Raw genomic sequence first — 55105 nt, forward strand, 5'->3', positions numbered from 1 at the left:
GGCTCGCACGGTCATAGGGCGAAGCCGGCGTGCCGTGATGCGGGTTGAGGCCGAGCCCGGAGAAGGCGAACTCGCTCATATTGGTACGGCCCATGACGACGAAGCCGGCACGGCGCAGGCGTGCAATCGTCGGGGCGTCGCGCTCGGCCGGCGCTGCGTCGGCGAGCACGACCGAGCCTGCCGGCGTCGGTGCGCCGGCAAGGTCGAACAGGTCCTTCACCGAGATCGGAATGCCGGCAAAGGGCGAGGGGCCGAGCCCTGCGGCCCGCAGTTTGTCCATCGCTTCGGCTGCGGCGCGCGCGGCCTCGCGATGGACCTTGATGAAGGCGAGCCGGCCCTCACCGTCCGGCGCCTCGATCCGGTCGAGCGCTTCGCTGACGAGGGTGAGCGAGCGCGTCCGTCCCGAGGCGAGATCGTCGGCGAGGCTGGCAAGGGTCGGCATCATGACGGGGTCAGACCGGGTCGAAATAATGGATTTCGAGCAGGATGCAGCCCTTCTCGGACTTGAACGGCCCGTGCGGAGCGTGCGGCGGGCGCACCGCATAGGTGTGCGGCGGAAAACTCTCGCCGCCCTCGCCATTGGCATCGTTGCCGACGGTCAGGTCGCCCTCCATCAGATAGACCTCCTCCCAATAGTCATGGGAAAACGGCGCGGTGGTGTAGACGCCCGGCTGGAAGCGCAGCAGGCGGGTGCGGGTGCCGCGATTGTTCACCTCGTCGAGGGCGCCCGACAGGATCTTCTGCTGGATGCCGGCGGGATAGCCAGCCGGCACTTCCCAGCCCTTGGACATGTCGAGGGTGTAGAATTCGTCGTGGCTCTTGTTGACGGGCATGATGCGATCCTTTCGCCGGCTCAGGCGGCTGATTTCGTATTGAGGTCGTAGGAGTCGAGCATCGACTGGACGATGCCGCCGGCCTTGCCCCAGTCGTAGGTGCGGAAGGAGTGGCCCTTCGTCACGAAGGTCGCCCCGGCGTAGAACATCTCGTATTGGTGATGGCGCGAACCGAACTCGGAGCCGACGGCGTCCCAGGCGAGCTTGTAGAACTTGACCCGGTCATGCGAGTTCGCGGCCGGCGACTGCTGGGTTTTCTCGATCATCGCCGCGATCTCGGGATTGGCGAAGTCGGCGATCGAGGAGGGCAGCATGATCATGCCGCCGCCGGCGAGCTCGCGCAGCGAGTTCAGGATCTTCGGATACATCTGCTGGGTCAGCACCTGCGCCGAATAGAGCATGTGCCGGTCGGGCACGAAGTAGGGGCCGGCCTGCGTGCCCTTGGCTTCCATGGCGTTGACGAAGGCGTCGACCATCGCCGCTTCCGCCGCGAGCTGGCCGAGGGTCTCGCGCACCTGCGGGAACTGGGTGATGCCGTTGGTCTGGGTGGTGCGATGGGCGATGCCCATCAGGAACTGCAGCTTCACCTTGAGGCGGATCATCGCCTGGTAGTTCTGGTAGACGTGCGCCGGCGTCGCGTGGAACTGCTTCTGGCACATCTCGACGCTGCCATCGATGAAGACGCGGTCCCACGGAACCTTGACGTCGTCGAAGAACAGCACCGCGTCGTTCTCGTCGTAGCGGCTGGCCAGCGGGTTGTCGAAGATCGAGCCCGCCTGCGCCTCGTAGGATTTGCGCGAGAGCATCTTCAGGCCCTTGGCGTTCATCGGGATGGCGAAGGAGACGGCATAGCGCTCCTCGCCCGGCTGCATCGGCTGGATCGTGGTGACGAAGACTTCGTTTGCGACGACGCCGCCGGTCGCCAGCATCTTGGCGCCGCGGATGGTGATGCCCTGCGCATCGCGATCGACCACGCCGGCGGTCAGGAACGGGTCGGCCTGCTCGGCCGCGTTCTTGGAGCGGTCGGCCTGCGGGTTGATGATGACGTAGGTGAGGTAGAGGTCGTTGTCGCGGGCGTAGCGATAATAGGCTTCGAGCGCCGCGGCGCGGGCGGGATCGTAGCCTTCGAACACCGGCAGACCCATGCGCATGCCGGAGATGCAGGAGGCGACATGGTCGGGGGCACGGCCGAGGAAGCCGCCATGGATCGCGGTCCAGGCTTCCAGCGCCCGGCGACGCTCGACCAGGTCGGCATAGGAGGTCGGCAATTGCCAGATCCGGTTGGCGCGGCCGCCGGTCTCGGTCTCGAAGGTCATGAGATCGCGGCGCGAGGCATCGCCGGCGAAGTCGAACAGGCCGGCGACCGACTGCGCCACGTTGCGGAAGGCGCGGTGGCTGGTGACGTCCTCGACTTTGGCACCGTCGATATAGATCGAGCGGTCGTCGCGCAGGCTGGCCAGATGCTGCTGTCCGGTCTTGGTCATGGGTCTGTCCTCGCTGTTTCGGCTGTCAGTAGTGGATGGGCAGCGGCCAGGACGGCTCGCGCTGGGTCTCGTCGACGAGGTCGCGATAGCGGCCGCGGAAGAAGATCAGGGGCGCCGGAGTGCCGGGGCGCACGGTGTGGCGCAGCACCCGCACCAGGAAGATGACGTGGTCGCCGCCGTCGTGATTGGCGTAGGGCTCGCATTCGAAATGGGCGAGCGATCCGGTGATCAGCGGCGCCTGGGCATGGCCGACGCTGCGCCTGGTCTCCGACCATTTATCGCCAAGCGCGCGGGCGAAACGGTTGGATATGTGCTCCTGTTCGCGCGCCAGCACGTTGACCGCGAAGCCCTTGGCCTCAAGCATGGCCGGCAGGCTGTTCGCCCGCCTGTCGACGCTGAACAGGACGAGCGGCGGATCGATCGAAACGGAGTTGAACGAACTCATGGTCATGCCGATGAGCTCCTCGCCGCTGCCCTGCGCGGTGATCACCGCGACGCCGGTGGCGAACTCGCCCAGGGATTGCCTGAAGGCCTTGGCGTCCATCGCCGCCTCCTCTCCGGTTGCTCTTGCGATGTCTCTTTGCTAGATAGCTTTGTAACAAAGCTATCTAAATCAGTCAACGGCCCTTGAGGACGAGCAAACCATGTCGAGCGAGAACCGGCGCATGACCGTGGCAAAGCCGGATTTGCTGGATGACGGCAGCGATACGCGCTTCCGCGACCTGCTCTACGATTTCTTCGCCTTCGGCGGCCGGCTGGAGGAGGCGAGGGCGCGCTTCGCCGCCTATATCGGGCTGACCCCGCCGCAATACCTGATCATGATCGCGATCAGCCGCGCCGCGGCAGCCGGCGAGGTCGGGGTGGCGCAGGTCGCCGAGCGGCTGCATCTCAGCGGCGCCTTCGTCACCATCGAGGTGAACAAGCTGGTGAAGAGTGGGCTCGTCGCCAAGCAGCCGCATGCCAGCGACAAGCGCCGGGTCAATCTCTCGGTAACGCCGCTCGGTTCAACGATGCTGGAGCGTCTGGCGGCGCTGCAGCGGCCGGTGAACGACGCGCTGTTCGCCTCGCTCGATCGCGCGGATTTCGAGATGCTGAGCGGCATCATGCGGCGGCTCGCCCGCGGGGCGAAGCAAGCCCTCCATCTCGCCGATCACATCGTCGCCGACGAGAAGGCGCAGGCGCGCGACTGAGATCGCGCCCGTCGGCACGCTATCGAGACCGCGAAAGCCGCGCCGGGCGAGCTCAGCCTGATCGCGATCGGCCGGCCGAGCAGCTTGTGGCGCTCCATCTCGGCTGGGGCCATGACGGCGCCGCCCGGTTTGGTCATGCAATGTAGGCGCGAGCCGTACTTAAATCAGCGCGCAATCCGTGCAGTCCGGTCGGGCGCCAGCGCAAAAAGCAGGCAGGGTGCTGAATCTTTTGTGACGCCGGCTGCTGACATCCGCCGCGCTCTGGGTATTCTGACACGACTTTCAACCCTGCCCACCGGCCGCGGGCTGGGCGTTCACGCCCGGCACGCAGCCCAATCAGATCGCTAAGAAGGACCAGGCATGACCTCTCCGATCCTCTCGGTCTCGAATCTGACGACCTCGTTCCGGGTCGAAGGACTCTGGAAGCCGGTCGTGCGCAACATCTCCTTCGACATCAAGCCGCAGGAAACGCTGGCGGTCGTCGGCGAATCCGGCTCGGGCAAGAGCGTCACGGCGCTCTCGATCATGCGGCTGACGCCGCCGAGCTCCAGCAAGATCGAGGGCTCGATCAAGCTCAACGGCAAGGAGCTGCTGACCCTGCCGGATGCGCAGATGCGTCAGATCCGCGGCAACGAGATCGCGATGATCTTCCAGGAGCCGATGACGTCGCTGAACCCGGTGCTGACCATCGGCTTCCAGATCGCCGAGGCGCTGATCCTGCATCGCAACATGTCGCGCTCCGAGGCCGAGGCCGAGACCATCCGCCTCTTGGAGAAGGTGAAGATCCCCTCGGCGAAGTCGCGCTTCCACGAATATCCGCACCGCTTCTCCGGCGGCATGCGCCAGCGCGTGATGATCGCGATGGCGCTGGCCTGCAAGCCCAAGCTCCTGATCGCCGACGAGCCGACCACGGCGCTCGACGTGACCATCCAGGCGCAGATCCTCGAGCTGATCAAGACGCTGCAGGAGGAGGAGGGCATGTCGGTCCTCTTCATTACGCACGACATGGGCGTCGTCGCCGAGATCGCCGACCGCACCGTCGTCATGTACAATGGCGACGAGATCGAGACCGGCGCGACCGAGGACATCTTCGCCAATCCGCAGAAGCCCTACACCAAGTCGCTGCTCTCGGCCGTGCCGCGGCTGGGCTCGATGATCGGCCGCGGGCGTCCGATGCGCTTCCCGGTCGTCGACCGCGCGACCGGCGAATCCGATGTCCCGACCGAAACTCCCGATACGGTCCAGGCAGCCGAGCGCCCGGTGCTGGAAGTCTCGGGGCTGACGACACGCTTCGAGATCCGCTCGGGCCTGCTCTCCTCGGTCAAGGGCCGGGTGCATGCGGTCGAGAACGTCTCCTTCAGCCTGAAGGCCGGCGAAACGCTGGCGCTCGTCGGCGAATCCGGCTGCGGCAAGTCGACGACGGGCCGCTCGGTGCTGCGTCTGGTCGAGCCGCTCTCGGGCTCGGTGCTGCTCGATGGCGTCGACGTGCTCAAGCTCGGCCAGACCGAGCTGCGCGAGCAGCGCAAGCGCATGCAGATGATCTTCCAGGATCCGTTCGCTTCGCTCAACCCGCGCATGAATGTCGGCGCCGCGATCGCCGAGCCGCTGCTGATCAACAACCTCGCCAGCCGCTCGGAGGCACGCGACAAGGTCGCCGACCTGCTGAAGCGGGTCGGCCTGCTGCCCGACATGGCAAGCCGCTTCCCGCACGAATTCTCGGGCGGCCAGCGCCAGCGCATCTGCATCGCCCGCGCGCTGGCGGTCGAGCCGCGCCTGATCGTGGCGGACGAGGCCGTTTCGGCGCTCGACGTCTCGGTGAAGGCGCAGGTGGTCAACCTGATGCTCGACTTGCAGGCGCGGATGGGGCTGGGCTATCTCTTCATCTCGCACGACATGGCGGTGGTCGAGCGCGTCAGCCATCGCGTCGCAGTGATGTATCTCGGCGAGATCGTCGAGATCGGCCCGCGCGAGGCGATCTTCGGCAATCCGCAGCATCCCTACACGAAGCGCCTGCTGGCGGCGGTGCCGATCGCCGATCCGGCCCGGCGCCTGCAGAAGCGCCCGGTCTCGAACGACGAGATCAAGAGCCCGATTCGCCCGGCCGACTACGTTCCGCCGGTGCGCCAGTTCCGCGAGGTCTCGCCCGGCCACGCCGTGATGATCTGGGGCGAGGAATGGGAAAAGAAGGAGCCCGCAGCCGTCGCGGCGTGAGCGGGATTTCCGCGCGATTCGGCTGAGCCGCACGGTCTTTCCGGGGCGGGCTGAAAGCCTGAGCCCGGAACCCGTGTACACGACAGGACGCGATGCAGCGCCAAAGGGTTGGGCACTACCTGCTGAGAAAAGCGCGAGTCGTCCCGGGCGAAGACCCGGGACCCATTCCGGAACCTCTTTCGGATAGGCTCAGGCATGGATCCCGGATCGGCGCCGCTGACACGGCTTGTCCGGGATGACGGCGTGATGGCTGGTGTCGAAGCCTGAGCTTGGTCCGACCCTCAAGCCGCCGCCTTGGCCAAGAACGTCTCGGCGTAGTGGCAGGCGACCTGCCGTCCGTCGATCTCGCGCTTCTGCGGGCGCTCGGTCCGGCAGCGATCGGCGACGAAGGGGCAGCGGGTCGAGAAGACGCAGCCCGTTGGCGGGTTGAGCGGCGAGGGCAGTTCGCCGCGCAGCACGATCTTCTCGCGCTTGTCGCCGCCGACGCGCGGGGTCGAAGCGAGCAGCGCCTGGGTATAGGGGTGCAAGGGGCGGGCGTAGATGCGCTCCTTCGGCCCGTGCTCGATGGCATTGCCGAGATACATCACCATCACGTCGTGGGCGATGTGGCGGACCACGCTGAGATCATGCGAGATGAAGAGATAGGCGAGCTTGAGCTCGTCCTGCAGGTCGGCCAGCAGGTTGAGGACCTGCGCCTGGATCGAGATGTCGAGCGCCGAGACCGGCTCGTCCGCGACCACCACCTTCGGCGAGAGGATCAGCGCACGGGCGATCGCGATGCGCTGGCGCTGCCCCCCTGAGAACATGTGCGGGTAGCGGGCATAGTGCTCCGGCCGCAGACCGACCTTGGCCATCATGGCGCGGGCCTTTTCCGTGCGCTCGGCCTTGGAGAGGTCGGTGTTGATCAGCAGCGGCTCCTCCAGGATCGTGCCGATCTTCTTGCGCGGGTTGAGCGAGCCATAGGGGTTCTGGAAGACGAACTGGACGGTGCGGCGCAGACGGCGCTGCTCGCTCGCCGGCGGCGAGACGGCGTCGACCCCGTCGAGCGTCAGCGACCCGGAGGTCGGCTTCTCGATCAGGGTCGCCATGCGCGCCAGCGTCGACTTTCCGCAGCCGGATTCGCCGACCACGGCCAGAGTGCGCCCGGCCTCGACCGCGAAGGAGACCTTGTTCACCGCCTGCAATTGCGCCGTCGGGCGGAACAGCCCCTGCCTGACCTGATAGGTCTGGACGAGGTCGCGGGCTTCGATGACGGGATTGCTCATCGTGCCGCCTCCGTCGTCGCGCCGGCTTCGTCGCGGGCGCGCTCCGCCTCGCGCTGGAGATCGCCGAGGGGGTAATGGCAGCGCACATGCCCGTCCTGCCAGGACCTGAGCTCGGGCTGGACCGTGCGCGAATGCTCGGTGGCATAGGCGCAGCGCGGGCTGAACAGGCAGCCCTTCGGCCGGTCGTTGAGGCCGGGCACCATGCCGGGGATGGTGGCGAGCCGGTTCGCCCCTTCGCTGCGCTCGGGCAAAGCGGCGAGCAGCGCGGCGGAATAGGGGTGCTGCGGGGCGGAGAACAGCGCATCGACCTTGCGCTCTTCCATGATCTGCCCGGCATACATCACCATGATGCGCTGCGCGGTCTCGGCGACGACGCCCATATTGTGGGTGATCAGCACCAGCGCCATGTTGCGCTCGCGCTGCAGCGTCATCAGCAGGTCGAGGATCTGCGCCTGGATGGTGACGTCGAGCGCCGTGGTCGGCTCGTCGGCGATCAGCAGTCGCGGATTGCAGGCGATCGCCATGGCGATCATCACGCGCTGGTTCATGCCGCCGGAGAGCTGATGCGGATAAGCCTTGAGGCGGCTTTCCGGGGCGGGAATGCCGACCTGCTCGAGCAATTCGATCGCCCGATGCCTGGCTGCCTTGCGGTCCATGCCCTCATGCTTGCGCAGCGTCTCGGCGAGCTGGAAGCCGATGGTGAAGCAGGGGTTCAGGCTGGTGCTCGGCTCCTGGAAGATCATCGCCACGTCCTTGCCGGTGAGCTGGCGGCGCTCGCGGGCGGACATGGTCAGGAGGTCGCGGCCGTCGAAGCGCAGCTTGTCGGCGCGGACGCGGCCGGGATAGCCGACGAGGCCCATCAGCGCGAGCATGGTGACCGACTTGCCGGAGCCGGATTCGCCGACGACGCCGAGCACCTCGCCCTCGTCGAGGGTCAAGTCGATGCGGTCGACCGCGCGCAGGGTTCCCTGGGAGGTCGGGAACTCGACGCTGAGGTTTTCGATCTCGAGCAGGGGCATGGGATCAGCGCTTCAATTTGGGATCGAGGGCGTCGCGCAGCCCGTCGCCGAGCAGGTTGAAGGCGAGCACGGTGATCAGGATGGCAAGGCCCGGGAAGGTGACGACCCACCAGGCACGCAGCACGAACTCGCGGGCATCGGCGAGCATGGTGCCCCATTCCGGTGTCGGCGGCTGGGCGCCCAACCCGAGGAAGCCGAGTGCGGCGGCGTCGAGGATCGCGGTGGAGACGCCGAGCGTCGCCTGCACGATCAGCGGCGCGGCGCAGTTCGGCAAGATCTCCGAGAACATCAGCCTTGCCGTCCGCGCGCCGCTGACCTGGGCGGCGACGACATAGTCCTTCGAGGACTCGGCGATGACGGCGGCGCGGGTGATGCGGACATAGTGCGGCAGCACGACGATGGCGACGGCGAGCATCGCGTTCATCAGGCCGGGGCCGAGGATGGCGACGATGACGATGGCGAGCAGCAGGCTCGGCATCGTCATCAGGATGTCCATCAGCCGCATGATCGCGATGTCGGCGATGCCCTTGAAGAAGCCGGCGACCAGGCCGAGCACGATGCCGACGACGATGGCCAGCGCAACGACGGCGATGCCGATCACCAGCGAGAGCCGCGCGCCATAGAGCAGCCGCGAAAGGATGTCGCGGCCGATCGCGTCGGTGCCGAGCGGATAGGAGAGCGAGCCGCCCTCCTGCCAGAATGGCGGCTTCAGGAAGACCGTGTTGTTGGTCAGGTTCGGATCGTGCGGGGCGATCAGCGGTGCGAACAGCGCGCAGAACAGCACGAGGGCAATGACGACGAGCCCGGCGACGGCGCCGCGATTGGCGCTGAAATAGCTCCAGAACTCGCGGGTAGGATGCGGCGGCGCACCGGCGGGTGCGGCGGTAGCTTGCAAGGTCTCGGTGCTCATGGGCGAAGGCTCCGATGGGAGCTGAGGGACTGGAGCCACATCATCGTGCGTGCCTGATGCGCGGGTTGATCACGCCGTAGAGCAGGTCGACCAGGAGGTTGACGCTCATCACCACCATGCCGAGGAGCAGGGTTCCGCCTTGCAGGACCGGGTAGTCGCGCCGGCTGATCGCCTCGATCAGCCATTTGCCGACGCCCGGCCAGGAGAAGATCGTCTCGGTCAGGATCGCGCCGGTGAAGAGCGTGCCGACCTGCAGGCCGATCACCGTGACGACCGGAATCAGCGCATTGCGCAGCGCATGCAGGGCGACGACCCGAAGGGGGGCCATGCCCTTGGCCCGGGCGGTGCGGATATAATCCTCGCCGAGCACCTCCAGCATGGCCGAGCGGGTCATGCGGGCGATGACCGCGAGCGGTACGGTGCCGAGCACGATCGCGGGCAGCACCAGATGCGACAGCGCCGACCAGAAGGCATCGGTGTCGCTGGCGAGGAGGCTGTCGATGGTGAGGAAGCCGGTGACCGGCTCGATGAAGTATTGCACCGCGATGCGGCCGGAGACCGGGGTGATGCCGAGCTGGACCGAGAACAGCAGGATCAGCAGCAGGCCCCACCAGAAGATCGGCATCGAATAGCCGGTGAGCGAGATGCCCATCACGCCATGGTCGAAGATCGAATTGCGTTTCACCGCGGCGATGATGCCGGCCGGCAAGCCGATGAGCAGCGCGAGCAGGATGGCGCAGAGCGCAAGCTCGATGGTGGCAGGGAAAAGCTGGCCGAACTCGGAGAGGACGCTGTCGCGCGTCACGATCGACTTGCCGAGATCGCCCTGCACGACACGCTCGATATAGCGGCCGTACTGGACGAAGAGCGGCTGGTCGAGCCCGTATTCCTTCAGCAATTGCGCATGACGGGCGGGATCGATGCCGCGCTCGCCGGCCATGGTCTCGATCGGATCGCCCGGCACGAGTCGGACCAGGAAGAAGGCCAGCAGCGTGATGCCGATGAAGGTCGGGATGACGAGGCTGACCCTGGTCAGGATGAAGCGAAGCATGGTTGCGCCAGTCTTATTGGCCGGGCGTCTCGTCGCGCGGCGGCCTGTCTTGTGATCTTATTCAAGTTCGAATTCCGGCGCAGCGCAAACACCAGAACGCTGCAAAGATCAAGAACGCGGCCACAAAATCGGTGGATCAACATGATCACGCGTAGCGCGGGAACTGTCTCGTGCGAAACACTCGACAAAATTCAGCGATCGAAATCGCAACAATAGAAACGATGAACGCACCGGCGAAGCAATGAATGCTCCGCCGGCGCCGGGGTTATCTGACGCAGACCGTCACTTGCCGATGTCGACGCCGTAGAAGACGTGGCGGCTGAACGGCGAGAGCTTGAAGTCGATCACTTCCTTGCGGACCGGCTTGAGCTGCACCGCATGGGCGATGGTGAACCAGGGCGCCTGCTCCTTGAAGATCACCTGCGCCTGCCGGTAGAGCTTTTCGCGCTCGGCCTGGTCGGTGATCGTCTTGGCCTTCGTCACCAGCTCGTCGAAGGGCTGGTAGCAGAACTTGGCGACGTTGCCGCCATTGTTCTTGGAGGCGTCGCAGCCGAGCAGGGTGTGCAGGAAGTTGTCCGGATCGCCATTGTCGCCGGTCCAGCCGAACATGCCGGTCTGGTGCTCGCCCGCCTGCAGGCGCTTGCGGTACTCGCCCCATTCGAAGGTCTTGATCTCGGCCTTGATGCCGACCTTGGCGAGGTCGGCCTGCATCAGCTCGGCGATGCGCTTGGCGTTGGGGTTGTAGGGACGCTGCACCGGCATAGCCCAGAGGTCGATCTCCAGGCCGTTTGGATAGCCGGCATCGGCCAGCTCCTTCTTGGCGGCTTCCGGATCGAAGGGATCGTCCTTGATCGTCTCGTTATAGGACCACATGGTCGGCGGGATCGGGTTGGTCGCCGCGACGCCGCTGGTGAGATAGACCGCGTCGATGATCGCCTTCTTGTTGATCGCCTTGTTGACGGCGCGGCGGACCTTGACGTCGTCGAAGGGCTTCTTGGTGGTGTTGTAGGCGAGATAGCCGATGTTCAGGCCCGGCTGCTCAAGGATCCGGACGTTGGCGTCCTTCTTGATGGCGTCGAGATCGGCCGGGTTCGGATAGGGCATGACATGGCATTCGCCCTTCTGCAGCTTGGCCCAGCGCACCGAGGCGTCAGGCGTGATCGCGAAGATCAGGTCGTCGATCTTGGCCTTGCCGGCCCAGTACTCGGGGAAGGCCTTGTAGCGGATGATCGCGTCCTTCTGGTACTGCACCAGATAGAACGCGCCGGTGCCGACCGGCTCCTGGTCGAGCTTCTCGGGCGTGCCGGCCTTGAGCATGGCGTCGGCGTATTCCTTCGACTGCACGCCGGCATATTGCATGGCGAGGTCGGCGAGGAACGGCGCCTCAGGCTGATTCAGCGTGATCTTGACGGTGTAGTCATCGACCTTCTCGACCGACTTCAGGAGCTTGGGCATGCCCATGTCGTTGAAGTAGGAGTGGTTCGAGCTGGTCACCTTGTAATAGGGGTGCGCCTCCTTCCACTGCCGCTCGAACATGAACATGATGTCGTCGGCGTTGAAGTCGCGCGTCGGCTTGAAGTTCTTGTTCGAATGCCACTTCACGTTCTTGCGCAGGTGGAGGGTGTAGGTCAGGCCATCCGGCGAGACGTCCCACTTCTCCGCCAGGGCCGGCTGGACCTTGACCCCGCCGCGCTCGAACTGGACGATGGTGTCGTAGATCTGGGTGTTGGCGTCGAACGAGGTGCCGGTGGTGTTGACGCTCGGCGCGAAATTCTCCGGGCTGCCTTCCGAGCAATAGACGAGCGTCTTGGCGGCCAGCGGCTGCGCCGCCATCAGCGCCGAGGCCGACAGCGTCGCCAGCAACAATTTCTTCATGGGATCTCTCCTTGAGCCACGCTTCGCCTCGCGAGGCGAACGTTTTCCCCTGTTGGACCGGAAGCCTCGCGGTGAAAATTCCGCCGGCCGCCTTGCCAACAGCTTATTGAAAGATGGCGGGCGCGAACAGCCGTCCGGGTTCACCCTGGGCGTGTGTTTTTGCGCCGGAGCAGGCCAACCTCATCCGGAAAACCCAGTACCGGGGGCTGGCCTTCATGACTGTCCAAGCCTATGCCATTGCTGGAGAATCACCGAGCGCCGGACCCGTCATGCGCACCTGGATCAGGAACCCGCTCGCCATCCTCGCCGAGAATGCGGGAGGCGGGATCGTGGTGGAGGACGGGGTGATCGTCGAGCTCGTCGCGAGTGGGGGCTATCCGGCGCTGCCGGTGACCGAGACCTTCGATGCCTCCGGCCATGTCGTGCTGCCGGGGCTGATCAACACCCACCACCATTTCTACCAGACGCTGACCCGCGCCCATCCCGCTGCGATCGACCGCGAGCTCTTCCCCTGGCTGAAGGCGCTCTATCCGCTCTGGGCGCGCCTGCGGCCGGAGGATCTGCGGCTGGCGGTGCGCGCCGCGCTGGTCGAGCTCACGCTGTCGGGCTGCACCACTGTCGCCGACCACCATTATCTCTATCCGGCCGGGCTGGAGAACGCGGTCGACATCGCCGTCGAGGAGGCGCGGGCTCTCGGCATCCGCGTCACCATCTCGCGCGGCTCGATGAACCTGTCGCAGAAGGATGGCGGCCTGCCGCCGGACGAGGTCGTGCAGGACGAGGACACCATTCTCGCCGATTGCGAGCGGGTGCTCGGCCTGTTCCATGACCCCAAGCCCGGCAGCATGGTGCAGATCGCGCTCGCGCCCTGCTCGCCCTTCTCGGTGACGACCTCGCTGATGGCGGCCTCGGCGGAACTCGCAACGCGCTTCGATGCGCCGCTGCATACCCATCTGGCCGAAACAGAGGACGAGGACGCCTACTGCCGGGAAGTCTACGGCAAGCGCCCGCTCGACCTGCTGGATGAGGCCGGCTGGCTGCGGCCGAAGACCTGGCTGGCGCATGGCATCCATTTCTCCTGCGAGGAATGCGAGCGGCTCGGCAAGGCCGGTGTCGGCGTCTGCCATTGCCCGACCTCGAACGGCGTTCTCGCCTCGGGCTTCTGCAAGACGCGCGAGCTGGAGGCGGCCGGTGCGCCGCTCGGCCTCGGCGTCGACGGCTCGGCCAGCAATGACGGCTCGAACCTGATGGAGGAGTTGCGCCACGCCCTGCTGGTCAATCGCCTGCACTACAAGAGTGCCAGCGCGGTGACGGCGCGCGACACGATCCGCTGGGCGACGGAGGGCTCGGCGCGATGCCTGGGGCGTTCCGATATCGGCCGGATCGCCGTCGGCCTGCAGGCCGATCTTGCCTTCTATCGCCTCGACGAACTGCGCTTCTCGGGCGCGCATGACCCGATCGCAGCGCTGGTGCTTTGCGGGGCGAACCGGGCGGACCGCGTCATGATCGGTGGGCGCTGGCGGGTGATCGACGGCGCGATCCCGGGGCTCGATCTCACGAGTCTGCGCCGGGCGCATGGGCTCGCGGCGGAGCGTTACGCCTGAGGCGTTGCGAGCGGGATGGTCTCGCTCGCCCGCATCAGCGGCTTCAGGAAGCCGGTCAGGTCATTCGTGACGAAATGGACGTGGGCGGCCTCGACCACCGCCTGCTCCGCGGCATCGCGGAAGGGATCGGGCGTGCGCGGTACGATCAGGACCGTCTTCATGCCGAGATCGTTCGGCACGATCAGGTTCTTGTCGATGTCCTCGAACATTGCCGCGCGCGCCGGATCGATCGCATGCTTGGCAAGGAAATTCTCGTAGGTCGCGCGCTCGGGCTTGGGCAGGAAGCCGGCCTCGACGATGTCGAAGATGTCCTCGAAGTGATGGAGGATCCCAAGCTTGCCGGCGACGTTCTCAGCATGGCCACGCGAGCCATTGGTCAGGATCAGCTTGCGGCCGGGCAGGGCGGCGATCGCCGCGCCGAGATCAGGATTGGGATCGAGCATCGTCAGGTCGATGTCGTGGGCGAAGGCGAGGAAGTCGTCGGGGTCGACACCATGCTCCGACATCAGCCCGTTCAGGGTCGTGCCGTAGCGCTCGTAGTAATAGCGGCGCAGCTCGTACGAGGAGAGGCCGTCGAGACCGAAGAGCTGGAGCAGATACAGGCTGATCCGCTCATTGACCTGCGGCCAGACCTGCGCCTCGTGCGAATAGAGCGTGTTGTCGAGGTCGAAGATCCAGTGGTCGACATGGCCGAACGCTGCCTGCTCCGGCAGGAGCGGAACGGCGGCGGCGATTGATGCATTCTGGTTCATTGGGCCATGTCATGTGGGACGCGCCATCATGACATGCAAGATGCTTGCAAAACGGTTGCGACGATGAGGTCGTCCGCAGGAGGGAGTTGCGACGGCTTTCCAACGCTCCCGTGCTCAAGGCCGATCGCCTTGGCTCCTCCCTTCCCCCTTGTGGGGAAGGGTAGGGGGATGGGGGTGGCGCCGCTTGGTGATCGCTAGCAGGAAAGCAGGAAAGAGCGCCGGCAGCAGCGATTGCGGTCTCGCGCTCAGCCGATCATTCCAGCTTTGCGACCCCCACCCCTGCCCCTCCCCACAAGGGGGAGGGGTTCCCTGTATACCACTCGCAGACCTTCACTTCCGGATGATCGTGCCGGAACCTGTATCGGTGAAGAGCTCGATCAGCGCCGCATGCGGGACCTTGCCGTCGAGGATGACGACGGCTTCGACGCCCTTTTCCAGCGCGTAGATGCAGGTCTCGATCTTCGGGATCATGCCGCCGGAGATGGTGCCGTCGGCGATCAGGCGCCGGCACTGCTCGATGGTGAGCTCGGGGATCAGCTTCTTGTCCTTATCGAGGACGCCCGGCACATCGGTGAGCAGCAGCAGGCGCTTGGCGTTGAGGGCTCCGGCGATCGCGCCGGCGAAGGTGTCGGCGTTGACATTGTAGGTCTGGCCGTCGGCAGCGGCGCAGACCGGCGCCAGCACCGGGATCAGCTCTTCCTTGAGGATCGCCTTGAGCACGGTGGTGTCGACCGTCTCGGGCTCGCCGACGAAGCCGAGGTCGAGGACCTGCTCGATCTTGGAATCGGGATCGACGATGGTGCGCGTCGCCTTGCGGGCGGTCACCATGTTGCCGTCCTTGCCGCACAGGCCGATCGCCTTGCCGCCCTCGCGCGAGATGTAGCCGACGATCTCCTTGTTGACCGAGCCGGCCAGGACCATCTCGACCACGTCGACGGTGGCGGCGTCGGTGACGCGCAGACCCTGCTTGAACTCGGACTTGATGCCGAGCTTCTCCAGCATGCGGGCGATCTGCGGGCCGCCGCCATGACAGACCACCGGCTTCAGGCCGGATTGCTCGAGCAGCACCACATCCTCGGCGAAATCCTCGGCGGTGGCGGCGTCGCCCATGGCGTTGCCGCCATACTTGATGACGATCACCTCCTGATCGTAGCGCTGCATGTGCGGCAGCGCCTGGACGAGCAGCTCGGCGGCTTGCGAGGGCGTGAGATTGTGAGGGGCGTTCATCGGCAGGCTCCGCGAAGGCGCAGGGAGGCAGCCGCGCCGCGCCGCGTTCTAGCGGAAGACGAAAGGCTGCGAAAGCGCGGCGATGCCGGTCAGGCTCGTTTGGCGAACACCGCCGCGATGACGAGCCCGAGCCAGCCGCCGAGCATCATGAAGCCGCCGGCCGGTGCAGCGCCAAGGAAGAGCCGTTCGCCATGGAAGCCGCGCATCGCGAGGTCGGCCGAAAACAGCGCGACGCCGAGGATCAGCAGCGAGATCGCGAGCCGTGCCGGCCAATCGGCGAGCAATTCGGCGCGGCGCGCGGCGCAGGCAGCAACTACCGCGGGCGCGTGGAAGAGCAGCATCTGCCCGGCGATCTGGACGTTGTCGGACGCGCCGGAATGCGTGCCGGCGGCAAGCAGGGTCACGCCTGACAGCCCCATCAGCATGGCGATGGTAAGGTGGATGCGGGTCGCGGTGATCATGGGCCTATCCGTGCGGCTGGCCGGGCAGGGGCCCTGGCGTGCCGAGGAGGAGATGCCGCGGCCGAGGTGAAGGTCAAGCGGGTGCGGCTGTGGCATCATGCTCCAGCGGAGCTTCAGCGTCCCCCGGGCGTGCTGCGGCTGAGCGGCGTCACCGGGGCCGGGGCGGAGCCATAGCGGGCCTGGTGCTCGAGTTCGGCATTGAGCTCGGCGCCCGAGAGCACGATCGTCGCCGAGAGCCAGAGCCAGGTCATGAACACGACGATGGTAGCGAGCGAGCCATAGGTCGCGGTGTAGCGGCCGAGCGTGCTGACATAGAAGGAGAAGCCGATGGAGGTCGCGACCCAGAGCAGCGCCGCGGCGATGGCGCCGGGCAGCACCCAGGCGAAGCGCGGCGGCTTGCGGCTCGGGCCGATCCAGTAGAGGCAGCCGATCGCGGTGATGCCGACGAGGAAGAAGGCCGGCCAGCGCAGCCAGCGGATCAGCACCTCCAGCTCATGGCCGAAGGGGAAGAGCGCAGTGACCACGGGCAGGCTCGCGATCAGGGCGAGCGCCAGGATGAGCACGAAGAGGGCGCTCAGCGTCGTGCCGAGCGAGACAAGATTCAGGCGGATGAAGCCGCGGCGCTCGCGCACGCCGTAGATGATGTTGAGGGCATCGAAGATGGCCTTCATCGCGGCATTGGCGCTCCAGACAGCGACGAGGAAGCTGATCAGGAAGGTCACGGAGAGATTGGCGGTGTCCTGGCTCGAGAGCCGGATCGCCTGCTCGCGGATCAGTTCGCGCGCCGCCAGCGGGAAGACGATGGTGACGTCGTCGAGCTGGCCGACGATCGTCGCCGGGTCGGTCAGCATGCCGTAGAGCGTCACCAGCAGCGACAGCGCCGGGACCAGCGAGAGCAGGGTGAAGAAGGCGACGGCGCCGGCGAGCGAGAGCACCCGCGCCTCCTGGACGCGGGCGCCGAAGCGCAACAGCACATCCTTCCAGCCGCGCCAGGGCAGGGTGATTGGGCTCCTGGCGCCGCGCCCCTGCCTTGCCTGGCGCAAGGGTTCGCCGACCCGCCGCGAAACCAGCCCGTGGACATAACCTGCGGCCATGGCTGCGAGCCCGGCTGCGCCTGTCAGTCGCTTGAAATAGGCCATGGGCGCTCCGGTCCGAAGGCGGCCGATGTTAAACCGATCCGCCGCGCTGCCAACGCCGCGGCAACAGTTTTCGTTCCGGGCCGGCGCGGGCGAAAAGCGGCTTAGAGGTTCGTTAACCTTAACAATTTCATAATCGGGCTCCCGTTGCCACCGCGGCGCCGGCCGGGTTCTCGCTGGCCGCAGCCGTCGTTCGAGCCGAGATCTTGATGAAGACCCTGCTGAAAGTCGCCGTCGCCGCCATCGCCCTGCTGAGTGCCGGAGCCTCGCTGGCAGCCGATCTGCGCGGCAGGGGCGTCCTGCCGCCGGCGCCGGAACTGCCGACCTTCTACAACTGGAGCGGCGTCTATGTCGGCGGACAGGTCGGCTACTCCTGGGGCTCCGACCGGGCGAGCGAATTCGCGACTGCCGGCCGCGTGCCGCTCGGCCGCTCCTTCGACTACAGCCCGTCCTCATTCATCGGCGGCGCCCGTCTCGGCTTCAACTACCAGCTCGGCGCGATCGTCGTCGGTGTCGAGGGCGACATCGAGGGCATGAATGCCGCCGAAGGGAAGGGCGATCTCGGCGGCACAGTCCGGGTCCGGCAGGACTGGCAGGGCTCGGTGCGCGCCCGCCTCGGCTACAGCCTCGACCGGATCATGATCTATGCCACCGGCGGCGTCGCCTTCACCAAGCTCGAATATGCCTATGTCAGCCCGCTGGCGGGCCTGACCGAGACGATCAATTCCTCCAGGACCGGCTGGACGGTCGGCGGCGGTGTCGACTACGCCGTGACCGACAATCTCATCCTCGGCCTCGACTATCGCTACACCGACTATGGCCGCTTCGACCATGTCGGGGGGAGCGCCTATCTCGGCCGCACGGTCGAGCACGAACCGTCGGCCCATGCGGTGCGCGCCAGCCTCGCCTACAAGTTTTGAGATAGCGCGGCGTCAGCCCGCCCGGCGGAACATGCCGGGCGTGATGCCGTGCACTGCGCGGAAGCTGCGCGAGAGATGGCTCTGGTCGGAAAAGCCGGCGGCGAAGGCGGCGTCCGCCAGACTCGCGCCCTGCTGGATCATCCGGTTGGCGCGGCGCAGCCGGCGGTCGCGGATGAAGGTGGCCGGTGTCGAGCCGGTGAGCTTCTTGAAGTCGCGGATGACCTGGAAGCGGGTGACGCCGGCCGCTGCGGCGAGGGCCTGCAGGTCGAGATCCTCGGCGAGGTTGTCCTCGATCACCTCTTCATAGCGCGAGAAGCGGCGCTGCGCGCCTGAGCGATCGAGCGGCTCGGCCGGCCGGTCGGCATCGCCATGCTGCAGGATCAGGCGGCGCAGCGCGCTCAGCAGCGAGGCTTCGGCGCGGGTCGCATCCGAAGAGGTCGATTCCGCATGGGCTGCGGCGAGCAGCCGGGAGAGCTCGGGATCGTCGAGCAGGGCCCCCGGGAACAGCGGCGCCTGCGCCTGCCCGAGTTCGGTCGCAACCTCCGAAAGCAGCGAGACCGAGGGGTAGAAGGTGCGATAGGCCCAACCCTGCTCGGCGCCGGCCTCGCCATCATGCCATTCCTCGGGATTGACGACGAGCACCGAGCCGGCGGGTGCCAGAACCTCCTTCCTGCCGACGCGCACGCGCTCGCAGCCCTCGGTGATCAATGCGATGACGTAGCCGTCATGGGTGTGGCGATCATAGCGGTGCTCACGGAAACGCGCCGCGAGCAGGCCGAGCTCGCGGAAGGTGGCGTGGCGCCAGAACGCCTGACTCTCCTGCTGCGGCTCGTTCATCGGTCAATCTGGTTCAAGACGCTGCCCGGCTCGCTCTCCTAATCCTGCGCACGGACAGGAGAGAACCATGCTGCACAATGACCCGATCGCCAGGCTGACGCCAGAGGTCGTCGCCTGGCGCCATCACATCCACGCCAATCCCGAGCTCGGCTTCCAGGAAATCGAGACCGCCCGGTTCGTCGCCGACAAGCTGCGCTCCTTCGGCCTGGAGGTGCAGGAAGGCATCGGCGGCACCGGCGTCGTCGGGACTTTGCGCTCGGGCTCGGGCAAGCGCGCCATCGGCCTGCGCGCCGAGCTCGACGCGCTGCCGGTGATCGAGCGCACCGGCCTGCCCTATGCCTCGAAGACCGAGGGCGTGATGCATGCCTGCGGCCATGACGGCCACAGCGCCATGCTGCTCGGGGCGGCGAAGCTCCTCAGCGAGACCCCGGATTTCGACGGCACCGTGCATTTCATCTTCCAGCCGGCGGAGGAGAACGAGGGTGGCAGCATGAAGATGATCGAGGCCGGGCTGTTCGAGCGCTTCCCGGTCGAGGCGGTCTATGCCGTGCACAACTGGCCGGGCGTGCCCTTCGGCACGATCGCGGCCCGCGCGGGGGCGCAGATGGCTGCGGTCGACAATTTCGAATTGCGCTTCTCCGGGCTCGGCGCCCATGTCGCCATGCCGCATCTCGGCGACGACCCGATCCTCGCCGCCGGGGCCTTCATCCAGAGCGTCCAGCGCATCGTCTCGCGCGCCGTCGACCCGCAGACGCCGATCGTCGTCAGCCTGACGCAGGTTCATGGCGGCAATGTCGGCAACATCGTGCCGAAAGAGGTCTGGCTGCAGGGCACCTGCCGTTTCTTCGATCCGGCGCTGTCGGATCTGTGCGAGCGGCTCATCGGCGAGATCGCTGCTGGTGTCGCCGCCTCGCATGGCGTCACTGCGGCGCTCGACTACAAGCGCGGCTATCCGCCGGTGATCAACACTGCCGAGGCGGCGGCATTGGCTGCTCGGGCGGCGGCTGCGGCTGTCGGGCCTGACAACGTCTCGACCGAGTTCAAGCCGAGCCTGGGCTGCGAGGATTTCGCCTTCATGATCCGCGCCGCAGGCGGCTGCTATGCCTGGGTCGGCGCCGGCGAGGTCGGCCCGGGCGAGGGCCTGCACGGCGACCGCTACGTGTTCAATGATGCGATCGTTCCGCATGTCCTGCGCTACTGGCAGAACCTCGTCGCCGGCGCGCTGCCGAAGGCCGCGCCATGAACGCGCATGTCCCCACCCGCAGGGTGATAGAGCGTCGATCCGGCGGGCGCATTCTGCTCGACGGCGTCGATACGATCATGCTCGGCGCCAACGACTATCTCGGCCTCTCCACCGATGAGCGCGTGCTGGCGGCGACCAACGAGGCGCTGCGGCTCTATGGCAGCGGCACCGGGATCTACCCGGTCTTCGCGACGACGCCTTTGCACGAGGCGCTGGCGGAGAACCTTGCCTCCTATCTCGGCGTCGAGGCGGTGGCGCTGTTCTCCTCCGGCGGCAGCGCCAATGGCGGGGTGCTGACGACCCTGGTCGGCGCCGGCGACGTTATCATCTCCGACCGGCTGAACCATGCCAGCATCATCGATGGCTGCCGGCTCAGCCGGGCCGAGGTCGAGACCTATGAGAACCGCAACGTCGCCGGCCTGCGCCGGGCGCTGGAGGGAACGAGACGAGCGAAGCGTCGGCTGATCGTCACCGACGGCATCTTCAGCATGGAGGGCGGCGCGGCGCCATTGCCGGAGATCCAGGCGCTGGCGCGTGAGTTCGACGCGCTGCTGATGATCGACGAGGCGCATGCGACCGGCGTGATCGGGCCAGGAGGTACCGGCACCGCACCGCTCTGCGGGCTCGCCAATGGTGCGGCGGACATGTTGCTGACCGGTTCGCTGTCGAAGGCGCTGGGCGGCGCCAGCGGCGGCTTCGTTGCCGGGCCGCGCGCACTGATCGAGACGCTGAAGGCCAAGTCGCGCAGCTGGATCTTCACCATGGGGATGACGACGGCCAATGCCGCGACGGCGCTGACGGCGCTGAAGATCTGCCGCGACGATCCCGGTCCACGCGAGCGGCTCTGGCGCAATGTCGCGCATCTGCGCGAGGCGCTGCGCTTCTATGCGCTCGCCTGCCATGACAGCGACAGCGCCATCACGGCCGTGAAGGTCGGCGGCGAGGAGCGGGCGCGGGCGATGACAGCGCGCCTGACCCGGGCTGGAGTGTTCGCACCGGCGGTGTCCTTCCCGATCGTGGCACAGGGTGAGGCGCGGCTGCGGCTGCAGGTCAGCGCCGCGCATGAGCTGGCCGAACTCGACGAAGCCGCTGCCGCGCTGGCGACGGCCTTCGCCGAGACGGCTTGAGGTCAGCTCGCCGCGAGCCGGTAGAGATGCACCGGCTTGCGCGGGGCGCGTTTGATCACGCCCTTCGCTTCGAGGTCGAGCTGGACGGCCTTCAACCACCAGCCGGCCGTAGCGCCCTGCGGGAAAAGCTCATCCGGCAGGAGCGGCAGCAGCGCCTCCTTCGCGTCGGGGACGGTCAGCCCCGGCGCCTCGTCCGGCAATGCCGCGAGCAGCGCCTTGCGCATCGCCAGGTACTTGGCGCGGTCGACCCGCTCGGACTTGCCGGGCTTGTTGACGTTCTCGATCTCGATCTTGTCGTCAGGCATCGATCGTTCCCGCTGTCATGATCGTCGGGTTGCGGAAGCCCATGGCGACCCAGGCGCCGAGCAGCTTCAGGTAGAACGAGACCGTGTGGGTCTTCAGGTTCGGGATGTCGGCGGGCAAAGCGGAGGCGTCGGGCAGGTCGCCGGTCATGGTCCGCAATTCCGGGTTCGGCCGGGTGTCCTCCGGCCAGAGATGGAGATAGAGGCTGAGCCAGTGCGCGCCCTTCATCTCCAGGAAGACCGGCGTGTTGCAGCAGGTGGCGACGACGCGGCGCGAGCCCGCTTCGGGCGTTAATCGGAACTCGCGTAGGCTCTGCGCACCTGAGACGATCTCGACGCGGTCCTTGCGGTATTCGGCTGACGGCGTCGCGCCATAGGCGGTGAGGATGTCGCTGCCATCAGGCAGCTTGGCGAGCCGCGCCGCGGCGGCCCGGCAGCTGTCGCACAGGCATTCGGATACGAGGATCGGCGCTCCCTGGACCCGGAGCCGGGTATGGCTGCAGGCGCAGCCGATCGTCATGGATTGGCTCATGCTGCGCACTCCTCTGCGACGTGGAAGAGATGCCGGATGTAGCGACCCAGATGGTCGAGGCTTTCGCGCGCCAGATCCGGATCGTTGCCGGCCTTGGCGAGGACGAAGCCGCCCTGCAAGACAGCCTGCGTGTGCCTGGCCAAGCTCTCGGCACTCCAACTGGCCGTGGTGATGCCGTGGTCGCGGCGGGCCTGTTCGATATCAGCCTCCAGCGTCGCGGCATGGCCGAAGATGCTGCGGCCGCAGGCGTCACGGATATCGGGGGCGCTGGCATGGACCTCCTGCGCCAGCGTCCCGACCAGGCAGGTGAACTCTGCGAGGTCGCCAGCGATGATCGCCTTGCGGAAGGCGACATAGGCGAGAACGCGGTCGAGGGCGTTGGCCGGCTCGTGATAGGGGGCAGCCGCGAAAAAGGGCGTGACTTCCTGCGTCCAGAACTCGGCCGCTGCGACACCGAGCGCCTCCTTGCTCTCGAAGTGGTGGAAGAAGGCGCCCTTGGTCACATCCGCGGCGCGGCAGAGATCATCGACGCTGGTGCCGGCGAAGCCCTTGGCGCGTATGACGTCGCGCGCCGCTTCGAGCAGGCGGGTGCGGGCATTGCCGCGCTCGGGAGATTGCTTGGTGGGGCGTGCCATGGGAAATACATACCATACAGTCGGTATATTGCAAGCGTTTCCTTTAATCAGCCGCGCTGGGCAAGCAACCACGCCCTGACCAGTGCGGTCTGCTCGGCATGCCGCGGCTTGCGGGCGCTGACCACGTAGAAGTCGAGGCCGCCGCGCATGCTCGCCGTCGTCGCCAAAGCGAGGCGGCCGGCGGCGAGGTCGGGCTCGACCAGGAAGCGGCTGGCGAGTGCGACGCCCTGGCCGGCGATCGCCGCGTCGATCGCCAGCGCCGTCTGGTTGAAGCGCGTGCTGCGGATGGCCAGCGGCATGGAACGCCCGAGCGCACGCTCGAAGAATTCCGGCCAGAGATCGTGCCCGTCGCGCAGCAGCGGCAGGCGCGCCAACTCCTCTTCGTCAGGGCGCAGGGCCGGCTGGCAGATTGCGACGATGTCGTGCTCGAACAGGAGGTCCGCAGTCAGGCCGGGGCCGAAGGGCGGGCGGCCCTGGCGGATCGCGATGTCGACGCCATCGGACTGGAAGTTCGCCAGCGCGTCGCTGGCGAGGATGCTGAGTTCGAGCTGCGGATGGGCGGCGGTGAACTCGGGCAGGCGCGGCACAAGCCATTTCGCCGCGATACTCGTCGTCGCGCTGATCGTCAGTCGCAGCGGTTGAGGGCGTAGATTATCGGTCGCCTCGGCCAGCAGGGCGAAGGCGCGGGCGACATGGGTCGCATAGCTGCGCCCGGCACTGGTCAGCGCGAGCAGGCGCGGCTGGCGCTCGAACAATTTCAGCCGCAGCTCGCTTTCGAGGCCGCGGACATGCTGGGCGATGGCGCCTTGGGTGACGCCGAGCTCATCGGCGGCAGCGCGGAAATTGAGATGCCGCGCCGCCGCTTCGAAGGCGCGTAGCGCGTTGAGCGAAGGCAGGCGCTGCTGCGGTTCTGTCATGCAGTAGTTTTTCTATCGATATGACGCTGGCCAACTCGCTGGCGAGTTTATGCGGCTAATGCGAGAAAGGCGAGAATGAGCGGCGCTGTTGGCGGCGCCTCTATACCTTCGGCAGAAAAATGGAGCGTCCCATGGCAGGAGAAAAAGTCGCGGTTGTTACCGCTGGCGGCAGCGGCATGGGCGCGGCCGCGGCGAAGCGGCTGGCGCAGGACGGCTTCAAGGTCGCGATCCTGTCCTCCTCGGGCAAGGGTGAAGCCCTGGCCAAGGAGCTCGGCGGCTTCGGCGTCACCGGCTCGAACCAGTCGAACGACGACCTGAAGCGGCTGGTCGACGAAACCATGGCGCGCTTCGGCCGCATCGACGCGCTGGTCAACAGCGCCGGCCATGGCCCGCGCGCGCCGATCACCGAGATCACCGACGAGCAATGGCATACCGGCCTCGACGTCTATCTGATGAACGTGATCCGGCCGACGCGGCTGGTGGCGCCAGTGATGGCGGCGCAGAAGTCGGGCGCGATCATCAATATCTCGACCGCCTGGGCCTTCGAGCCGGCCGCCAATTTCCCGACTTCGGCGGTGTTCCGCGCCGGGCTCGCCGCCTACACCAAGCTCTTCGCCGACCAGTATGCGGCGCAGAACGTGCGCATGAACAATGCCTGCCCGGCTGGATCGACTCGCTGCCGGCCACTGAGGAGCGCCGCGCCGGAGTGCCGATGCAGCGCTACGGCACCAGCGAGGAGATCGCCGCGACGATCGCTTTCCTCGCCTCGGACGGCGCCGGCTACATCACCGGCCAGAACCTGCGCGTCGATGGCGGCTTGATGCGCTCGCTGTAGAGGCGTAGGCCGTCGCTCCGGTTGCATGGACGGAGCAGGCGCGATGACGGGCAAGGTCGACTGGGATGCGAACCAGTATCTGCGCTTCGAGGACGAGCGGACGCGCCCGCCGCTCGACCTGATCCAGCGCGTTCGCCTCGCAGATCCGCAGCGCTGCATCGATCTCGGCTGCGGGCCCGGCAACAGCACCGAGCTGGTCGCCGCCCGCTTCCCGAATGCGGCGGTGGAAGGGCTCGATTCCTCGCCGGATATGCTGGAAAAGGCGCGCAAGCGCCTGCCGCAGCTCTCCTTCACCTTGGCCGATCTGGAGAGCTGGTCGGCGGATGGGCGCTACGACCTGATCTTCGCCAATGCGGCGCTGCAGTGGATCCCCGATCATCCCGCCCTGTTCGCGCGGCTGGCGCAGTCGCTGGCGCCGGGCGGCGTGCTCGCCGTGCAGATGCCGAACAACCTCAGCGAGCCCTCGCATGTCTCGATGGACGAGGCCGCCGCCGAAGGGCCGTGGGCCGGGCGCCTTGCCAATGCGCGGGCGTCGAAGGCGGTGATCGGCTCATTCTCGGATTACCGGCGCTGGCTGATGGCAGCCGGCTGCGAGGTCGATATCTGGCAGACGACCTATGTCCATGCGCTCGCCGGGCACGACGCCATCGTCGAGTGGTTCAAGAGCACGGGCCTGAAGCCCTATATCGACCCGCTGCCGGCGGGTGAGCGCGAGGCCTTCCTCGCCCTCTATCGCGAGAAGATCGCGGCCGCCTATCCGATCGAGCCGGACGGCAAGGTGCTGCTGCGCTTCCCGCGCCTGTTCATCCTCGCGGTTCGGCGCTAGCGCCGGCTGTCAGTGTGACCCGGCCTTCGACTCGGCCAGCACATCGTGCAGGACGAGTTCGTGCGCGAGCGCGTTGAAGGTCGCATCGTCGATCGCGCCGCTCCTGAGCAGGTCACGCAAGGCCTCGCGCTCTGCCGCCAGGGCGGTGTGGCGCAAGGCGCTCTCAGCCCGCTGCAGCGCCACCGCCTCCTCGCGCGGCGTCCTGCCGTCGTCGAGCAGCGCGAGGCGCCGCCGATAGGTCGCGATCAGCCCTTCCGCCACCGCCTGGTCGACGGTCGCGGCGCCATCGGTGCCGCCGCGATGGGCAACGCCTTCCAGCCGTGCGATTGCGGCTTCGGTCGCCGTGATCCGTGCCCGCCGCATCTCGGTGGCGTGAGCAGCCCCCTGGCCGGCGGCGAGCCCGCGCACGATCGGCGGCAGGCCGAGGCTGGCGATCGCCAGCCAGAGCAGGATCACGCCGGCGGCCAGGAAGATCGCGACGTCGCGCCCCGGAAAGGGTGAGCCGTCGAGCGCCAGCACCGGGAATGACAGCACGCCGGCAAGCGTGACCGCGCCACGCACGCCGGCAATCGAGCCGGCCAGCCGCGTGCGCAACGTAGTGTGGAACTGCTCCAGGCGAAGGTGCCGGCTGACGATGCGGCTCAGCGCGATGGCGGCGCTGATCCAGACAAAGCGCAGCAGGATCAGGCAGAGCGTCAGGGCGCCGATGATGCCGAGCGGCTGCCAGAGCCAATGCGTGCCGATGAGGACCGGCGGGACGGTGCGGATGATCGCCGGCAATTGCAGGCCGAGCAGTACGAAGAGCGTGCCGTTGAGCAGAAAGGCGAGCATCGTCCAGAAGGAATGGGCGAGCATATAGGCGGAGACGCTGAGCTGGTTGGCGGTGCGCGTGCGCCCGACGGTGAGGCCTGCGACCACGGCGGCGAGAACGCCCGAGGCGTGGACGGCCTCTGCCGCGAGGAAAGCCGCGAAAGGCAGGAACATCACGACCAGAACCTGTGCCTCCGGCGCGATCCGATCGAATTTCGCCAGCAGCTTCAGCGCCCAGGATACGACCACGACCGCGAGCAAACCCGCGGCGACACCGCCGGCGACGGCGAGGAGGAAGGCGAGCGAAATCTGCCAGAGCGAGAAGCTGCCGGTCAGGGCGGCCGCGGCGGCGAAGCGGAAGATCACCAGGCCCGAGGCGTCGTTGAGCAGGGATTCCCCTTCGAGAATATGCATCAGGTTCTTCGGTACGCTCTCCTTGTCGACGATGGCGGAGACGGCGACCGCATCGGTCGGCGAGAGCACGGCGGCGAGCGCGAAAGCGACGGGCAGCGGCATGGACGGCACCAGCCAGTGCAGGGCAAGCCCACCGAACAGGGTGGTGAAGAAGACCAGGCCGAAGGCGAGCGACAGGATCGGCCGGAGCAGCTTGCGATACTCGCGCTTCGGCGCCTCCCAGGCGTCGACGAAGAGCAGCGGGGCGATGAAGAGCAGGAGGAAGAGCTCTGGATCGATATGAGGATGGAAGCCGGCGGTCGGCCAGGCGAGGGCGGCGCCGAGCGCGATCTGGACGATCGGCAGCGGAATGATCCTGAACAGCCGGGTCAGCGGCTGCGAAGCCACCACGGCCATGACCAGGATCAGGATGAAGGTGAAGATCTGCATCGGTTCCGCGGCCGGCCCGGTTCGCTCTGGGGTCGGCCGCGAGGTTTATCGTCCGGTTTCCGGCGAGCCAAGCTCACCAGGGCCGGGATAACGCAATCTCAGAAATTGACCTTGTCGGCGCCCTTGAGCTGGAGCTGCTCGCGGGCATCGTCCGGCGTCGCGATCTCCAGGCCGAGGCCCTCGATGATCTTGCGCGCGGCGCGGACCTGGTCGGCGTTCGACTTGGCGAGCTGGCCGGGGCCGAGCCAGAGCGAGTCTTCCAGGCCGACGCGCAGGTTGCCGCCCATCGCGACCGCCATCGCCGCGATCGGGAGCTGGTGCCGGCCGGCGCCGAGCACCGACCAGTGATAGTCGTCGCCGAAGAGCCGGTCGGCGGTGCGCTTCATATGGGCGACGTCCTCGGGATGCGGGCCGATGCCGCCAAGCAGGCCGAAGACCGACTGGACGAAGAAGGGCGGCTTCACCAGGCCGCGGTCGACGAAATGGGCCAGCGTGTAGAGATGGCCGATGTCGTAGCACTCGATCTCGAAGCGCGTGCCGTTCTCGGCGCAGGTGGTCAGGATGTTGGCGATGTCCTTGAAGGTGTTCTTGAAGACGCGGTCGTCAGAGCCTTCGAGATAGGGCCGCTCCCAGTCGTGCTTGAACTCCTTGAAGCGGTTCAGCATCGGGTAGAGCCCGAAATTCATCGAGCCCATGTTGAGCGAGGCGACCTCGGGCTTGAAATGGGCGCAGGGCTTGAGGCGCTCCTCGACCAGCATGGTCGGGGCGCCGCCGGTGGTGATGTTGATGACGCAGTTGGAGCGCTGCTTGATCACCTTGAGGAAGGGCTCGAAGGCCTCGGGCGACTGGTCGGGCTGGCCGGTCTTCGGGTTGCGGGCGTGGACATGGACCAGCGCCGCGCCGGCCTCGGCGGCGCCGACGGCGGCATCGATGATCTCGTCGGGCGTCACCGGCAGATAGGGCGACATCGAGGGGGTGTGGATCGCGCCGGTGACGGCGCAGGTGATGATGACTTTGCGGTTCTTGGCCATGCGATTTTAGTCCTTCGCTGATCCCTAAATCATGAACTCACGCCGGCTTGCGCTTCGCCGCGCGCTTGTGCGCCTGCAGGGCGGCGAGGCGGCCGTCGCGCCAGTCGCTCAGGCGCTTGACGCGGGTGGCTTCCTGCGCACCGCGCCATTCGCGCATCACCTCGGCGACCGTCTCCGGCTTGAACGGGTTGCCGAGCCCCTCCGAGGATTTGACCATGCGGTCGAGCGATTCCGAATAGCGTGCGCAGTAGTCGGGTATCCCGCCCGGCGCATTGAGCTCGATCGTCTCGAACGGACCCATGAACGACCAGCGCAGGCCGAGCCCATCGCGGATGGTCTTGTCGACATCCTCGGCGCTGACGACGCCCTCGCCGACGAGGCGGAAGGCTTCGGCCAGCAGTACCGCCTGCAGCCGGTTGAGCACGAAGCCTGGCTTCTCCTTGCGCAGCATGATCGCGACCTGGCCGGCCTGCTCGTAAAGGCGCTTGGCCCTGGCGACGACCTTTGGATCGGTCCAGGGCGCCGGCGCGAGCTCGACGATCGGCACCAGATGCGGCGGGTTGACCGGATGGGCGACGAGGCAGCGGGCGCGGCCTTTCAGCTCTTCCGAAAAGGTCGAGGCCATGATGAAGGAGGTCGAGGAGGCCAGGATCGCCGAGGCCGGAGCGATCGCGTCCATCTGGGCAAAGAGTTCGCGCTTGGCTTCGACCGTCTCCGGCCCGTTCTCCTGCACCAGCGCGACGCCCTGCAGCGCATCTGCAAGATCCTTGGCGACACGGATGCGGGCGAGCGCGCCCTTGGGGTCGTCGACGAGACCGTGGCCGGCGAGTTCCCGAAGGTTCTTGCCGATATGGGTGCGGGCGGCCTTGGCGGCTTCCGGCTTCACATCGTGCAGCGCGACCTCGAAGCCATGGCTGGCGAAGACGGTGGCCCAGGCGCGGCCGATCAGGCCCGAGCCGACGATGGCGATCTTGGTCATGCGATCCTGTCCATGGCAGTCGAAAAAGAAGGCTCGTTCAAAGCCACAGCACCTGCCGCCGCAGCGCAAGGTCTTGGCTGAGGGCGCGGGATGGTCCGATATGGGTGACCTGGCCGCGCTCGAGGACGACGGTGCGGTCGGAGAGCGCCAGCGCCAGGTCGAGATGGTGGTCGACGATGACGATGGCGATCTCCTTGCGCAGCTTGTCGAAGGCCTCGAACAATTCCTCGACCACGGCCGGCGCCAGGCCCTCGAAGGGCTCGTCGAGCAGAAGCACCCTGGTGTCGCCGGAGAGGGCGCGGGCGACCGCGACCATCTGTTGCTCGCCGCCGGAGAGATAGTCGGCGGGCGACTGCCAGCGCTCCTTGATGCGCGGGAAGAAGGCGAAGATCTTCTCGTCCTCCCAATGGGTGCCGTTGCCGGTGCGGCGGCGCAGGCGGCCGAGCTCCATATTGTCCTTGACGCTCATGCCGGCGAAGAGGCCGCGTCCCTGCGGGACGTAAGCCACGCCCGCGCGGGCGATCTGGGCCGGCGGCAGGCGGGCGATATCGCTGCCGGCGAGGCTGATCGTGCCGGAAGCCGGCGGGGCGATGCCGGTGATGGTCTTGAGCAGGGTCGACTTGCCGGCGCCGTTGCGGCCGAGCAAAGCGACGATCTCGTTCTCGTGCACGCCGAAGCTGACGTCCCGCAGGATATGGCTCTTGCCGTAGAAGGTGTCGACCTCATTCAGACCAAGCAGGACCTTGTCGCCGGCGGCGCTTTCGCGCGGCTTTTCGGCCAGCGCGTGGGCGCCGGAGCCGATATAGACCTCCTGCACCTTGGGCGAGGAGCGAGCGTCCTCGACCGTGCCGTCGACCAACACCGAACCCTCGTTCATCACCGTCACATGGTCGGCGATGGCGAAGACGCGGTCGATGTCGTGCTCGACGAGCAGAACCGGCAGGTCGGTCGAGATCGACTTGATCAGGTTGCCGACGCGCTCGCGCTCGGCCGCGGCGAGACCGGCGAGCGGTTCGTCGAGCAGGAGCACACGCGGGCTGGTGGCGAGCGCGAGCGACATGTCGAGCAGGCGCTGGCCGCCATAGCTCAGCGAGCCGGCCTCGGCCTGTTCGATGCCGGAGAGCCCCATGGTCGAGACGACCTGGCGGGTCTCATCGTTGACCTGGCCAAGCGCGCCGGCCGAACGCCAGAAGCCGAAGCGCTCCGGCGCCCTTGCCTGCACGGCGAGGCGGACATTCTCGGCGACCGAAAGGGTCGGAAACAGGTTGGTGATCTGGAAGGCGCGGCCGATGCCGGCCCGCGTGATCGCCTCGGGCGAGAGGCCGGCAATATTTCGCTCCCGCAGGCGGACATCGCCGCGATCGGGCGCGAACATGCCGGAGATCAGGTTGAAGGCGGTGGTCTTGCCGGCGCCGTTCGGGCCGATCAGCGCATGCAGCTTGCGGTCGCGCATGGTGATATCGACGTTCTCGACCGCCTTGATGCCGCCGAAGCTCTTGGCGAGGCCGGTCGCGGTCAGGATCGTGCCGTCGCCGGTATCCTGCGGCTTCATGAAGGCGGGAAGCTCGACCGCGCCGGCCTTGCGGGCGGACATCGCCGCGTCCTCTGTGGCCTGCTTGCGGAAAGGCTTCAGCAGGCGCTGGCCGACGCCGACGAGGCCGTCCGGCGAGAAGACGATGAAGGCGACGAAGAGCAGGCCGAACCAGAACAGCCAATTCTCGGTGACGCTGGAGAGCAGGTCGCGAAAGACGACGAAGAAAAGCGCGCCCAGCGCCGGCCCGAGGAAGGAACGCATGCCGCCGATCACCACCATGGCCAGCAATTCGCCGGAGAAGGCGACCGAGATCGGCTCGGCCGAGGTCATGCGGTTGTTGAAGAGGAGGAGCGTGCCGGCAAGGCCGGTCAGCGCCGCCGAAACGGTGAAGGCGACGAGCTTGTAGCGGTTAGTGGCATAGCCGAGGAAGCGGGCGCGCTGCTCGTTCTCGCGGATCGCGACGAGGACGGTGCCGACCGGCGAGCGATGGAAGCGCCAGAGGCCATAGACCACGGCGAAGCCGATCGTCGCCACCAGCACGTAGAAGGGCAGGGCGATCTCGAAATCGATGCCGGCGAAGAGCGGGCGCTTGATGCCGCCTAGGCCATCCTCGCCGCCGGTAACCGAAGTCCAGCGGAAGGCGACCGAATAGATCATCGCAGCAAGCGCCAGCGTCAGCAGCGAGAAATAGACGCCGCGGCGGCGCAGGATCAGCGCGCCGAAGGCAAACGCGATCAAAGCGACGAGCGCGACCGCGAGCAGGATCGGCAAGGCGAACTGGCCCGGCAGCCAGTTGCGCTGGATCAGGCCGGCGGCATAGGCGGCGATGCCGAACCAGGCGCCATGGCCGAAGGAAACCAGTCCGGTGGTGCCGACCAGCACGTTGAGCGCCATGCAGGCGATGGCGAAGACGACGACCTCTGTTGCTGATGTCGTGCCGAGCCCGACCGCATGCATCAGCGAAGGCAGCAGGCTGAGGCCGATGGCGGCGATGGCGAGCGGGAGATAGTCGCGCTGGAAGCTGGTCATGTCGGCCTCACTCGAAGCGCTGGATGCGCTCGCCGAACAGGCCGCGCGGACGGAAGAGCAGGACGAGCAGCATCATCAGGTAGATCACCGCGGTCGACCATTGCGTCAGGCCGAGGCCGATGGTGATGCCCTTGACCAGCCCGACCATCAGGGCGGCGACGACGACGCCCCAGAAGGAGCCGAGACCGCCGATGACGACGACGACGAAGGCCGGGGTGATGATCTCCTGGCCCATGGCCGGATGGATCGAATAGATCGGCGCGAGCAGCACGCCGGCGAGGCCGGCCAGGCCGATGCCGATGCCGGCGACCGTCATCATGTAGGGCTGCAGGGAGATGCCGAGCGCGCCGACCATGTCGGGGTTCTGCACGCCGGCGCGGACGACGCGGCCGAAGGCGGTGCGCTGCAGCAGGAACCAGAGGCCGAGGACGCAGGCGGCCGCAATCAGGATCAGCAGGGCGCGATAGCGCGAATAGATGAAGTCGCCGATGAAGAGCTGGCCGCGCAGCGCCGGTGGGATCGAGAACGAAAGCGGCGGCGCGCCGAAGATCATGCGCAGCGATTGCTCGGCGACCATGGCGAGGCCGAAGGTGAGCAGCAGCGAGAGGATCGGGTCGGAGCGATAGAAGCGCTGGAACAGCCCGCGCTCGATGACGATGCCGATCAGCGCGACCAGCACCGGGGAGGCGATGATGGCGCCGCCGAAGCCGATATGGGGTGCGAGCACGATCGTGAGATAGGCGCCGATCGCATAGAAGGCGCCATGCGCCAGGTTGACGATGCCGCCGAGGGAGAAGATCAGCGACAGGCCGAGCGCGATCAGGAGGTAATAGACCCCGTCGAGCAGCCCGTTCAGCACCTGCTGGATAAAGAGGGTGAGCAAGGGATGGCCTTTGCAAACGTCTGTTCTGGCTCGTGAGTCGTCATCCCGGGCGACCGCAGGGGAGACCCGGGATCCATTCCTGAAGCGTTCCGGAATGGATCCCGGATCATCGCCGCTACGCGGCTTGTCCGGGATGACAAGGTAGTTTGAGCGAGCAGCTCAGCTCATCTTGCAGACGGCTTCGTCGCCCTGGGTGGCGATCACCTCCATGTCCTCGTTCGGGCCGGGCACCGGGGCCGAGGAGGTAAAGAGGTCCCACTGGTTCTTGACCTGCGCCGCCGGCAGGGCGGTGATCGTGTACATCTCGCTGATCAGCTGGTGGTCGGAAGCGCGGAAATAGCCCTGGCGCGGCTTCATCACGTCGAACTTCGCGCCCTTCTCGAGATGCTCGAGGATCTTGGCGGTGTCGGTCGACTTCAGCTCGTTCATCGACTGGGCCATCACCTTGACGCCGACATAGTCGCCCCAGGCCTGGTTCTCCGGCGGCTTGCCGTATTTCTTGGTGAAGGCGGCGACGAAGGTCTTGCTCGAGGGCGTGTCGATCAGATGATGCCAGACGCAGGGCCAGATCCCGCCGAAATTGTCCTTGCCGGCGGCCCAGGCGAGGGCGGTGTCGAAGCCGAAGCCGGCGACCGGGAAGGTCAGGCCGAATTCGGAATACTGCTTGAGGAAGTTGGTGATCTGGTTGCCGGCGAGGTTGGAGATGACGAGGTCTGGCTTGGCGGCCCGGATCTCCAGCAGCAGCGCCGAGAAGTCGGTCGCGTCGGTCGGCACCAGCTTGTCGGCGGCGAACTGGCCGCCATTGGCCTCCATGAAGCGCTTGGCGACCTTGCTGAGGTCATGGCCGAAGGCGTAGTCGGCAGTGAGCGAGAACCACTTCTTGCCCTTGACCAGCCCCTGCGCCAGCAGCGAGCGGCCGGCGCTCTTCACATACATCGAGTTCTGGTGCTCGACATGGAACATGTAGCGGTTGCAGCTCTCGCCGCGCAGCGCGTCGGAATTGCCGCCGGTGTTAAGGAAGAGCGTCTTGTTGCGGGCCGCGACCTGCGAGATCGTCAGGCAGGAGGCCGAGGAGATCTCGCCGATGATGCAGGCGACCTTGTCGCGCTCGATCATGCGCTCGGCCTTGGTCGAGGCGGTCTGCGGATTGACCGAATCCTCCTTGAGCAGTTCGAGCTTGCGGCCGTTGATGCCGCCGGCGGCGTTGATCTCCTCTGCGGCGAGATCGGCGGCCATGACGCCGTATTCGCCGAGCGGGCCGAGGAAGCCGGTGCGCGGCGTCAGATGCCCGAAGCGGATCGCATCCGACGTCTGCGCGAGAATGACCGCCGGGCTGGCGACGAGGCCGGTAGCCGCCGCACCGAGCCCGACCAGCGTCTGACGACGCGAGAGGCCCTTGATCCTTGACTGCTCTGACATTCCGTTCCTCCCAGAACTCTCCCGCGCGCTTCGGCGTCGGATTGCGTGGATCGTCTTCTTCACTCAGCGGTCTCGGACCGCTTGTCGTGATCTGTGATCACAGTTAGGTTGGCAGACATGGTTGCCCGAGTCCAGCCCTCAGTTGCGCCGCTATCGCGGCCAGCCTCCCCAGGAGCGGGGAAGCTCGGCGAGGTGTCGGCGCTCGACGAGGTCGGCTCGCTCCAGCACGAGACGCTGGGCGAACGTGTCACCGGCGAGCTGCGGGTGCTGCTCATCGCCGGGCGATTGGCGCCAGGCGAGAAGCTGTCGCTGCGCCGCGTCGCCGAGGCGCTGGGCGTCTCGATGATGCCGGTGCGCGAGGCGGTGAGCCGGCTCGCCGCGGACAAGGCGCTGGAGGTCCTGCCGGGGCGTGCGGTGCGCGTGCCGGTGCTGACTTTGGCGCAGTTCCGCGAACTCACCCGGATCAGGCTGGTGGTCGAGGGCTTCGCGGCCGAGGAGGCGACGAAGGTGATCACCGACGCGCACATCGCCGTGGTCGCCCGGCATGAGGCGGCATTCCTGGCTGCCGCCAGGGCGGACCCCCCGGACCCCGCCGCTGCGGTCGGCGCCAATCGCGACCTGCATTTTTCGCTCTACGAAGCCGCGGGCATGCCCTCGCTGATCGAAATGATTTCCCGGCTCTGGCTCAAGGCCGGGCCGATCCTCAATCTCGACATGCGGCACGAGCCGAAGCGACTCGATGGCGGCAGTGCGGTCGTGGCGCATGCGCAATTGCTGGCCGCGCTGCGGCGACGCGATCCGGCCGCGGCGCGGCAGGCGCTGGTCGAGGACATCAGCGCGGCGGCCGAGCATATCGAACGGACGGCGCGGCTGGCGGAGTAGCCGGTCGGCCGAAGAACGAAGGAAAAGGGACGGAAACGATGGATCTGACGATCAAGGGCTTGCGCGTGCTGGTGACGGCGGGCGCCAATGGCATCGGCCGGGCGACGGCGCGCGCTTTTGCGGCGGAGGGCGCCAAGGTCCATATCTGCGATGTCGACGAGAAGGCACTCGCGGCCATGGCAGAATCCGATCCGGCGATCACGCGCTCGGTCTGCGACGTCTCCGACCGCAAGGCGGTGGCGCGCCTGTTTGAGGAGGCGCTTGCCGCGCTCGGCGGCCTCGATTGCCTGGTCAACAATGCGGGCATCGCCGGGCCGACGGGTCGCGTCGACGAGATCGCGCCGGAGGACTGGGATTCCTGCGTCGCCATCGACCTCACCGGCCAGTTCAACTGCACCCGGCTCGCCGTGGAGCATCTGAAGCAGTCGACGAACGCCTCGATCGTCAATCTCTCGAGCCAGGCCGGCAAGCACGGCTTCCCGCTGCGCTCGCCCTATGCCGCGGCGAAATGGGGCGTGATCGGCTTCACCAAGGCGCTCTCGGCCGAGCTCGGCGAGTTCGGTATCCGGGCGAACGCGATCTGCCCCGGCCTGGTCGACGGGCCGCGCATCCAGAGCGTAATCGCCAACAAGGCGCGCTCGCTCAACGTCTCGCATGACGAGATGACCAACCGGCTCTTCGCCGGCGTCTCGATCAAGCAGTTCGTCGACCCCAATGACATCGCCAAGCAGATCGTCTTCCTGGCTTCGCCCTTCGCCAAGACGATCTCCGGCCAGGAGATCTCGGTCTGCGGCGATACGCGGATGCTGAGCTGAGGGTCTGCAAACGCGTTTTTCCGGCTCGATCGACCCAGTGCGGGGATAGATTCGCAATCGATCCCCGCTGCTTGCGGAGCCCGCATAATCGGCTGGCATGGCGCGCCTCCCGCGTGCCGCTCCGATCCAGCGAGGTCCCATGAGCGAAACGCCACGTCTTGGCCTGCCCCTGCTCGCCGCCGGGCAGGCGCAGAAACACGTCACACACAATGATGCGCTGATGCGGCTCGATGCGCTGGTGCATCTCGTCGTCGCCAGCCGGACGCAGACCGTCCCGCCGGCTTCGCCTGGCGAGACCGCCGCCTACATCGTGCCCGCTGGCGGCACCGGCGTCTTCGCCGGTCACCAGGACGATCTTGCGATCTTCGAGGACGGCGCCTGGAGTTTTCTCGACCCGCGCTCCGGCTGGCAGGCCTGGGTGAGCGACGAGGCCGAGCACCATGTCTGGACCGGCACGGAATGGCGCCGCTCACAGCCGGTGAGCAGTCTCGGTGCCGCGCTCTGGGGTGTGAATGCGACCGCCGATACGACGAACCGGCTCTCGGTCTCCGCCGACGCAACCCTGTTCAATCACGCGGGTACCGACCATCGCCTCAAGCTCAACAAGGCGAATGCGGCGCGCACGGCGAGCCTGCTCTTCCAGGACAACTGGTCGGGCCGGGCCGAGATCGGGCTCGCCGGTGACGACCAGCTGCGGATCAAGGTCAGCCCGGACGGGAGCAGCTGGACCGAGGCGCTCGTCGTCGACCGGACGAGCGGGCTGGTCACGCTCCCGGCCAGCAACTGGGCCCACGAGACGCCGCGGCCGAACCTGCTCGTCAATGGCGACTGGCAGATCAATCAGCGCGGCTTTGCCGGCGGCGCATTGGCGGCCGGAGCGTTCGGCTATGACCGCTGGAAGGCGCATACCGGCGGCGCCAGCCTCAGCAGCAGCGGCTTCGACCTGACGCTAACCTCCGGCGCAATCCGCCAGATCGTCGAGCCGGCGCTCTGGGGCGTGGCGTCCTTCGCATCGACGCCGCTATGCCTTTCGGTCGAGGCTCTCAGCGGCGGCAGCCTCGATGTGACGGTCGGCAGCGTCTCCGGAACGATCACCGCCGGGAGCGGCCGCCGCTTCGTCGCATTGACGCCGGCTGCCGGCGACACCGGAACCCTGACTGTCCAGCTTGCGCCGACGACGGGGGCGGTGACCTTCCGCGGCATCAAGCTCGAAACCGGCGCGGCGCCCAGCGCCTGGCTGGCACGCAGCCAGACGCAGGAACGGCAACTCTGCGAGCGCTACTATTGGCGGCCCGGTACGTCGTTGGTCATCGATTGCTATCAGGTCGCCAGCGGATACTCGCAGCAGCTTCTCGCTTTCCCGACTGCAATGCGGGCTGTGCCGACGACAAGCTATACTATCGCCGGGGAAGCCAACATACAGGGCGGCGAGCGCTCGATCTCCGCGAGCTCCAATGCCTGCGCATTGGCGACGATCCGCGCTTCGGCTCTCGGCCGCGCCTATGCCAGCTTCACCGATATCGCCTTCAGCGCCGAGCTTTGAGCCGTCCTCGCCGGCAGCGCTGCCTCAGGCTTTGAAGACGTTGTCCGCCTCGATTCCGGCCCGTGTGCAGACATTGCGCGTATCGATGACCAGCTTCGAGCCGGCGACGATCGCCGCATAGTCGACGTCGTCATGGTCGGTGGCGATGAGCACGGCGTCGAAAGCGGCGAGCGAGGCGGCATCCACCGGCACGCTCCTGCGGCCTGCGAGCGTCGGATGCTCGCGGGTCGGCGGAAGCACCAGGACGTGGGGGTCGTGGAAGGCGGTGCGGGCGCCGCGCTTCTCGATCAGCTCGATCAGCTTGAGCGAGGGGCTCTCGCGGGTATCCTCGACATTCTTCTTGTAGGCCAGGCCAAGGATCAGGATCGAGGCGTCGCTCAGATTCTTGCGGCCATGGACGTCGAGCAGGGTCGCGAGGCGATCGACGACCAGATAGGGCATGCGGGTGTTGATCTCGCCGGCGAGCTCGATGAAGCGGGTGGCGACATCGTATTCGCGCGCCTTCCAGGTCAGGTAGAACGGGTCGATCGGGACGCAGTGGCCGCCGAGCCCGGGGCCAGGATAGAACGGCATGAAGCCGAACGGCTTGGTCTTGGCCGCCTCGATCACTTCCCAGATGTCGATGCCCATGGCCGAGTAGACCGTCTTGAGCTCGTTGACGAGAGCGATGTTGACGGCGCGGAAAATGTTCTCGGTCAGCTTGACCGCCTCCGCGGTGGCCGTCGAGGAGACCGGCACGGTCCTGACGACGAGCGCTCCGTAGAGCGCCAGCGCCATCGCCTGTGCGTCGAGGCCATCGCCGCCGACGACCTTCGGGATGCTGGACGTGCCGAAATCGGGGTTGCCGGGGTCCTCGCGCTCTGGCGAAAATGCGAGGAAGAAGTCCGCGCCGCTCTTCAGCCCGCTCGCCTTCTCCAGGATCGGGCGCATGACCTCGTCGGTCGTGCCGGGATAGGTGGTCGATTCCAGCACGACGAGCTGGCCGCGGCGCAGGCGCCGGCCGATCGCCTCCGTCGTCTTGACGACATAGGACAGATCCGGCTCGCGATGCCTGGTCAGCGGCGTCGGCACGGCGATCAAGAGCGCATCCGGCTCGCCCAGACGGTCGAAATCCGCGGTCGCAACGAACCGGTCGGCGGCCACAGCCTGCGCGATCGGCTCCATCGGGATGTGCTTGATCGCACTGCGGCCGGCATTGATGTCGTCGACGCGCCTGGCGTCGATGTCGAAGCCGACGACGCGAAAACCCTGCCGCAAGGTCGCGAGCGCGAGCGGAATGCCGACATAGCCGAGGCCGATGATTCCGACGACGAGCGAGCGGTTGTCGACGCGTTCAATGAATTGCTGGGCTGCTGGGGACGTCACGGTGCATCCTGAAATTGCGGCAGCATCGGCCAGCGGCCTATTTCTCGGCCGAGCTTCTTCCAGAGTTGCCAAACTGCGTCAACATCCGCCGAGGTCTTCGGGATGCGGTCCGGCCCGGTGTCCATCCGCTGTGGCAGGCGTTTACCTGCCTTCGGCTTTAGTCTTTGAAAATGCTTTTGAAATGTCGGTTGATCGCGCCATGGTCGACGACGACGCCGCGATTCCGCTCGATCAGGAAAGCGGGGTGCCAGTACCAGTCGTCAAAGCCGACATTGAGGCGGTCGTAGCCGGCCTCGGCCAGCAGGATTCGCATCTCCTCGCGCCGAGGCTCGACGAAATTGTGCTCGATAGTGAAGAGCGCGATGCGGTGTCGGGCAAGATCGATGGTGCGCAGGATATCGAGCTCTGACCCTTCCGTGTCGAGCGAGACATAGTCGAAGCCGAACTCGGCGAAGTCGCCCATCGTTGCGATTGCGGCGAAACTGATCGTCTCGACCTGGATCAGCCCATGCGTCGCGGCGGCGCGAGCACGGTCGTCGGCATAGCGGTCATTGCCCGCGAATTCAGCCAGTGTCCCGATCTCCTGGGAGGGGATGAAGGACAGGATCTGGCCGGACTCGCGATAGACCGCGCGTTCCAGGCAGATCGCGCTGCGGCTTTCGCGCAAGCGAGCGAAGAGGGCGGGGTTCGGCTCGACGCAGACGCCCTTCCAGCCATGCTGGCTTTCGAGGACATAGCTGTTGCTGTGCAGGACGCCGTCGAAGGCGCCGATCTCGGCGAAACGGCCGTCGCGGCGGCCATTGCACATCGCGAAGACCCAGCGCTCCTGCTCGATCTGCGAGTTGGTCGGCATGTCATAGGCGATCGCGGGATCGAAACGCCCCGGTTCTGAACCCGCCATCGTCCGCCCCGCCGCCAGCCCGGCGCGACAGTAGAGCGCGGCGTCGCCGGCGTGAAGCCGCAGCAGCCTGCCGGTCAGTGGATTTCGGGTTCAGCCACCTTCGCGGTGCCGACGAGATAGTCGAAATCGCAGCCCTTGTCGGCCTGCTGGATATGTGCCGCCGACATCTTGCCCCAGCCGCGCGGATAGTCGCGGTCGGGCGGCGACCAGCTCTTCAGGCGCTCGGCGATCTCGGCGTCGCTCAGGTTCACCGAGATGCTGCGCGCCTCGACATCGACGCTGATGATGTCGCCGGTCCTGACCGCCGCGAGCGGGCCCTTGATGTAGGCTTCGGGCGCGATGTGGAGGACGCAGGCGCCGTAGCTGGTGCCGGACATGCGGGCGTCGGAGAGCCTGAGCATGTCGCGCACGCCCTGCTTCAGCAGCTTCTTCGGGATCGGCAGCATGCCCCATTCGGGCATGCCGGGGCCGCCCACGGGCCCGCAGTTCTTCAGCACCATGACGTGGTCGGCGGTGACGTCGAGGGTCTCGTCGTTCACCGCCTTCATCATCGCATCATAATCCTCGAAGACGAGGGCCGGGCCGGAATGCCTGAGCAGGCGCTCCTCGGCGGCCGAGGGCTTGATGACGCAGCCACCGGGGGCGAGATTGCCCTTGAGCACGGCGAGACCGTTGGCGGTCGAGACCGGTCGGTCGAGCGGGCGGATGACGTTGTCGTCATAGACCTTGGCGAGCGCGATCGTCTCGGAGATCGGCTTGCCGGTCACGGTCATGGCGCCGGTGTGGAGCTTGCTTTCGAGCTGCTTCAGCAAAGCAGGGAGGCCGCCGGCATAGAAGAAATCCTCCATCAGGAACTCGCCTGAGGGACGCAGGTTGGCGATCACCGGGACCTTGCGCGAGAAGGCGTCGAAATCATCGGGGGTCAGCGGCACGCCGGCGCGGCCGGCCATGGCGACGAGATGGATGATGGCGTTGGTCGAGCCGGCGACCGCCATGTGGACGGTGAGCGCATTCTCGAAGCTCTCGCGAGTCAGGATGCGGTCCGGCGTCAGGTCCTCCCAGACCATCTCGACGATGCGCTTGCCGGCTGCGGCGGCCATGCGCGGGTGGGCGGCGTCGGCGGCGGGGATGGCGGAGGCGCCGGGGAGGGTGAGGCCCAGTACCTCGGCATGGCTCATCATGGTCGCGGCCGTGCCCATTACCATGCAGGTGCCGTGCGAGCGGGCGATGCCGCTCTCCATGTCGCGCCAGTCGGCGTCGGAGATGTTGCCGGCTTCCTTTTCGGCCCAGTACTTCCAGACATCGGCGCCGGAGCCGAGCGTTTTGCCGGCCCAGTTGCCGCGCAGCATGGGCCCGGCCGGCACGAAGATGAAGGGCAGGCCGGCGCTGCAGGCGCCCATGATCAGAGCTGGCGTGGACTTGTCGCAGCCGCCGAGCAGCACCGCTCCATCCAGAGGATGGGACCTTATCGATTCTTCCGCCTCCATGGCCAGGAAGTTGCGATAGAGCATGGTCGTCGGCTTCTGGTACTGCTCCGAGGCCGACATCACGGGAATCTCGACCGGGAAGCCGCCTGCCGCCCAGACCGCGCGCTTCACCGCCTCGGCGCGGTCGCGCAGATGGGTGTGGCAGGGATTGATCTCGGACCAGGTGTTCAGGATGCCGATCACCGGCTTGCCCATGAACTCGTCATGGTTGAGGCCCATCTGCAGCGCCCGCGAGCGATGCCCGAAGGAGCGCAGGTCGCTGGCGCCGAACCAGCGCTTCGAGCGCAGCGTGTCGGGCGTCTTGCGGGGATGGGACATCGGCGTTTCCTCGGTATGTTCTTTGTCAATTCAACGTCTTGTCATTCCGGGGCGGTCCGCAGGGGCGAACCCGGAACCACGGCTGGGTGAAACGGTTTCCGCTCGATGAGGGGCTCACCCGGTCGTGGGTTCCGGGCTCATCGCTGCGCGATGCCCCGGAATGACAGAGGTCATTCCGCCGCTGCGCGCTGGCTGCCCCAGCTTCCGACGATCTTGCGCAGTTCGGCGCGTTCGGTCTCGTTCAGCTCCGGCAGGCCGGGCAGGCGCACCGGCCCGACATTGGTGCCGAGCAGGCCGAGTGCCTCCTTCACCACGGTGACGTTGGCGCCGTTGCCGTATTTGGTCCGCAGCGTCTCGAAACCGGCGATCTCGTCGACGAGATGGCGGGCGCGGTCATAATCGTTGTTCTCCAGCGCCTGCCAGATCGCCAGCGAGCGCTCCGGCGCGACATTGACCAGGCCGGAGGTGAAGCCGCGGGCGCCGAGCGCGTGGAAGGCCGCGGCCCAGCCTTCGGCGAGGCCGCAGATCCAGTTGGCGCTCGAGCCTTGCGTGGCGCGCACGCATTCGGCAAGCAGCATGATGTTCGACGAGGCGAATTTGACGCCTGCGACATTGGGATGGGTCGCGACGCGGGCGAGGTCCTTCACGCCGATCGCGTCCGAACGGATATAGGCGACGAGCGGGATATCAAGCGCCTCGGCGATGGCGAGGATGTAGTCGGCCTGGCTCTGCGGCGCGGCGAAGGGATCGAGCGGGTGATGCACCATCACCGCGTCGCAGCCGGCCCTGGCGGCGAGCTTGCCGGTGGCGACGGCTTCCCGCAGCGACCGGCCGATGCCGGCGGTGACCAGCGCCTTGCCGGCAGCGGCTTCGGCGGCGACGGCATGGCTGCGCACCACCTCGTCCGTGGTCATCGGGTAGAACTCGCCGGTATTGCCGGCCGAGACGATGTTGTGGATGCCGGCCTGCGCGATGCGCGCGACGATCTTGCCGGTCAGCGCCCAGTCGGCCTCGCCATCGCCCTTCCAGGCGGTGACGTGCACGCCGGAGATGCCGCGCAGCGCGGCGCGAACCTTGTCACTCATCGTAATCCAATCCTTCCGCATCGGCGCCGAAGACCTGGCGCACATGGCTCTTGGCGGAGCGCACGATATGGCTGCGCATGCGCTGCTCGGCCCTTGCCGGCTCGTGCGCGCGCAGTGCTTCGAAGATGCCGCGATGCTCCTCGAAGCCGCGGGCGCGCTCGCTGGGCTCGCCGAGCAGGGCGATGCGCTGGGCGTGGTCGTACATGCGCTGGCCGTCGAGCCGGCGCTCGAGATAGCCGCAACCCGAGATGCGATGGATCATGCCGTGATAGGCCTCGTTCAGATTGACGAGGTCTTCCAGGTCGCCGTGCTCGGTGGCGTGGGCCATATCGTCGATCAGGCGAGCCATCGCGGCGATCTCGCCGGCGTCGATCCGGTTGGCGGCGATATGGGTCATGACGCTTTCGAGCGCGGCGCGGCCGAGCGCCATCTCCAGCGCCTGCCGGGCGGAGAACTCGACGAAGACTCCGCGGCGGGCTTCCGTGCGAACGAGGCCCTCGCTTTCCAGCATGCGGATCGCGTCCTTCACCGGCGTGGTGGAGACCCCCAGCATGTCGGCGAGGCTGCGCTCGTTCAGGCGCTCGCCATTGCGGAAGCGCCCGGCGACGATCGCCCGGCGCAGGCGCTCGTGCACATGCTCGCGCAGCGAGCGCAGCAGATGCGGCGAGACGGGTTCGATGGCGAGCGCGTTCGACATTCCAATTCCTCTGGCGTGGCCGAGCGCGATTCTGCTCGCGCTCGGCCGTCGCCATTGCCTCATCAGACACCACAAAGCGCAAGCGACATCAAGTCTGAAATTTCAGATTTCAAATCTGGAATTGCGTGCTATGGAGTCGAGCAAGACGGCCGCAAGACGCCGGAACGGCACGGTCGGATGAGACAATGACGAGGGAGGATTGGATGACATCGATCACACGCCGCGGCCTGCTCGCCGGAGTCGGCGCCATGCTGGCCGCGCCGGCTTTGGCACAGAGCGGCTATCCCGGAAGCAGGGTCGTCACCATCGTGGTGCCCTTCGCTGCCGGTGGCACCACCGACCTGCTCGGCCGCATCCTGGCCGACCGGCTGAGCGCGCGCCTCGGCGGCAAGTTCATCGTCGAGAACCGGGCTGGGGCCGGCGGCAATACCGGTGCGGCGGCGGTCGCGAAGGCCGATCCGGACGGCTACATGCTGACCATGGGCACGGTCTCCAGCCATGCGATCAACCCGGCCGTCTACTCGAAGATGCCCTATGACCACATCAAGGACTTCGCGCCGATCTCGCAGGTGGCGAGCGTGCCGAACATCCTGATGGTCAATCTTGATCTTCCGGCCAAGACGGTGCCGGAGCTGATCGAGCTCCTGAAGAAGAACCCTGGCAAATATTCCTTCGGCTCCTCGGGTGCCGGCACCTCGACCCATATGGCGGCCGAATTGTTCAAGGTTGCGACCGGGACCGACATGGCTCATGTGCCCTACCGATCGAGCGGGCAGGTGACGCAGGACCTGCTCTCCGGCCAGATCCAGTTGACCTTCGACAACATCACCATCGCCTGGCCGCATGTCGAGGCCGGCAAGATCCGCGCACTGGCGACGGCGACGCCGAAGCGCCTCGCGGTCGCGCCGGACCTGCCGGCGCTGTCGGAGTTCATCCCGGGCTACGACGCCAGCTCCTGGCACGGCTTCTTCGCGCCGGCGAAGGTGCCGCCGGAGATCGTCGCCAGGCTCTCGACCGAGACGCAGGCGATCATGCGCGAACCGGCGGTGATCGAGCAGCTCAAGAAGCTCGGCGTCGATCCGGTCGGATCGACCCAGGCCGAGTTCACCGCCCATATCGCCAGCGAGACCAAGCGCTGGGCGGAGGTGGCGCAGAAGGCCAATGTGAAGATCGAATAACGTTGCCCCCGTTCGTTCCATCGTCATCCCGGGCGACCGAAGGGCGACCCGGGATCCATGCCGGAACGGTTCAGGAATGGATCCCGGATCGGCGCGGCTTCGCCGCCTGTCCGGGATGACCCGCTCTGGAATGGTCCGCGTAAACTGAAAGCAGCCGACAAATGACTGAAGCCCTGACCCCCGAAAGCCGCGAAAAGCTGAAGCGCGTCTCGACCGCGACCCTGACCACGGCGCTGTTCAAGCGCGGTCTGCGCAACCAGTTCATCCAGGATGTGCGCCCGCTTTCAGCCAACGCGCCCCGCATGGTCGGCGAGGCCTTTACGCTGCGCTACATCCCGGCGCGGGAGGACCTCGACCATCTCGGCGTGTTCGAGGGGACCCAGCATCCGCAGCGCGTCGCGGTCGAGACCTGCCCGCCCGGCCATGTCATGGTGATCGACAGCCGCAAGGATGCGCGCGCGGCGTCCGCCGGCTGCATTCTGGTGACGCGGCTGATGCAGCGGGGCGCCGCCGGCATCGTCACGGATGGCGGCTTCCGCGACAGCCCCGATATCGCCGCGCTCGGCTTTGCCGCCTATCACAGCCGGCCGAGTGCGCCGACGAACCTGATCCACCACCACGCGCTCGACATCAATGCGCCGATCGGCTGCGGCGATGTACCCGTCTACCCCGGCGACATCGTCGTGGGCGACGGCGAGGGCGTCTGCGTGATCCCGGCCCATCTCGCCAACGAGGTCGCGACCGAGGCCTATGAGCAGACGGCCTATGAGGATTTCGTCGAGATGAAGGTGCGGGAAGGACGCGGCATCTTCGGGCTCTATCCGGCCAATGCCGAGACCAAGGCCGAGTTCGCCAGATGGCGGCCGGACTGGAAGTGATCCGAGAGCGCGCCCGTCGCTGAGGCGGCGGCGCACGATCCGTCGAACGGCGGTTGAGAACGGACGCAGCCAATGCGGCGTCCGAAGGAACAGCCATGACAACAAGAGCACAGGGGGAAATGCGATGATCGACATGTTTCGCCGTCACCTGCTCAAGGGCGGGCTCGCCGCTGCGGCCGGCTCGGTGCTGGCGGCGCCTGCTTTGGCGCAGGCCTTCCCGTTCAAGCCGAACCAGCGCTATCCCGACCCGGCCGTCGAGATTCTCGACCCGAGCTTCGCCAAGTACCGGATCTATTCGAGCACCATCGAGCAGCTCGGCAGCGGCATGCGCTGGGCCGAGGGGCCGGTCTATTTCCCGGAAGGGCGCTATCTCCTTGTCAGCGACATCCCGAACAACCGGATCATGAAGTACGACGAGGTGAAGAACAGCTTCACCGTCTTCCGCGAGAACGCCAACTACGCCAACGGCAATGCCCGCGACCGGCAGGGAAGACTGGTTACCTGCGAGCATTCGGTGACGCGGCGCATCACCCGCACCGAGAAGAACGGCCGGATCACGGTTCTCGCCGACAAGTTCGAGGGCAAGCGGCTGAACGCGCCGAATGATATCGTCGTCAGGTCGGACGACACGATCTGGTTCACCGACCCGCTCTTCGGCATCAACGGCGAATGGGAGGGATCGCGCGCCAAGCCGGAACAGGCGACGACGAATGTCTATCGGCTCGCGCCGGACGGCAAGCTGACGGCGGTGATCACCGATCTGGTCAATCCGAACGGGCTCGCCTTCTCGCCCGACGAGAAGAAGCTCTATGTCGTCGAGTGGCGCGGCACGCCGAACCGCAGCATCTGGAGCTACGATGTCGACGCCGACGGCAAGGTCTCGAACAAGGTCAAGCTGGTCGACGCTGCCGATTTCGGCGCCCTCGACGGCTTCCGCGTCGATCGCGACGGCAATCTCTGGTGCGGCTATGGCAGCAATGGCGCGCTCAACGCCGAGCCGAGCGATGTCGGAGGACGAAAGGTCTTCACGCTGAGAGGCAAGCCGGAGGATCTCGACGGCGTGATGGTGTTCAGCCCGGCCGGCAAGCCGCTCGCCTTCATCCGCCTGCCGGAGCGCTGTGCCAATCTCTGCTTTGGCGGGCCGAAGGGCAACCGGCTCTACATGGCGAGCTCGCACTCGCTTTACGCGCTCTATGTCGAGGCGCACGGCGCCGTGTGACGCCTCGATGCGCTTCAGGCAGCGAGCAGCTCCCGCACCATCGGGATAACCTCGCGGCCGTAGAGGTCGATGCAGCGCAGCAGCTTGTCCTGCGACAGGGGGCCGGCGCTGATCTTGAGCTGGAAGCGCTGCAGGCCGAGCGCCTTCACCGTCGCGGCGATCTTGCGGGCGACGGTTCGGGCTGAGCCGAGATAGAGCGCTCCGCCCGAAACCTCGCGCTCGAACTCCGCGCGCGACAGCGGACCCCAGCCGCGCTCGGCGCCGATGCGGTCGCGCATCGCCTTGAAGGCGGGGAAGAACTCTTCGGCCGCTTGCTCATCGGTCTCGGCGACATAGCCGGGCGAGTGCACGCCGATCGGTCGTTCGGCCTGGCCAAGGCGCCCCATCGCGTCGCGGTAGAGCTGGGCGTAAGGCGCGAAGCGCTGGGCCGGGCCGCCGATGATGGCGAGCATCAGCGGCAGGTCGTAGCGTGCCGCCCGGACCACCGATTCCGGACTGCCGCCGACGCCGATCCAGGTCGTCAGCTCGCCGGCCTCGATCGGCGGGAAGACCTGCTGGTCGCGGAGCGGCGGGCGCAAGGATCCTTCCCAGGTGATCTTCTTCTTGCGGATCAGCTCGACGAAGAGGTCGAGCTTCTCCTCGAACAGCACCTCGTATTGGCTGAGGTCGAAGCCGAAGAGCGGGAAGGATTCGGTGAAGGAGCCGCGGCCGAGGATGACCTCGGCGCGCCCGTTCGAGAGCGCGTCGACCGTCGAGAAGCGCTGGAAGACGCGGATCGGATCGTCCGAGCTCAGCACGGTGACGGCCGAGCCGAGACGGATGCGGCTGGTGCGGGTCGCAATGCCGGCAAGCACGGTCTCCGGGGAGGACACCGCGAAATCGGAGCGGTGATGCTCGCCGATGCCGAAGAAGTCGATGCCGATCTCGTCGGCGAGCACGGCCTGCTCGACGAGGTCGCGGATCACCTGCGCATGCGGGAGCAGGGCCCCGTCCGGGCCGGCGGTGACGTCGCCGAAGGTGTCGAGACCGAGCTGGAGAGAGGCGGGCATGGGCTGTGAGTCCAGGGCTGGGCATGCCGGATTGCCGGCGTCCGCGCCATCTGGCGCCGGCAATGTCGCGGTTCAAGATGCGCCGGTGCCGAGGGGTCTATGCGAATTCGCCAAAATCGGTACCATCAGGAACAATAATATCGACCTGACCCCCCATTTGGGTGTGGCGGGGTGCGGGTGATTGTGTTGCTTCGGCAGACGCCGACGACACGGTTCGCGCGCGAATGCAAAGGGAGGATGAGGTTCATGGACGGCGAGGCTGTGGCCGAGAGCGATCGCTCGATCGTCGGCAATCCGATGCTGCTGCCATTCTATGATCTGTCCTTCGAGGAAATCGAGCTGCTGTGCCGGGTGACGGCGGTGCAGCGAGAGGGCAGCACGGACGTCGTCGACGGCGCCTGGTTTGCGAACTTCATGGGCGCACGGAAGGAGCCGACCCGATAAGCGAGGCGATTCTAGTAGCGCTCGCCATGGTCGCCATTGCGGTGGGCGCATGGTGGGCGACGACCCGGTGGCGGCTTTAGACGCGGCCACCGCTCGATCATATCCGGCGAAGCCACTTCGCCGGCTGTGCCTCAGCTTTCTGTTTTGCGCAGTTCCGGACGCGAAACCGCCGCGCACTTTCGCTGGAGCGGCTTTGGACGATCACGCCGCCGGCTCGAGCCTGGCGCGGCCGAGGACCATGACGCGGTCGATCTGGAAGCCGCAGCGCTGCAGGGCGTCGTGATCCTGCGGCCAGGCCGCCGAGCGCTCCAGCGAGATCGCGATGCGCGGCAGGTCGAGCTGCGCGGCGAGTTGATTGGCGAAGCGCAGCAATGCATCGACGAGGCAGGTTCCGGGTAGCCGCATCATCGCGATCTCGGAAATCTCCAGCGTCGTGCCGCCCGTGATCCTCCGCGCGATGCGAAAGCCGAACAAGGCATGCGGCATGCCGCGCGCGTCGCGCAGGGCGAAGACGCCGGAAGGCTGCGCCCCGTCCTGCGAATGGTCACGCACAAAGGCGGCCCAGCCATCCGGCGTGAGCTCGGGATGCAGCAGGGTGACGAGCCCGTAGACCGTGTCGGCGCTATCAGGCTGGATGCGCGCGACTTCGAAGATGTCATCGCCCATCACGTGCGGCTCTCCCGAGTTTCCAGGCAGCAACCTCGTTGCGCAGGGCCTGTCGCCGCATTGATCTGGATCAAATCCGAAGCCCTGCGGCGGCGCGCGCGCTTTGTCGGCTTTCGCGCATGCGGTAAGCTCCGCGCATGAGCAGGAAGGTGCGATCGTGAACTGTCAGCCCTCGGCGTGCAGCGCCGCCGCCCATGGCGAGAGCGGATGCCGCAATTGCATGGTCCGCCTGGTCAGCGTCTGCGCCTCGCTGACGGATGACGAGCTCGCCTTGCTGGAGCAGCTGGCGATGCCGACGCATTTTGCCTCCGGCGACACGCTGTTCTCGCAAGGGGCCGACGCGCACTGTGTCTACAACGTCACGGGCGGCGTCGTCCGGCTCTATAAGCTTTTGTCCGACGGCCGCCGTCAGGTCGTCGGCTTCGCGCTGCCAGGTGATTTCCTCGGACTTGCCATGCGCGACGCCTATGGCTTCTCCGCCGATGCGATCGGCGATGTCGCGGTCTGCGCCTTCTCGCGCGGCGCCTATACGGCGCTGGTCGACGCCAAGCCGCATCTGCTCAAGCGTCTGCACGAGTTCGCGACGCATGAGCTGACGCTCGCCCATGAGCAGATGATGCTGCTCGGCCGCCGCACCGCAGAGGAGAAGCTGATCTGCTTCTTGCTCGGCATGCAGCAGCGCTGGGCAAGGCTCGGCAAGCCGTCGGTGACGGTGCCGCTGCCGATGACGCGGCAGGACATCGCCGATTTTCTCGGCCTGACGATCGAGACGGTCAGCCGCACCTTCACCCGCCTGGCCAAGGAGAAGACGATCCTGATCGTGCCCGGCGGCGTGCGCGTGATGAACCCCGAACGGATGCTCGCCATCGCGGCGTGAGCTGCGCCTTCGCGCCGCAGTCCGTCCCGTCCTGCCCTTGACCTGGATCAAAGCCCCCCGCCCAGCCGGCCGCTAAGCCTCACGCGGAGGGCGCATCCCAGCGCCCGCGACGAAGCGGGAGTCAGCGGTGACGGCGACGACGAGCCCTGTCCGGGCAATGACGGTCGGCGAGATGATCGGGATGCTGATCGCGGGCGCCAGCGTGCTGCCGCTGATCCTGATCGCCGCACTGACCGAAAACTCCGGCTACGCCTTCCACGCCATGCTCGGTGCAGCCGCGGCCGCGGCCAGCATGATCCTGATCGGCAATCGCTGCTTCGACGGCTCGCCGGCGATCGCGCCCCAGGAGATCGACGGCAAGCCCAACTACAATATGGGGCCGGTCAAGTTCGCGACCGTCGCGGCGATGGTCTGGGGCATCGCCGGATTTGCCGTCGGGCTGATCATCGCATTGCAGCTCGCCTTCCCGGTGCTGAACTTCGACCTGCCCTGGACCAATTTCGGTCGCTTGCGGCCGCTGCACACCTCGGCGGTGATCTTCGCCTTCGGCGGCAACGTCCTGATCGGCACCTCGTTCTATGTCGTCCAGCGCACCTGCCGGGCCCGGCTCGCCGGCGATCTCTCGCCCTGGTTCGTCGTGCTCGGCTACAACCTCTTCATCGTCATCGCCGGCACCGGCTACCTGCTCGGGATCACCCAGGGCAAGGAATACGCCGAGCCGGAATGGTATGCCGATCTCTGGCTGACCCTGGTCTGGGTCGCCTATCTCCTGGTCTTCCTGTTCACGCTGAAGAAGCGCACCGAGCCGCACATCTATGTGGCGAACTGGTTCTATCTCGGCTTCATCGTGACCATCGCGGTCCTGCATATCGGCAACAATGTCGCGGTTCCGGTCTCGATCCTGTCGCCGAAATCCTACGGGCTGTGGTCGGGCGTGCAGGATGCGATGTTCCAGTGGTGGTACGGCCACAACGCGGTCGGCTTCTTCCTGACCGCCGGCTTTCTCGCGATCATGTATTATTTCGTGCCCAAGCGGGCCGAGCGGCCGATCTATAGCTACCGGCTCTCGATCATCCACTTCTGGGCCCTGATCTTCATCTACATCTGGGCCGGCCCGCACCATCTCCACTACACCGCGCTGCCCGACTGGGCGCAGACGCTCGGCATGACCTTCTCGATCATGCTGTGGATGCCCTCCTGGGGCGGCATGATCAACGGCATCATGACCCTGTCTGGCGCCTGGGACCGGCTGCGCACCGATCCCGTTCTGCGGATGATGGTGGTCTCGCTCGCCTTCTACGGCATGTCGACCTTCGAGGGACCGCTGATGTCGATCAAGGCGGTGAACGGGCTCTCGCACTACACCGACTGGACCATCGGCCACGTCCATTCCGGCGCGCTCGGCTGGGTCGCCTACATCTCCTTCGGCGCGATCTACTGCCTCGTGCCCTGGCTGTGGAACCGCAAGGGGCTTTACTCGCTCAAGCTGGTGAGCTGGCACTTCTGGGTCTCGACCCTCGGCATCGTTTTCTACATCACGGCGATGTGGGTCTCCGGGATCCTGCAGGGCCTGATGTGGCGGGCCTACACCTCGCTCGGCTTCCTCGAATACTCGTTCATCGAGACCGTCGCGGCCATGCACCCGTTCTACGTGATCCGGGCGCTGGGCGGCGCGCTCTTCCTGAGCGGCGCACTGATCATGGCCTTCAATCTCTGGATGACCGTGCGCTCGGAGGAAGCCTCCGAGATGCCGGAAGCCTTGGCGCTGCCGCCGCGCCAGCTCGCCACCGCCTGAGGAGTCGTCATGACGAGCATCGACCACAAGGCGCCGCGGCGTTCGCTCTGGGCCAAGCACAAAATCTTCGAGACGAATTCGATCATCCTGGTCATCGGCGTCCTGCTGGTGATCTCGATCGGCGGACTCGTCGAGATCGCGCCGCTCTTCTACCTCCGGAACACGATCGAGACGGTGCAGGGCGTGCGGCCCTATACGCCGCTCGAACTCGCCGGCCGAGGCATCTATGTGCGCGAGGGCTGCTACAACTGCCACAGCCAGATGATCCGGCCGCTGCGCGACGAGGTCGAGCGCTACGGGCATTATTCGCTCGCGGCCGAGAGCCTATACGATAAGCCGTTCCAATGGGGCTCGAAGCGGACCGGGCCGGACCTCGCCCGCGTCGGCGGCAAGTATTCAGACGAATGGCAGCGGGCGCATCTTGCCGAGCCGCGCGCGATCGTGCCGCAGTCGATCATGCCGGGCTATCCCTTCCTGGAGAAGACCGAGCTGAAGGTCGGGGACATCGCGGACGAATTGCGCGCCAATCGCGCCGGCGGCGTGCCCTATAGCGACGAGATGATCGCGCAGGCGCAGAACGACCTAAAGGCGCAGGCGACGCCCGACCATCCCGGCCAGGCCGATCTGGAGAAGCGCTATCCCAAGGCGCAGTCGCGCGATTTCGACGGCAATCCGCAGCGCATCACCGAAGCCGACGCCCTGATCGCCTATCTGCAGGCGCTCGGCACGATGGTCGACTTCAAGCTCTACGACGACAAAGCCAACATCCGCTGAGCCAACCCATGCAAACCACCTATCACTGGCTCGCCGGCTTCGCCCAATCCGCCGGGCTCCTCTACTTCGTCGCCGTCTTCCTCGGGGTCTGCGTCTACGCCTTCTGGCCGAAGAACCGCGCCCGTTTCGAAGAAGCCGCGCTCAACCCGCTGCGCGAGGACTGACCGATGGACCAGAAGCACGAGGATCCGCATGTAGATGCCGCCACAGGCATGCCGACGACCGGCCATGAATGGGACGGCATTCGCGAGCTCAACACGCCGCTGCCGCGCTGGTGGCTCGGCATCTTCTACGCCACCATCGTCTGGTCGATCGGCTACTGGATCGTCTATCCGGCCTGGCCGCTTTTGACCGACACGACCAAAGGCGTGATCGGCTACGCCAGCCGTATCGACATCGGCGCGGACATGGCCAGGCTCAAGGCGCAGCGCGCGGCGCAGGCCGCCGGCATGACGGACGCCACGCCGGCTCAGATCAAGGCCGATCCGACCCTGTTCCAGATCGCGATGGCGCAGGGCAAGGCTGCCTTCGGCGACAATTGCGCGGCGTGCCACGGCGTCGGCGGCGCCGGTGCCAAGGGCTATCCCAACCTCAACGACGACGACTGGCTCTGGGGCGGCTCGCTCTCGGCGATCCAGCAGACGATCCGCCATGGCATTCGCGTTGCCGGCGACAACGACACCCGTGTCAGCCAGATGCCCGCCTTCGGGCGCGACGGCGTGCTGAAGCGCGAGGGGATCCTTGCCGTCGCCAGCCATGTCCGCGAGCTTGCCGGCCTGCCGACCGAGCCGAAAGCGGACCTCAAGCTCGGGCGCAAGGTCTTCGCCGACAATTGCGCCGCCTGCCATGGCGCTACGGGCAAAGGCAATCAGGAGCTCGGTGCGCCCAACCTCACCGACGCGATCAGCCTCTACGGCATGGACATGGCCTCGCTGACCGAGACCATCGCCAACAGCCGAAACGGGGTGATGCCGGCCTGGGCCGGACGTCTCGACGAGACCACGATCAAGGCGCTGACCGTCTATGTCCACTCGCTGGGGGGAGGGCAGTAGCGTGAGCACCGCCGAGGCCGACCAGGACGACATCCCGCTCTTTGCGGCGTCGCCGAAGGTCTATCCGCAGAGCGTGGCGGGCCCGTTCCGGCGCGCGAAGTGGCTGATCCTCTTCCTGTGCCTGGGCATCTACTACCTGCTGCCCTTCCTGCGCTGGGATCGCGGCCCGTATCTCCCCAACCAGGCGGTGCTGGCCGACATCGCCAACAACCGCTTCTACTTCTTCTTCATCGAGATCTGGCCGCAGGAGGTCTACTATTTCACCGGCCTCCTGATCCTGGCCGCCTTCGTCCTCTTCCTGATGAACGCGGTCGCCGGACGGGTCTGGTGCGGCTATCTCTGCCCGCAGACGGTCTGGACGGACCTCTTCCTTTCGGTGGAGCGCTTTTTCGAGGGCGACCGGCGCGAGCGCATGCGCCGCGACGCCGAGCCCTGGGGCTTCGACACACTCTGGCGCAAGGGCGCCAAGCACGCGGTCTGGCTGGTCATCGCCTGGTGGACCGGCGGCGCCTGGGTGCTCTACTTCGCGGATGCGCCGACTTTGGTACGCGAGCTTGCGACCTTCACAGCGCCGCTCTCGGCCTATGTCTGGATCGCGATCCTGACCTTCACCACCTACACGCTCGCAGGGATCATGCGCGAGCAGGTCTGCAAGTACATGTGCCCCTGGCCGCGCATCCAGGCAGCGCTGACCGACGACGAAGCGCTCAACGTCACCTATCGCTACGACCGGGGCGAGCCGCGTGTCTCCGTCAAGCAGGCGGCAAGGCTCAGGGCGCAGGGCGCGCCTGCGGGCGACTGCGTCGACTGCTTCCAATGCGTCGCGGTCTGCCCGACCGGGATCGACATTCGCGACGGCGCCCAGGTCGACTGCATCCAGTGCGGCCTGTGCATCGACGCCTGCGACACCGTGATGACCAAGATCGGCCGGCCGACCCGGCTGATCGCCTATGATACCGACGGCAATGTCCAGCGCCGTCTAGCCAGGAAACCTGCGATCTACCGGCTGGTGCGCCTGCGCACACTCGCCTATGCGGCGCTGATCGCGATCGTCGGCGGCGCCATGCTCTGGCAGCTCGCGACCCGCAGCACCGCCGGCATCTCGGTGCTGCACGAGCGCACGCCGCTGTTCGTCACCCTGAGCGACGGGGCGATCCGCAACGCCTATGCGGTGCGCCTGCTCAACAAGCGTCCGGAGCATCGGCCCTTCGCCCTGACCGTCTCCGGCCTGCCCGGTATCAGGATCGAGGCGGTGGGAGCCCCGCCGAGTGCCGATCTTCGGCCAGTCGTCACCGTCGATCCCGATTCCTCGCGCGAGGTGCGCGTGCTCGTCACCGTCCCGGCCGGCGTGCCGCTCGCGGCCTCGCAGGTGATCACCATCACCGCTTCCGATCTCTTTGCCGGCGAGACGGTGCGAGCCGACGACCATTTCATGGCGCCCGAGACCCATCGATGAGCTGCTGCGGAGTTATCATCATGCACTATGAGAATCCGGCTCCGGCTGCACCGCGCCAACCTTTCCAGCTGACCGGCGGCATGGTCGCCGCCATGCTGATCCTGTTCTTCGGCGTTATCGTCTCGGTCAATGCGACCATCCTGACGATGGCGCTGCGGACCATGCCGGGCGTCGAGACCCGCAGCGCCTATGAGGCGAGCCAGCGCTTCAACGAAGAGATCGCCCGCCAGCACGAGCGCGATGCGCGCGGCTGGTCCGCCTCCACGACGCTGGCCCGGCAGGCCGACGGCGCGACGCTCACTGTCTCCCTCGCCGATCGCAATGGCGGGCCGCTCGCCGGCCTCGCCACCAGCGCTCGTCTGCGTCACCCCGCGACCTCAGCTCGCGACCATGACCTTTCGCTGAGCGAGAGCCGGCCGGGGCGCTACGAGGCCCGCTTCGAGACGATCGAGGCCGGCTCCTGGATCCTCGAGCTCCAGGTCAGGCGCGGCGAGGAGGTCGTCTTCGTCTCGCGCAGCCGCGTCACTCTGGAGCGCTGAGATGGCTGCGCAGGACCTCTCCGTCTTCGTGCGCCATCGGGACGATGGCATCGCCAGCATGGAGCTGGCGGTCGACGGGATACGCTGCGCCGGCTGCATGCAGGCGATCGAGGGCGGGCTCGCCCGCGAGCCCGCCATTTTGGGCGCCCGCGTCAACCTGGCGCTGAAGCGCGTCTCGGTCGAATGGCGCGAGGCGCTGCTGCGTCCGGAGGCGGTGGTCGAGAAGCTCGCCGCGCTCGGCTTCAAAGCCTATCCCTTCGCGCCGGAGCGCCAGGAGGCGGGCGCCGCGAGCGAGGAGCGCTATCTCCTGCGCGCGCTCGGCGTCGCCGGCTTCGCCTCGATGAACATCATGCTGCTCTCGGTCG

At 66.8% G+C, this 55105-nt stretch carries 53 protein-coding genes and 1 pseudogene (2 of these 54 running past the window's edge); 23 read left to right on the plus strand and 31 right to left on the minus strand.

What is annotated here, in order from left to right; translation table 11 throughout:
- The 4 genes in view from V7S63_RS12590 to V7S63_RS12605 are tightly spaced (at most 25 nt apart) and all read right to left on the minus strand, a layout consistent with a single transcriptional unit that may run on beyond the window.
- Positions 1 to 445, minus strand: partial view of an amidase gene (locus tag V7S63_RS12590; RefSeq protein WP_336530462.1) — the 5' portion only. 905 nt of this gene lie to the left of the window's left edge; the window shows 445 of its 1350 coding nt (coding positions 1-445); the start codon lies at positions 443 to 445; the stop codon falls past the left edge of the window.
- Positions 446 to 452: 7 nt separating this feature from the next.
- Positions 453 to 833: a cupin domain-containing protein gene (locus V7S63_RS12595; protein WP_100961793.1), complete on the minus strand. Its 381-nt coding sequence runs from the start codon at positions 831 to 833 to the stop codon at positions 453 to 455.
- A gap of 20 nt (positions 834 to 853) precedes the next feature.
- Complete coding sequence (locus V7S63_RS12600; RefSeq protein WP_336530463.1) at positions 854 to 2317, minus strand: 4-hydroxyphenylacetate 3-hydroxylase family protein; 1464 nt, start codon at positions 2315 to 2317, stop codon at positions 854 to 856.
- A gap of 25 nt (positions 2318 to 2342) precedes the next feature.
- Complete coding sequence (locus V7S63_RS12605) at positions 2343 to 2861, minus strand: flavin reductase family protein (RefSeq protein ID WP_091837499.1); 519 nt, start codon at positions 2859 to 2861, stop codon at positions 2343 to 2345.
- A gap of 100 nt (positions 2862 to 2961) precedes the next feature.
- On the opposite strand from V7S63_RS12605, the gene V7S63_RS12610 reads away from it, so the two are divergent.
- Positions 2962 to 3507 (plus strand): MarR family winged helix-turn-helix transcriptional regulator, encoded by a 546-nt coding sequence (locus V7S63_RS12610; RefSeq protein WP_091837497.1) that lies wholly within the window; start codon positions 2962 to 2964, stop codon positions 3505 to 3507.
- 360 nt (positions 3508 to 3867) lie between these two features.
- Positions 3868 to 5718, plus strand: a complete 1851-nt coding sequence (locus tag V7S63_RS12615) for an ABC transporter ATP-binding protein (protein WP_336530464.1) — start codon at positions 3868 to 3870, stop codon at positions 5716 to 5718.
- A gap of 281 nt (positions 5719 to 5999) precedes the next feature.
- Here V7S63_RS12615 and V7S63_RS12620 read toward each other — a convergent pair whose 3' ends face one another.
- From V7S63_RS12620 to V7S63_RS12640, 5 genes are all read right to left on the minus strand, one after another.
- Entirely contained in the window at positions 6000 to 6983 is a 984-nt protein-coding gene (locus V7S63_RS12620) for a peptide ABC transporter ATP-binding protein (protein ID WP_336530465.1), read from the minus strand.
- Positions 6980 to 8002 carry an ABC transporter ATP-binding protein gene (locus V7S63_RS12625; protein WP_091837488.1) on the minus strand — a complete coding sequence of 341 codons (1023 nt, stop codon included), beginning with the start codon at positions 8000 to 8002 and terminating at the stop codon, positions 6980 to 6982. Before V7S63_RS12625 ends, V7S63_RS12620 begins: the two co-directional genes overlap by 4 nt.
- Positions 8003 to 8006: 4 nt before the next feature.
- Positions 8007 to 8912, minus strand: a complete 906-nt coding sequence (locus V7S63_RS12630; protein ID WP_336530466.1) for an ABC transporter permease subunit — start codon at positions 8910 to 8912, stop codon at positions 8007 to 8009.
- A 40-nt stretch (positions 8913 to 8952) separates the two neighbouring features.
- A complete protein-coding gene (locus V7S63_RS12635) occupies positions 8953 to 9963 on the minus strand; it encodes an ABC transporter permease subunit (RefSeq protein WP_336530467.1) in 1011 nt (336 codons plus the stop codon).
- 282 nt (positions 9964 to 10245) lie between these two features.
- Positions 10246 to 11838, minus strand: a complete 1593-nt coding sequence (locus V7S63_RS12640; protein ID WP_336530468.1) for an ABC transporter substrate-binding protein — start codon at positions 11836 to 11838, stop codon at positions 10246 to 10248.
- A 269-nt stretch (positions 11839 to 12107) separates the two neighbouring features.
- Here V7S63_RS12640 and V7S63_RS12645 point away from each other — a divergent pair, with 269 nt between their 5' ends.
- On the plus strand, positions 12108 to 13442 hold the full coding sequence (locus tag V7S63_RS12645; protein WP_336530469.1) for an 8-oxoguanine deaminase: 1335 nt from the start codon (positions 12108 to 12110) through the stop codon (positions 13440 to 13442).
- Here V7S63_RS12645 and V7S63_RS12650 read toward each other — a convergent pair.
- The 4 genes from V7S63_RS12650 to V7S63_RS12665 form a co-directional block, all read right to left on the minus strand.
- On the minus strand, positions 13433 to 14194 hold the full coding sequence (locus tag V7S63_RS12650) for a pyrimidine 5'-nucleotidase (RefSeq protein WP_336530470.1): 762 nt from the start codon (positions 14192 to 14194) through the stop codon (positions 13433 to 13435). The genes V7S63_RS12645 and V7S63_RS12650 overlap by 10 nt on opposite strands.
- 330 nt (positions 14195 to 14524) lie before the next feature.
- Positions 14525 to 15421, minus strand: coding sequence for an acetylglutamate kinase (argB, locus tag V7S63_RS12655; RefSeq protein WP_091837476.1), 897 nt, complete (start codon positions 15419 to 15421; stop codon positions 14525 to 14527).
- Between the two features lie 89 nt (positions 15422 to 15510).
- Positions 15511 to 15882 carry a DUF423 domain-containing protein gene (locus V7S63_RS12660; protein ID WP_336530471.1) on the minus strand — a complete coding sequence of 124 codons (372 nt, stop codon included), beginning with the start codon at positions 15880 to 15882 and terminating at the stop codon, positions 15511 to 15513.
- 113 nt (positions 15883 to 15995) lie between these two features.
- The gene (locus V7S63_RS12665; RefSeq protein ID WP_100961783.1) at positions 15996 to 17021 is read right to left on the minus strand and encodes a YihY/virulence factor BrkB family protein; all 1026 of its coding nucleotides are present in this window, start codon (positions 17019 to 17021) and stop codon (positions 15996 to 15998) included.
- Positions 17022 to 17227: 206 nt separating this feature from the next.
- Here V7S63_RS12665 and V7S63_RS12670 point away from each other — a divergent pair, with 206 nt between their 5' ends.
- A complete protein-coding gene (locus V7S63_RS12670; RefSeq protein ID WP_336530472.1) occupies positions 17228 to 17938 on the plus strand; it encodes an outer membrane protein in 711 nt (236 codons plus the stop codon).
- Positions 17939 to 17950: 12 nt separating this feature from the next.
- On the opposite strand, the gene V7S63_RS12675 is transcribed toward V7S63_RS12670, so the two are convergent.
- A complete protein-coding gene (locus V7S63_RS12675) occupies positions 17951 to 18775 on the minus strand; it encodes an AraC family transcriptional regulator (protein WP_336530473.1) in 825 nt (274 codons plus the stop codon).
- A 67-nt stretch (positions 18776 to 18842) separates the two neighbouring features.
- Between V7S63_RS12675 and V7S63_RS12680 the strand changes: the two genes are divergently transcribed.
- On the plus strand, positions 18843 to 20018 hold the full coding sequence (locus tag V7S63_RS12680) for an amidohydrolase (RefSeq protein WP_336530474.1): 1176 nt from the start codon (positions 18843 to 18845) through the stop codon (positions 20016 to 20018).
- Positions 20015 to 21145 carry an aminotransferase class I/II-fold pyridoxal phosphate-dependent enzyme gene (locus tag V7S63_RS12685; protein WP_336530475.1) on the plus strand — a complete coding sequence of 377 codons (1131 nt, stop codon included), beginning with the start codon at positions 20015 to 20017 and terminating at the stop codon, positions 21143 to 21145. The genes V7S63_RS12680 and V7S63_RS12685 overlap by 4 nt, the downstream gene beginning before the upstream one ends.
- A gap of 2 nt (positions 21146 to 21147) precedes the next feature.
- Here the strand turns inward: V7S63_RS12685 and V7S63_RS12690 are convergent, their stop codons facing one another.
- From V7S63_RS12690 to V7S63_RS12705, 4 genes are read right to left on the minus strand one after another with little or no spacing between them, the layout of a single operon-like run.
- On the minus strand, positions 21148 to 21450 hold the full coding sequence (locus V7S63_RS12690) for a DUF6958 family protein (RefSeq protein WP_100961778.1): 303 nt from the start codon (positions 21448 to 21450) through the stop codon (positions 21148 to 21150).
- Positions 21443 to 21979 (minus strand): GFA family protein, encoded by a 537-nt coding sequence (locus tag V7S63_RS12695; protein WP_336530476.1) that lies wholly within the window; start codon positions 21977 to 21979, stop codon positions 21443 to 21445. The genes V7S63_RS12690 and V7S63_RS12695 overlap by 8 nt, the downstream gene beginning before the upstream one ends.
- Entirely contained in the window at positions 21976 to 22614 is a 639-nt protein-coding gene (locus V7S63_RS12700) for a TetR/AcrR family transcriptional regulator (protein WP_336530477.1), read from the minus strand. The genes V7S63_RS12695 and V7S63_RS12700 overlap by 4 nt, the downstream gene beginning before the upstream one ends.
- Before the next feature lie 47 nt (positions 22615 to 22661).
- Complete coding sequence (locus V7S63_RS12705) at positions 22662 to 23531, minus strand: LysR substrate-binding domain-containing protein (RefSeq protein WP_336530478.1); 870 nt, start codon at positions 23529 to 23531, stop codon at positions 22662 to 22664.
- A 131-nt stretch (positions 23532 to 23662) separates the two neighbouring features.
- Between V7S63_RS12705 and V7S63_RS12710 the strand changes: the two are divergent.
- Positions 23663 to 24366, plus strand: a pseudogene (locus V7S63_RS12710) (SDR family oxidoreductase).
- A 43-nt stretch (positions 24367 to 24409) separates the two neighbouring features.
- The gene (tam, locus tag V7S63_RS12715) at positions 24410 to 25192 is read left to right on the plus strand and encodes a trans-aconitate 2-methyltransferase (protein ID WP_336530479.1); all 783 of its coding nucleotides are present in this window, start codon (positions 24410 to 24412) and stop codon (positions 25190 to 25192) included.
- A gap of 9 nt (positions 25193 to 25201) precedes the next feature.
- Here tam and V7S63_RS12720 read toward each other — a convergent pair whose 3' ends face one another.
- From V7S63_RS12720 to V7S63_RS12745, 6 genes are all read right to left on the minus strand, one after another.
- Positions 25202 to 26845, minus strand: a complete 1644-nt coding sequence (locus V7S63_RS12720) for a Na+/H+ antiporter (protein ID WP_091837447.1) — start codon at positions 26843 to 26845, stop codon at positions 25202 to 25204.
- Between the two features lie 98 nt (positions 26846 to 26943).
- The gene (gene kce / locus V7S63_RS12725; protein ID WP_100961770.1) at positions 26944 to 27876 is read right to left on the minus strand and encodes a 3,5-dioxohexanoate:acetyl-CoA acetone transferase; all 933 of its coding nucleotides are present in this window, start codon (positions 27874 to 27876) and stop codon (positions 26944 to 26946) included.
- Positions 27877 to 27913: 37 nt separating this feature from the next.
- The gene (locus tag V7S63_RS12730; RefSeq protein WP_336530480.1) at positions 27914 to 28855 is read right to left on the minus strand and encodes a 3-hydroxyacyl-CoA dehydrogenase; all 942 of its coding nucleotides are present in this window, start codon (positions 28853 to 28855) and stop codon (positions 27914 to 27916) included.
- 37 nt (positions 28856 to 28892) lie between these two features.
- Positions 28893 to 31418, minus strand: a complete 2526-nt coding sequence (locus V7S63_RS12735; RefSeq protein WP_336530481.1) for a branched-chain amino acid ABC transporter ATP-binding protein/permease — start codon at positions 31416 to 31418, stop codon at positions 28893 to 28895.
- Between the two features lie 7 nt (positions 31419 to 31425).
- Positions 31426 to 32301: a branched-chain amino acid ABC transporter permease gene (locus V7S63_RS12740; RefSeq protein ID WP_092156502.1), complete on the minus strand. Its 876-nt coding sequence runs from the start codon at positions 32299 to 32301 to the stop codon at positions 31426 to 31428.
- Between the two features lie 159 nt (positions 32302 to 32460).
- The gene (locus tag V7S63_RS12745) at positions 32461 to 33720 is read right to left on the minus strand and encodes an ABC transporter substrate-binding protein (protein WP_091837435.1); all 1260 of its coding nucleotides are present in this window, start codon (positions 33718 to 33720) and stop codon (positions 32461 to 32463) included.
- Between the two features lie 192 nt (positions 33721 to 33912).
- On the opposite strand from V7S63_RS12745, the gene V7S63_RS12750 reads away from it, so the two are divergent.
- From V7S63_RS12750 to V7S63_RS12760, 3 genes are all read left to right on the plus strand, one after another.
- The gene (locus V7S63_RS12750; RefSeq protein ID WP_336530482.1) at positions 33913 to 34602 is read left to right on the plus strand and encodes a GntR family transcriptional regulator; all 690 of its coding nucleotides are present in this window, start codon (positions 33913 to 33915) and stop codon (positions 34600 to 34602) included.
- 38 nt (positions 34603 to 34640) lie between these two features.
- The gene (locus V7S63_RS12755; protein ID WP_091837431.1) at positions 34641 to 35417 is read left to right on the plus strand and encodes an SDR family oxidoreductase; all 777 of its coding nucleotides are present in this window, start codon (positions 34641 to 34643) and stop codon (positions 35415 to 35417) included.
- A gap of 139 nt (positions 35418 to 35556) precedes the next feature.
- On the plus strand, positions 35557 to 36960 hold the full coding sequence (locus tag V7S63_RS12760) for a DUF2793 domain-containing protein (protein ID WP_336530483.1): 1404 nt from the start codon (positions 35557 to 35559) through the stop codon (positions 36958 to 36960).
- 24 nt (positions 36961 to 36984) lie between these two features.
- Here V7S63_RS12760 and V7S63_RS12765 read toward each other — a convergent pair whose 3' ends face one another.
- The 5 genes from V7S63_RS12765 to V7S63_RS12785 form a co-directional block, all read right to left on the minus strand.
- Complete coding sequence (locus tag V7S63_RS12765; protein ID WP_336530484.1) at positions 36985 to 38325, minus strand: nucleotide sugar dehydrogenase; 1341 nt, start codon at positions 38323 to 38325, stop codon at positions 36985 to 36987.
- A 157-nt stretch (positions 38326 to 38482) separates the two neighbouring features.
- Positions 38483 to 39226 (minus strand): FkbM family methyltransferase, encoded by a 744-nt coding sequence (locus V7S63_RS12770; protein WP_336530485.1) that lies wholly within the window; start codon positions 39224 to 39226, stop codon positions 38483 to 38485.
- A 74-nt stretch (positions 39227 to 39300) separates the two neighbouring features.
- The gene (gene araD / locus V7S63_RS12775; protein ID WP_336530486.1) at positions 39301 to 41031 is read right to left on the minus strand and encodes an L-arabinonate dehydratase; all 1731 of its coding nucleotides are present in this window, start codon (positions 41029 to 41031) and stop codon (positions 39301 to 39303) included.
- Between the two features lie 170 nt (positions 41032 to 41201).
- Entirely contained in the window at positions 41202 to 42116 is a 915-nt protein-coding gene (locus V7S63_RS12780; protein WP_336530487.1) for a dihydrodipicolinate synthase family protein, read from the minus strand.
- Positions 42109 to 42813, minus strand: coding sequence for a GntR family transcriptional regulator (locus V7S63_RS12785; protein WP_336530488.1), 705 nt, complete (start codon positions 42811 to 42813; stop codon positions 42109 to 42111). The genes V7S63_RS12780 and V7S63_RS12785 overlap by 8 nt, the downstream gene beginning before the upstream one ends.
- Before the next feature lie 203 nt (positions 42814 to 43016).
- Here V7S63_RS12785 and V7S63_RS12790 point away from each other — a divergent pair, with 203 nt between their 5' ends.
- The 3 genes from V7S63_RS12790 (at position 43017) to V7S63_RS12800 (ending at position 46088) form a co-directional block, all read left to right on the plus strand.
- The gene (locus tag V7S63_RS12790; protein ID WP_336530489.1) at positions 43017 to 43991 is read left to right on the plus strand and encodes a Bug family tripartite tricarboxylate transporter substrate binding protein; all 975 of its coding nucleotides are present in this window, start codon (positions 43017 to 43019) and stop codon (positions 43989 to 43991) included.
- 161 nt (positions 43992 to 44152) lie between these two features.
- The gene (locus tag V7S63_RS12795; RefSeq protein WP_336530490.1) at positions 44153 to 44869 is read left to right on the plus strand and encodes a ribonuclease activity regulator RraA; all 717 of its coding nucleotides are present in this window, start codon (positions 44153 to 44155) and stop codon (positions 44867 to 44869) included.
- Positions 44870 to 44993: 124 nt separating this feature from the next.
- The gene (locus V7S63_RS12800; RefSeq protein WP_442896459.1) at positions 44994 to 46088 is read left to right on the plus strand and encodes an SMP-30/gluconolactonase/LRE family protein; all 1095 of its coding nucleotides are present in this window, start codon (positions 44994 to 44996) and stop codon (positions 46086 to 46088) included.
- A gap of 14 nt (positions 46089 to 46102) precedes the next feature.
- Here V7S63_RS12800 and V7S63_RS12805 read toward each other — a convergent pair whose 3' ends face one another.
- The gene (locus V7S63_RS12805) at positions 46103 to 47137 is read right to left on the minus strand and encodes an LLM class flavin-dependent oxidoreductase (protein ID WP_336530491.1); all 1035 of its coding nucleotides are present in this window, start codon (positions 47135 to 47137) and stop codon (positions 46103 to 46105) included.
- Positions 47138 to 47383: 246 nt separating this feature from the next.
- On the opposite strand from V7S63_RS12805, the gene V7S63_RS12810 reads away from it, so the two are divergent.
- Positions 47384 to 47581 carry a hypothetical protein gene (locus tag V7S63_RS12810; RefSeq protein ID WP_091837413.1) on the plus strand — a complete coding sequence of 66 codons (198 nt, stop codon included), beginning with the start codon at positions 47384 to 47386 and terminating at the stop codon, positions 47579 to 47581.
- 201 nt (positions 47582 to 47782) lie between these two features.
- On the opposite strand, the gene V7S63_RS12815 is transcribed toward V7S63_RS12810, so the two are convergent.
- On the minus strand, positions 47783 to 48247 hold the full coding sequence (locus V7S63_RS12815; protein ID WP_091837410.1) for a hypothetical protein: 465 nt from the start codon (positions 48245 to 48247) through the stop codon (positions 47783 to 47785).
- Positions 48248 to 48467: 220 nt separating this feature from the next.
- On the opposite strand from V7S63_RS12815, the gene V7S63_RS12820 reads away from it, so the two are divergent.
- From V7S63_RS12820 to V7S63_RS12855, 8 genes are all read left to right on the plus strand, one after another.
- Entirely contained in the window at positions 48468 to 49124 is a 657-nt protein-coding gene (locus tag V7S63_RS12820; protein WP_336530492.1) for a helix-turn-helix domain-containing protein, read from the plus strand.
- Positions 49125 to 49281: 157 nt separating this feature from the next.
- Entirely contained in the window at positions 49282 to 50919 is a 1638-nt protein-coding gene (gene ccoN, locus V7S63_RS12825) for a cytochrome-c oxidase, cbb3-type subunit I (RefSeq protein WP_442896467.1), read from the plus strand.
- Positions 50920 to 50928: 9 nt separating this feature from the next.
- Positions 50929 to 51693, plus strand: coding sequence for a cytochrome-c oxidase, cbb3-type subunit II (gene ccoO / locus V7S63_RS12830; protein WP_336530493.1), 765 nt, complete (start codon positions 50929 to 50931; stop codon positions 51691 to 51693).
- 8 nt (positions 51694 to 51701) lie between these two features.
- Entirely contained in the window at positions 51702 to 51857 is a 156-nt protein-coding gene (locus V7S63_RS12835; protein ID WP_091837401.1) for a cbb3-type cytochrome c oxidase subunit 3, read from the plus strand.
- A 3-nt stretch (positions 51858 to 51860) separates the two neighbouring features.
- A complete protein-coding gene (gene ccoP, locus V7S63_RS12840) occupies positions 51861 to 52745 on the plus strand; it encodes a cytochrome-c oxidase, cbb3-type subunit III (protein ID WP_336530494.1) in 885 nt (294 codons plus the stop codon).
- 1 nt (position 52746) lies between these two features.
- Positions 52747 to 54201: a cytochrome c oxidase accessory protein CcoG gene (gene ccoG / locus V7S63_RS12845; RefSeq protein WP_336530495.1), complete on the plus strand. Its 1455-nt coding sequence runs from the start codon at positions 52747 to 52749 to the stop codon at positions 54199 to 54201.
- Between the two features lie 20 nt (positions 54202 to 54221).
- Positions 54222 to 54740, plus strand: a complete 519-nt coding sequence (locus V7S63_RS12850) for a FixH family protein (protein WP_336530496.1) — start codon at positions 54222 to 54224, stop codon at positions 54738 to 54740.
- Between the two features lies 1 nt (position 54741).
- Positions 54742 to 55105, plus strand: partial view of a heavy metal translocating P-type ATPase gene (locus V7S63_RS12855; RefSeq protein ID WP_336530497.1) — the 5' portion only. 1826 nt of this gene lie beyond the right edge of the window; 364 of the gene's 2190 nt are visible here — the first part of the coding sequence; the start codon lies at positions 54742 to 54744; its stop codon lies beyond the right edge, outside the window.

Origin of the sequence: Allobosea sp. CCNWLY174, assembly GCF_037120455.1 — a bacterium.
GTDB classification, from domain to species: Bacteria; Pseudomonadota; Alphaproteobacteria; order Rhizobiales; family Beijerinckiaceae; genus Allobosea; species Allobosea lupini.

What these genes read in the sequence shown, in the direction of transcription:
- V7S63_RS12595 (WP_100961793.1), bottom strand. Translation starts at nt 833, where the DNA reads ATGCCCGTCAACAAGAGCCACGACGAATTCTACACCCTCGACATGTCC.
- V7S63_RS12600 (WP_336530463.1), bottom strand. Translation starts at nt 2,317, where the DNA reads ATGACCAAGACCGGACAGCAGCATCTGGCCAGCCTGCGCGACGACCGC.
- V7S63_RS12605 (WP_091837499.1), bottom strand. Translation starts at nt 2,861, where the DNA reads ATGGACGCCAAGGCCTTCAGGCAATCCCTGGGCGAGTTCGCCACCGGC.
- V7S63_RS12610 (WP_091837497.1), top strand. Translation starts at nt 2,962, where the DNA reads ATGTCGAGCGAGAACCGGCGCATGACCGTGGCAAAGCCGGATTTGCTG.
- V7S63_RS12615 (WP_336530464.1), top strand. Translation starts at nt 3,868, where the DNA reads ATGACCTCTCCGATCCTCTCGGTCTCGAATCTGACGACCTCGTTCCGG.
- V7S63_RS12620 (WP_336530465.1), bottom strand. Translation starts at nt 6,983, where the DNA reads ATGAGCAATCCCGTCATCGAAGCCCGCGACCTCGTCCAGACCTATCAG.
- V7S63_RS12625 (WP_091837488.1), bottom strand. Translation starts at nt 8,002, where the DNA reads ATGCCCCTGCTCGAGATCGAAAACCTCAGCGTCGAGTTCCCGACCTCC.
- V7S63_RS12630 (WP_336530466.1), bottom strand. Translation starts at nt 8,912, where the DNA reads ATGAGCACCGAGACCTTGCAAGCTACCGCCGCACCCGCCGGTGCGCCG.
- V7S63_RS12635 (WP_336530467.1), bottom strand. Translation starts at nt 9,963, where the DNA reads ATGCTTCGCTTCATCCTGACCAGGGTCAGCCTCGTCATCCCGACCTTC.
- V7S63_RS12640 (WP_336530468.1), bottom strand. Translation starts at nt 11,838, where the DNA reads ATGAAGAAATTGTTGCTGGCGACGCTGTCGGCCTCGGCGCTGATGGCG.
- V7S63_RS12645 (WP_336530469.1), top strand. Translation starts at nt 12,108, where the DNA reads ATGCGCACCTGGATCAGGAACCCGCTCGCCATCCTCGCCGAGAATGCG.
- V7S63_RS12650 (WP_336530470.1), bottom strand. Translation starts at nt 14,194, where the DNA reads ATGAACCAGAATGCATCAATCGCCGCCGCCGTTCCGCTCCTGCCGGAG.
- argB (WP_091837476.1), bottom strand. Translation starts at nt 15,421, where the DNA reads ATGAACGCCCCTCACAATCTCACGCCCTCGCAAGCCGCCGAGCTGCTC.
- V7S63_RS12660 (WP_336530471.1), bottom strand. Translation starts at nt 15,882, where the DNA reads ATGATCACCGCGACCCGCATCCACCTTACCATCGCCATGCTGATGGGG.
- V7S63_RS12665 (WP_100961783.1), bottom strand. Translation starts at nt 17,021, where the DNA reads ATGGCCTATTTCAAGCGACTGACAGGCGCAGCCGGGCTCGCAGCCATG.
- V7S63_RS12670 (WP_336530472.1), top strand. Translation starts at nt 17,228, where the DNA reads ATGAAGACCCTGCTGAAAGTCGCCGTCGCCGCCATCGCCCTGCTGAGT.
- V7S63_RS12675 (WP_336530473.1), bottom strand. Translation starts at nt 18,775, where the DNA reads ATGAACGAGCCGCAGCAGGAGAGTCAGGCGTTCTGGCGCCACGCCACC.
- V7S63_RS12680 (WP_336530474.1), top strand. Translation starts at nt 18,843, where the DNA reads ATGCTGCACAATGACCCGATCGCCAGGCTGACGCCAGAGGTCGTCGCC.
- V7S63_RS12685 (WP_336530475.1), top strand. Translation starts at nt 20,015, where the DNA reads ATGAACGCGCATGTCCCCACCCGCAGGGTGATAGAGCGTCGATCCGGC.
- V7S63_RS12690 (WP_100961778.1), bottom strand. Translation starts at nt 21,450, where the DNA reads ATGCCTGACGACAAGATCGAGATCGAGAACGTCAACAAGCCCGGCAAG.
- V7S63_RS12695 (WP_336530476.1), bottom strand. Translation starts at nt 21,979, where the DNA reads ATGAGCCAATCCATGACGATCGGCTGCGCCTGCAGCCATACCCGGCTC.
- V7S63_RS12700 (WP_336530477.1), bottom strand. Translation starts at nt 22,614, where the DNA reads ATGGCACGCCCCACCAAGCAATCTCCCGAGCGCGGCAATGCCCGCACC.
- V7S63_RS12705 (WP_336530478.1), bottom strand. Translation starts at nt 23,531, where the DNA reads ATGACAGAACCGCAGCAGCGCCTGCCTTCGCTCAACGCGCTACGCGCC.
- tam (WP_336530479.1), top strand. Translation starts at nt 24,410, where the DNA reads ATGACGGGCAAGGTCGACTGGGATGCGAACCAGTATCTGCGCTTCGAG.
- V7S63_RS12720 (WP_091837447.1), bottom strand. Translation starts at nt 26,845, where the DNA reads ATGCAGATCTTCACCTTCATCCTGATCCTGGTCATGGCCGTGGTGGCT.
- kce (WP_100961770.1), bottom strand. Translation starts at nt 27,876, where the DNA reads ATGGCCAAGAACCGCAAAGTCATCATCACCTGCGCCGTCACCGGCGCG.
- V7S63_RS12730 (WP_336530480.1), bottom strand. Translation starts at nt 28,855, where the DNA reads ATGACCAAGATCGCCATCGTCGGCTCGGGCCTGATCGGCCGCGCCTGG.
- V7S63_RS12735 (WP_336530481.1), bottom strand. Translation starts at nt 31,418, where the DNA reads ATGACCAGCTTCCAGCGCGACTATCTCCCGCTCGCCATCGCCGCCATC.
- V7S63_RS12745 (WP_091837435.1), bottom strand. Translation starts at nt 33,720, where the DNA reads ATGTCAGAGCAGTCAAGGATCAAGGGCCTCTCGCGTCGTCAGACGCTG.
- V7S63_RS12755 (WP_091837431.1), top strand. Translation starts at nt 34,641, where the DNA reads ATGGATCTGACGATCAAGGGCTTGCGCGTGCTGGTGACGGCGGGCGCC.
- V7S63_RS12760 (WP_336530483.1), top strand. Translation starts at nt 35,557, where the DNA reads ATGAGCGAAACGCCACGTCTTGGCCTGCCCCTGCTCGCCGCCGGGCAG.
- V7S63_RS12770 (WP_336530485.1), bottom strand. Translation starts at nt 39,226, where the DNA reads ATGGCGGGTTCAGAACCGGGGCGTTTCGATCCCGCGATCGCCTATGAC.
- araD (WP_336530486.1), bottom strand. Translation starts at nt 41,031, where the DNA reads ATGTCCCATCCCCGCAAGACGCCCGACACGCTGCGCTCGAAGCGCTGG.
- V7S63_RS12780 (WP_336530487.1), bottom strand. Translation starts at nt 42,116, where the DNA reads ATGAGTGACAAGGTTCGCGCCGCGCTGCGCGGCATCTCCGGCGTGCAC.
- V7S63_RS12785 (WP_336530488.1), bottom strand. Translation starts at nt 42,813, where the DNA reads ATGTCGAACGCGCTCGCCATCGAACCCGTCTCGCCGCATCTGCTGCGC.
- V7S63_RS12790 (WP_336530489.1), top strand. Translation starts at nt 43,017, where the DNA reads ATGACATCGATCACACGCCGCGGCCTGCTCGCCGGAGTCGGCGCCATG.
- V7S63_RS12795 (WP_336530490.1), top strand. Translation starts at nt 44,153, where the DNA reads ATGACTGAAGCCCTGACCCCCGAAAGCCGCGAAAAGCTGAAGCGCGTC.
- V7S63_RS12800 (WP_442896459.1), top strand. Translation starts at nt 44,994, where the DNA reads ATGATCGACATGTTTCGCCGTCACCTGCTCAAGGGCGGGCTCGCCGCT.
- V7S63_RS12805 (WP_336530491.1), bottom strand. Translation starts at nt 47,137, where the DNA reads ATGCCCGCCTCTCTCCAGCTCGGTCTCGACACCTTCGGCGACGTCACC.
- V7S63_RS12810 (WP_091837413.1), top strand. Translation starts at nt 47,384, where the DNA reads ATGGACGGCGAGGCTGTGGCCGAGAGCGATCGCTCGATCGTCGGCAAT.
- V7S63_RS12815 (WP_091837410.1), bottom strand. Translation starts at nt 48,247, where the DNA reads ATGGGCGATGACATCTTCGAAGTCGCGCGCATCCAGCCTGATAGCGCC.
- V7S63_RS12820 (WP_336530492.1), top strand. Translation starts at nt 48,468, where the DNA reads ATGGTCCGCCTGGTCAGCGTCTGCGCCTCGCTGACGGATGACGAGCTC.
- ccoN (WP_442896467.1), top strand. Translation starts at nt 49,282, where the DNA reads ATGACGGTCGGCGAGATGATCGGGATGCTGATCGCGGGCGCCAGCGTG.
- ccoO (WP_336530493.1), top strand. Translation starts at nt 50,929, where the DNA reads ATGACGAGCATCGACCACAAGGCGCCGCGGCGTTCGCTCTGGGCCAAG.
- V7S63_RS12835 (WP_091837401.1), top strand. Translation starts at nt 51,702, where the DNA reads ATGCAAACCACCTATCACTGGCTCGCCGGCTTCGCCCAATCCGCCGGG.
- ccoP (WP_336530494.1), top strand. Translation starts at nt 51,861, where the DNA reads ATGGACCAGAAGCACGAGGATCCGCATGTAGATGCCGCCACAGGCATG.
- V7S63_RS12850 (WP_336530496.1), top strand. Translation starts at nt 54,222, where the DNA reads ATGCACTATGAGAATCCGGCTCCGGCTGCACCGCGCCAACCTTTCCAG.